We start from the raw sequence: 55,460 nt of genomic DNA on the forward strand, positions 1-55,460 counted from the left end.
TGAAATCCTTGTTCCGCAAGCCCGAAGTCCGCTACGCCGCCTCCTGACCATCAACTATTTGCCTTACGGGTCAATAACTGCCGCGCTGGTGGGGGCGCTCATGGGGGCGGCAGCCGTGCTGACCGCCGTGGCCACCCCGGCCCAGGCCGCGACCGCCATCACGATCAACGGCGGGTCCGGCGGAAGGGCGCTCGATGGAATCGGCGCGGTCAGCGGCGGCGGTGGCAACAGTAGGTTGCTGATCGACTACCCGGAACCGCAGCGCAGTGACATCCTGGACTACCTGTTCAAGCCGGGCCGTGGCGCTGCGATGCAGCTGCTGAAGACGGAGATCGGCGGCGACACGAACTCGACCTCCGGCGCGGAGCCCAGCCACGAGCACACCCGGGGCAACATCAACTGCAACCGGGGCTACGAGTGGTGGCTGATGGAGCAGGCGAGGGCGCGCAACGCCAACATCGCCCTGGCGGGCCTGGCCTGGGGAGCGCCGGGCTGGATCGGGAACGGCAACTTCTGGTCCAACGACTCGATCGACTACCTGGTGGCCTGGCTGGACTGCGCGGCCACCCACGGGCTGACCATCAACTACCTCGGCGGATGGAACGAGAAGGGCTACAACGCCACCTGGTACAAGAACCTGCGGTCCGCCCTGAACTCCCGCGGCTACAGCAATGTCAAGATCGTGGCCTCGGACGACTTCGGCTGGGGCGCCGCCGACGAGTCACTGCGCGACCCGGCGTTCGCCAACGCCGTGCAGGTCTTCGGCAGCCACTACGTCTGCGGCTACCGCAGCGCCCAGTCCAGTTGCCCCAGCTCCTCCAACGCGGTGTCCACGGGCAAGGCGTTGTGGGCCAGCGAGAACGGGTCGGACGACTACAACGCCGGCGCGCAGGCGCTCGCCCGGGGCATCAACCGTGGCTACATCGACGGCAAGATGACCGGCTACATCAACTGGCCCGCCATCGCCGCCATCACCCCCAACATCCCGTGGGCGACCACCGGCGTGGCGGTGACGCAACAGCCCTGGTCCGGCGCCTACTCGATCGGCAAGAGCGCGTGGGTGATGGCGCAGACGACGCAGTTCACCGCCCCGGGCTGGCGCTACCTCGACGGATCGACCGGCTACCTCGGCGGCAACCGCAACAACGGCAGCTACGTGTCGCTGAAGTCCACCAACAACAGCGACTACAGCACCATCATCGAGACGATGGACGCCGGGTCGGCGCAGACCCTCGACTTCACCGTCACCGGCGGGCTGTCCACCGGCACCGTGCACGTCTGGTCGACGAACGTCAGGTCGAACAACACCGCCGACCACTTCGTGCGGGGTAGCGACATCACGCCGAGCGGCGGACGCTTCTCGCTCACCGTCCAGCCCGGCTACGTCTACAGCATCACCACCACCAGCGGGCAGGGTAAGGGCACGGCGACCAGCCCGGCGCAGGGCACCCTCAAGCTGCCCTACAGCGACACCTTCGACAGCTACGACGTCGGTCGCGAGGCCCGGTACCTGATGGACCAGCAGGGCTCGTTCGAGATCGCCGCCTGCGGGGGTGGCCACTCCGGCCAGTGCGTACGGCAGCTGTCGGAGCAGACGCCGATCTTCTGGACGTCCGGCCAGGCCGAGCCGTACACGCTGCTGGGCGACCTGAGCTGGCGCAACTACACGGTCTCCTCCGACGTCATGCTGGAGAAGTCCGGCTACGCGCAGCTCATCGGACGCGCGAACACGTACAACCACCAGGGGCCGCAGAACCTCAACGGCTACTACTTCCGGGTGACCGACGGTGGCGCGTGGTCCATCCGGAGCAACAACACCAGCGGCAACTGGCGCACGCTGGCCAGTGGGAACACCTCGGCGCTGGGCACCGGCCGCTGGCACACGCTGGCGCTGACGCTCAACGGGAGCACCCTCACCGCGAGCATCGACGGCACCACCGTCGGCACGGCCTCCGACTCGACCTGGGTCGCCGGTCAGATCGGGTACGGCACGGGCCAGGGGGTCACCGCCCAGTTCGACAACCTCTCCATCACTCCGATCGGCAACTCCGGCGAGCCGGGTCCGACCGGGACCATCCGGGGTGCGGGCTCCAACCGCTGCCTGGACGTCAACGGCGCCAGCCAGGCCGACGGTTCGGTCGTGCAGATCTGGGACTGCAACAGCGGGGCCAACCAGCAGTGGACGCTCACCTCGAGCAACCAGCTCACCGTCTACGGCAACAAGTGCCTCGACGTGGCGAGCACCGCGACGGGTAGCCGCGCGCGGATCATGACCTGCAACGGCGGCGGCGGCCAGCAGTGGCGCGTCAACGGCGACGGCACGATCACCGGGGTCGCCTCGGGGCTCTGCCTGGACGTCAACGGCGCGGGAACCGCCAACGGCACCGCCGTCCAGATCTGGACGTGCACCGGCGGTAGCAACCAGCAGTGGATCCGCGGCTGACGAGAGGCGTCCGCACGAGGACCCCGTACCCGATTGATGGTTGCCGGCCGCTCACCTGAGCGGCCGGCAGTCGCCGTTCGGACGGCCGGCGCGGGCTCCATGTAGGAGCGTGAGGGCGTATCGTGTGGGCCGCGCTGCTGCCGGTGTCATCCCCGAGGCTGCCGGCAGCCGTCACACGGGGGAGGTCTGATGGCGCAGTTCCCGAGCGCGGATTTCGGGGCGGCGACGGAACGGTTCATCGCCTCCTGGTCGGCCGGCATCTCCGAGCGGGCCGCCCGCGCGCACGAGTTGTCCGAACGGGTGGCGACGATGTCGGCGACCGCCGAGGGCGCGGACGGCGCCGTCCAGATCACCGTCGCCGCGTCCGGCGCGATGACCGACCTGCGGCTCGACGACCGGGTGCTGCGCTGGCGGGCCGACGAGATCGCCGCCGAGGTGCTGGCGGTGATGCGCCGGGCGCAGGGGCGGTTGGCTCCGCAGGTGGCGGAGGCCGCCGCGGAGACCGTCGGCGCCGACTCCGAGACCGCCCGCGCCGTCGTGGGCAGCTACGAGTCGCGCTTCCCGGAGGTGCCCGAGGAGGACGAGCAGGGGTACGGCTCCTGGGGTGACCGTGGGCGCTGAGGCAGCCGGGTTCGAGGTCACCACGGCGGCGGTGACCACCCACGCCCGTTCCGTCGACCGGGTCTCCGGGGGCATCGGCGTTGCACACGACGCGGCGTCGTACGTGCAGATGGGCGCCGACGCGTACGGGCACCTGCCCGTCTGTCAGGCGATCCCCTTCCTGTTGGACTTCCTCCAGGGCCCGGCCGTCAACGCGCTCGCGGCGGCCCAGGAGGCGCTGCACAGCGCGGCGGGCGCGCTCGACGAGACGGTGGACGCCTACCACGACACCGACGCGACGATCTCCGCCTCCCTCGGGCGGATGCACCGGTGAGCACCGACGTCGCGAACCCGCTGATCGCCGCCCGGCAGGACACCACCACCATCGCCAGCGAGGAACTCGGCGGCCTGGCCGCGTACGTCAACCGCTGACCGCTGCCGGTCAGGCCGCGACGGCCGCCCGGACGTCGTCCCCGGCCTCGCGCAGCCGTGCCGCCGCCTCCTCGGCCGTGCAGTGGGCGAGCAGCAGCACGATTGCCGTCTTGGCGTGACCGCGTGCCGCGGCGAGCGCCCGCGCGGCCGTGTCGAGGTCGGTGTCGGCCGCCTCCGCGACGATCCGGCGTGCCCGGTCGACGAGCTTCTCGTTGGTGGCGTTCATGTCGACCATCAGGTTGCCGTAGACCTTGCCGAGCCGGGCCATCGTGACGGTCGACAGCATGTTGCAGACGAGCTTCTCGGCGGTGCCGGCCTTGAGCCGGGTCGAGCCGGTGAGCACCTCGGGACCGGTGGGCACCTCGATGGCGACGTCGGCGTGCCGGCTGACCACCGCGTCGGTGTTGCAGGCCACCGAGACGGTGGCCGCTCCGCGTTCGCGGGCATGCGCCAGCCCACCCACCACATAGGGGGTACGACCGCTGGCCGCGAGCCCCACCACCGTGTCGCGGTCGGTGAGGCCGACCGCGTCGAGGTCGGCGACGGCACGGGCCGGGTCGTCCTCGGCGCCCTCGACGGCGACACCGAAGGCGCCCGCCCCGCCGGCGAGCAGACCGATGACCCGCTCGGGCGGCGTACCGAAGGTGGGTGGGCACTCGACGGCGTCGAGCATGCCGATCCGGCCGCTGGTGCCGGCGCCCAGGTAGATCAACCGGCCTCCTCGGCGCAGCGAGGCCACGATGACGTCGACGGCGGCCGCGATGTCCGGTACGGCCCGGCGGACGGCGTCCGCGACCGTACGGTCCTCGTCGTTCATCGCGAGGAGCATCTCGGTGGGTGACATCCGGTCGAGGTCGGTGGTCTTGTCGTTGCGGGTCTCGGTGCCGAGGGTGCTGAGGTCCACGGGGTGTTCGTTCCTCTCGCTGGTGTCTCAGTCGCCGACCGGGCGAGTGCTCCCTGACCAGTTCGGCGGCGCGTACCAAATCGTTGAGATTCGGTCGGCAACACGCCGTTCGGGCCTCGCGTCCGCTCGCATCAGCAGGCTGAGACCACAGCGTAACCAGGCCGGAGGGGCGCTGGCAAAAAGTTTCGCGATAGTGTGGGCCAACGTCATTAATTGACAACCCCGCTGGTTGGGAGTGAGCCGTGCGTCAACTCGACCTTGTCGTGATCGTGCTGTACCTCGTAGTGATCGCCGCCGTCGGACTACGCCTGTCCGGCAAACAGAAGTCGTCCAAGGACTACTTCGTGGGCGAGGGCAAGCTGCCCTGGTGGACCGTCTCGTTCTCCGTGGTCGCCACCGAGACCAGCGTCCTGACGGTGATCAGCGTGCCCGGTGGCGCCTACAGCAGTCAGGGCTTCGGCAACGTCGAGCTGGCCCTGGGCTACGTCATCGGTCGGGTCGTGGTGGCGGCGGTACTCATCCCGCTCTACAAGCGGGGCGGCTTCGTCAGCGCCTACCAGTACCTGGGTGAGCGGTTCGGCCTGAAACTCCAGGGACTGGCATCGGTCACCTTCGTCTTCACCCGCCTGCTCGCCGAGGGCGTACGACTGTTCGCCTCGGCCATCCCCATCAAGCTGCTCCTGGACGAGTTCGGGCTGAACGTCGGCTACCAGGCGATCATCATCGTGTTGACCCTGATCACGGTGGTGTACACCTACCTCGGCGGCATCAAGGCGGTCATCTGGACCGACGCCATCCAGATGGGGCTCTACCTGGGCGGGGCGATCCTGGCCATCGCGGTGCTCAGCCACGCGGTGGGCGGCGACGGCTGGGGGCAGGCGCTGGACGCCGGCAAGTTCCAGCTCTTCGACACCAACTTCGACCTGGCGCACGTCCTCACCAGCCCGTTCGCCCTGCCGACCGCGATCATCGGTGGCGCCATCTTCGCGATGGCCAGCCACGGGTCGGACCAGCTCATCGTCCAGCGCATCCTGTCGACCCGCACGCTGCGCGAGGGTCAACTGGCGATGATCTCCTCCGGCATCTTCGTGGTCATCCAGTTCGCGGCGTTCTCGCTGGTCGGTGCCCTGCTGTGGTCGTACAACAAGGGTCAGACCTTCAAGGAACTCGGCCTGAACAGCACCGACAACCTCTACCCGAACTTCATCCTGCACGCCCTGCCGGTGGGCATCTCCGGCCTGCTGGTCGCCGGCATCCTCGGCGCGGCGATGGGGTCGCTGTCGTCGGCACTGAACTCGATGTCGAACTCCACGGTCGCCGACTTCATCCACAGCTTCTTCCACAAGGTGCCGTCGGACGACGTGATGCTCCGGCTCGCCCGGGTGATGACCCTGGTCTGGGCGGTGCTGATGGCGATCTTCGCCTGCGCGTTCAGCTCCAGCACCGGAAACGTCTACCTGACCGGTCTGACCATCGCCGGCTACACCTACGGGGCGCTGCTCGGCGCCTTCCTACTCGGCCGCCTCGTCAAGCGGGCCAACCAGGTCGACGCCGTGATCGCCTTCCTCGTCACGGTGGCGGTGATGACCTACATCGTCCGCTACGTCAAGATCGACGTGACGAAGGCCGGGACCACCACCGCGACCGCCATCGCCGCGCAGTGGCTGGTGCCGATCGGCGTCCTGGTCACCCTGGTCGTCGGCGCGGTGTCGAGCCGCTTCCACGCCGCACCGGAGACGCCGTACGACCACCGGCGCGTCGACGATGACGACGAGGCGACGGTGACTCCCGTGAGCCGGGCCTGAAGGAGGACGCGGTGCGCGTGATCGGCCTGATGTCCGGCACCTCGTACGACAGCATCGAAGCCGCCGCGGCCGAGTTCGAGCGCGATGGCGACACCCTGCGCATGCGCCCGCTGGGCCGGCTCAGTCACCCGTACCCCGACGAGCTGCGCACCCGGATCGCCGCCGCCCTGCCACCCGCGCCGACCACCACCGAGGCGATCTGCGTGCTGGACACCGGCATCGGCCAGGCGTTCGCCGAGGCCGGTGTACGGGCTCTCGCCGAGCTGTGCGGCGGCCGGGCCGATCTGGTCGTCTCGCACGGCCAGACCATGCACCACTGGGTGGAGAACGGCGTGGTCCGGGGCACTCTGCAACTGGGTCAGCCGGCCTGGATCGCCGAGGCCACCGGTCTTGCGGTCGTGGCCGACCTGCGCAGCCGCGACGTCGCCGCCGGCGGTCAGGGCGCACCGCTGGTCGCCCTGTTCGACGCGCTGCTGCTGCGCGGCCTGCCCGGCGTTCCGGCCGCCCTCAACCTGGGCGGAATCGCCAACATCACCGTCGTCGCGCCGGACACCGATCCCCTCGCGTTCGACACCGGCCCGGCGAACGCGCTCCTCGACGCCGCCGTGCGCCACTTCAGCGGCGGCGTCGAGGAGTACGACCGGGATGGACGTGGAGCAGCGGCCGGACAGGTCGACCCGGCCCTGCTGCGACGGCTGCTCGACGAGCCGTACTACCGGCTGACCGGCCCGAAGAGCACCGGCAAGGAGCTGTTCCACCTGCCGTACCTGCTCGCCGCCCTGACCGACACGCCCACCCCGGAGCCGCGGGACGTGCTGGCCACGCTCACCCGGCTGACGGCGGTCACGGTGGCCGACGCCTGCCGGGCGCACGGCGTCACCCGGCTCGTCGTCTCCGGCGGCGGTGCACACAACCCGACCCTGATGGGCATGCTCGTCGACGAGCTACCCGGCGTCGACCTGTCGTCCAGCGACGAGGTCGGTGTCGCCTCGGACGCCAAGGAGGCGCTGGCCTTCGCGCTGCTGGGCTACCTGACCGTGCACGGACTGCCGGGCACCCTGCCCTCGGGCACCGGCGCACGGCACGCCTCGGTGCTCGGCAGCATCACCCCCGGTCGTGGACCGCTGCGGCTGCCCGCGCCGGCCCGCACCACGCCCGATCGGCTGCTGATCGACGCGTCCTCGGCCAACTGACCACTCCTTCTGACGGAGGATCCGCCATGAGCACCGTCGTACCCGCTCCGACCGCCGCCGGCGTCCACGCCCGCGAGGTCGCCGACCTGCTGCGCGCGCGCCTCGACGACCCGAGTCGGGTCAGCGCCGAGCTGCCCCGACGGCTGGCGGTGGCCCACGACGCGTCGCCGTACCTGTTCGAGCCGCAGGCCGTGGTCCGCGCCGGCTCGGCGGCCGAGGTGGGCGCACTGATGGCCGCCGCCCGGGAGGCGGGGGTGCCGCTGACCCTGCGCGGCGGCGGCACCAGCCTCGCCGGGCAGGCCGGCGGCGCGGGCGTACTTGTCGACGTCCGCACCGACTGGCGCAACGCCGAGGTGCTCGACGACGGCCGGCGCATCCGACTCCAGCCGGGCCTCACGATCCGGCAGGCCAACGCCCGGCTGGCCCGCTACGGCCGACGGCTCGGCCCGGACCCGGCCAGCGAGGCCGCCTGCACGGTGGGCGGCATGGTGGCCAACAACTCCAGCGGGATGACCTGCGGTACGACCGACAACGCGTACCGCACCATGGAGTCGCTGCGCTTCGTGCTGCCGTCCGGCACGGTCGTCGACTCCGCCGCCCGCGACGCCGACAACCGGCTGCGGGCCGCCGAGCCCGAGCTGCACGCCGGGCTGCTGCGGCTGCGCGACCGGGTGCGCTCGGACCCCGGCTCGCGGGCCACCATCGAGCGACTGTTCGCCATGAAGAACACCATGGGGTACGGGCTGAACTCGCTGCTCGACCACAGCAGCCCGGTGGACATGCTCGCCCACCTCATGATCGGCAGCGAGGGCACGCTCGGCTTCGTGGCCGAGGCCGTCTTCCGCACCGTCGAGATCCACGGCCACACCGCCACCGGCCTGCTCATCCTTCCCGGCCTCACCGACGCCACCGATGCCCTGCCCGCCCTACTCGCCGCCGGTGCCCGTACCGCCGAACTGCTGGACGCGGCCGCGCTGCGGGTCAGCCAGCGCGACCCCGACGCGAGCCGGGCCCTGCGCGGTCTGACGGTGATCGGGCACGCCGGGCTGCTGGTGGAGTTCGCCGAGGACAGCGCGGAGCACCTGGCCGCGACGCTGGCCGACGCCCGGTCGGTGCTCGACCGGCTACCCGCCGTCAACGGCACCGAGCTGACCCGCGACCCGCGCGAACGAGCCAAGCTCTGGCACCTGCGCAAGGGCCTCTACACCGCCGTCGCCGGGGCCCGACCGCCCGGCACCACGGCCCTGCTGGAGGACATCGCGGTGCCGATGCCGCGCCTGACCGGCACCTGCGACGGCCTGATCGACCTGTTCGAGCGGCATGGCTACACCGACGCGGTCATCTTCGGGCACGCCCGTGACGGCAACCTGCACTTCATGCTGACCCAGTCGTTCGACACGCCGGCCGAGGTCGACCGCTACGCGCGGTTCACCGACGACATGGTCGACCTCGTCCTCGCCGAGGGCGGCACCCTCAAGGCCGAGCACGGCACCGGCCGCGCCATGGCCCCCTTCGTCCGCCGGCAGTACGGCGACGAGCTGTACGACGTGATGCGCGAACTCAAGCGGTTGTGCGACCCGAGCGGCCTGCTCAACCCGGGTGTACTGCTCAACGACGACCCGACCGTGCACCTACAGCAGCTCAAGGCCGTGCCGACGGTCGACGAGGAGCTGGACGCCTGCGTGGAGTGCGGCTACTGCGAGCCGGTCTGCCCCACCGCCGACGTGACCACCACGCCTCGGCAGCGCATCGTCCTACAACGGCAGATCGCGCTGGCCACCGCCGCCGGGGACGAGGAGCGTCGTCGGGAGTTGAGCGACGACTACGCGTACGCGGCGGTGGACAGCTGCGCCGCCGACAGCCTCTGCGTCACCGCCTGCCCGGTCGGCATCGACACGGGCGCGGCGATGAAGCGGCTGCGCGCCGAGCGGCACAGCCCTCGTGCCCAGCGCACCGCCGTCGGCGCCGCCCGGCACTGGAAGGCCGCCGTGGCCGGCGTCCGGGTCGGCCTGAACACCGCACACGTCACCCCGACGCCGGTGGTCCGCGCCGCCACCGGGGTGATCCGTTCTCTCGGCGTCACCGAACTCGTACCACAGTGGAGCGACGACATCCCGCGTGCCGGCGCGCCCCGACCCGCGCCGCGCAGCGCGCCGGACGCCCAGGCGGTGTTCTTCGCGGCCTGCATCGGCAGCGTGTTCGCGGCTCAGGACGGCCCGCCCGGCGGTTCGGCAGCGGCGTTCCTGCGCCTGTGCGAACTGGCCGAGGTGCCGGTGGTCGTACCGGCCGGCACGGCGGGCCTGTGCTGCGGGACGCCCTGGCAGTCCAAGGGCTACCCCGCCGGGCACCGCGAGATGGCCGAGCGGACCCTGGCCGTGCTCTGGGCGGCCAGTGACCAGGGGCGGCTGCCCGTGGTGTGCGACGCGTCGTCCTGCACCCACGGCCTCACGCAGTTGACCGCCGCGCTCGCCGTCCAGGACCGGGCACGGTACGCGGGGCTGCGTGTCGTCGACAGCGTCACCTTCACCGCCCAGCACCTGCTGCCGGCGCTGCCCGAGCCCCGGCGGCTGGGGTCGCTCGCGCTGCACCCCACCTGCTCCACCGTGCACCTCGACGGCATCGACGACCTGCACACGGTGGCCCGGGCGGTCGCCGACACGGTGACCGTGCCGGACAGTTGGGGGTGCTGCGCCTTCGCCGGCGACCGGGGACTACTGCACCCCGAGGTCACCGCGAGCGCCACCGCCGCCCAGGCCGCCGAGGTCAATCAGCGCCACCACGACGCGTACGCCTCCTGCAACCGCACCTGCGAGATGGGCATGAGCCGGGCCACCGGCCAGCCGTACCGGCACGTGCTCCAGGTGCTGGTCGAGGCGATCGAGCCGCCGGCCTAGCCTGCGCGGCGCAGCAGCGCGGCGGCGAGCAGACCACCGGCCAGGACCGCTGCGGCGCCGACCAGTTTCCCGGTCTCCAGCGCGGAGGCGAAAGCGCTGGTCACGGCCGCCCGCTGCGGTCCCTCCTGCGCGGCGGCGAGCGCGACGTGCGGCGCGGCGAGAATCGCGTGCAGGTCAGTTGTCCGCATCGCTGGTCGCGCCGGGCCGACCCGCCAGAGCGTTCAGCTCGGCAGCTCGCGTCGTCTGGATCCGGCCGGCGAGCGCCCGCACCTCCGGGCTGCCCCCGGCGGTCTGCTCGCCCCGGCACAGCACGACGGTCTGCTCGAGGTGTGCCCGGAGCAGACCGACGGCCCGGGACGGCACCTCGACGTCCGGGGCGGCGCGCAGCTCGGCGAGGCGATCGTCCGTCACCATGCCGGGCATCTGATGCCCCTCGTGGATGTTCTGCTCCGGGACGTTGCCGGCGGCCAACAACCTCCGCAGCTCCACCAGCTCGGACCGGTGCGCCGTCCGGATGTCACCGAGGACGACGCGCAGCGCGGGATCGGTGGCCGACGGTCGGGCGTCGAGGTGGTCGATCAGCGCGAGCGCTCCCTCGTCCATCGGGAGCAGCAGTTGGATGAAGGCGCCGTCGGTGCCGTTGAGCAGCACCGAAGCGGCAGGCGCGGCAGTGGCCGACGCGGGTGCGGCGGGCTGGTCGGTGCGACTTGCGTGCCGGGTCAGGCCGACGGCCAGCGTCGTCGCGGCGAGAGCTACGACGACGCCGGCGATCCGCCAGGCGGAGGCCTTGAGCAGGGAACTGGTCATGGGACGGCGCTCAGCGCGCGGCCTGGAACGCGCGGCCGACCGCCGTCGCCCTGCTGCCGTCGCTGAACAACCCGGACTTGTCCTTGTCGGTCGCGGGCAGGCCGAACCAGGCGTACCGCTGCACGTAGGAGAGCTGGCCGAGCATGCCGGTGGCCGCGGTGAGGAAGGCCGCCTGCTGCTCCTGGCTGGGGAACACCTGACGCCCGCCGTCGTAACGGATCAGCGCGAACTCGGTCAACCAGATCGGCTTCTTGTACCGCTGGTAGACGGCTTGCAGGTACTGCCGAAGCTGGTTCACCGCCGCCGCCGTCGTGAAGTCGGCCCCGTACCAGTGCAGGGCGATGAAGTCGACCCGGTGACCTCGGGCCTCGGCGCCGGTCATGAATCTGTCCAGCCAACCCTGCGGGTCCGCGCCACCCCAGGCGACCGCTGGGCTGCTCAGCTTGCTGCCCGTCGCCATCAGTTGCGGCCACAGGTCCAGCGCCCGGTCGACGGTCATGTTCGCCTGCTCGGGCAGGTCCGGCTCGTTGAAGCCGAGCAGGTAGGGCCCGGCGGCCCGGGCGCGGGCCAGTTCACCGGCGTTGACGTTCTCCGCGCTACGGATCATGGGCACGAACGTCGCGCCCCGCGGTGTGCTGATGCCCGGATGCTGGGTGCCCCAGCTGTAGTACCAGCCGGCCTTCGAGTTGGCCAACGCCTGGCTCGCGCCGGCGAAGTTCCACACCCCGACGCCCTTGCGCACGGAGCTGACCGCCGGCACTACCGGTGCCTTCGACGGCGACGGACGCACGCTCGGCGACGCTGCCCTGCTCGGGGAGGCGACGACGGTGGGCGCGGCCGGCGGCGCGGCGGCCCAGGAGGGCGCGGCCTGTGGCGCGGCAGCCGGATCAGCCGGCAGGACCACCACCAACGCGGTGATCGCGGCGACCGCGGCCACCACAGATGCGGCCAGGGACGTCATCAGGCCACGGGGCGCGTGCACCGCCAGGTCGACGACGTTCGAGGGCGGTCCGACGGTCTGCGCGGCGGCCGGGGGCACGCTCGCGTGCGGGATGTGGGCGCTGAGGCCGGCGGGCAGCGGCAGCAGCGGCATCCCCGCGAGCAGCCGGTCGATCGGCAGGAACCCGGTGCCCAGGTGCCCGCAGAACGCGCAGTCACGGACGTGGCGGGCCAACCGCTTGCGCCACAGGGGACTGGGAGTGCCGTCCCACTCGGCCCTCACGGCGTGCAGATCGGGGCACCCGGGCCGGGCGTGCAGTGCGCGGACGACCCCCCGGGCGCTCTGGATCTGCTCCTTCATCCGGTGGATGCGTACGGCGACGTGCCCCGGCGACAGACTCGCCGCGTCGGCGATCTCGGTACGCGTCAACTCGCCGGTCTCCTCCAGCCACCACAGCGAGAGCAGTTCCTGGTCGTCCGGATCGAGCCACCGGGTCGCTTCGGCTACCTCCCGACGCTGGTCGGTGAGGCTGAGCCGGAGGATCGTCATCCCGGCGAAGTCGGAGGCGGGGTCGGGCACGTTGTGGATCGCGTCCAGCCCGGCGTCGCGGTCGAGGGCGACCCGTCGGCGCTGGTCCCAGTCGCGCACCTGCCGAATGGTGATCGCCACGAGCCAGGACCGGTACGCCGCCGGGTCGTTGAGGGTGGGCAGGTGCCGGATCACCCGTACCAGCGTCTCCTGGACCACGTCGTCGACGTCGGCATGGCCGCGCAGCGCGCGCCCGACGATGTTGTAGACCAGCGGAAGCGAGGCCGCCACGACGTCGTCGAGAGCGCGCCGGTCGCCCTGTCGAGCCGCGACGACCAACCCGGGATCGGGTACTGCCCGACCGGCTGGCGACATGGGTACCACTCCTCCTGCGCTCAACCCGGACAGCGCCTGTGCGCGCTGACCGCCTCCTGATCGGAGACGAGCGGTGGCAGGTCAGATTACGGTTTTCCCCTCCGGGCGCTCGGGCCGGTCAGTCGTCGCGGGGGCCGGGTTCGCCGCCGCGAACGGGGTACGCAGGCGGGACATCGACGCGGCGCTCACGTCCGTGACTGGACTGCGCTCGTCGTCGACGACGACCCTGTCGCCGTCGATCGCGAAGGGGTTCCGGGCGAACGTCAAATCGGGCACGAGATGCTCCAAGGGGATGTGCGCGGCAGCGCTCGACTGAGCCATTGGCAGCTTCGAGGCCATGGGAAGTGAAGGACGCGGATCGGCGAGGGGCCATCGAGCCGCGCGATCACAGCCTACGGGGCCGCCGGGAAAAGAACTCCGTGCGGCACCCATCCGGCGGGCCGCCGGTGCCGAATCCCCCCGACAGCACCTGAACGGCCATGGTGTGACGCTAGACAGCAAAATCCCACTCCGCGGTCAGGGCTGGGGTGCGGTGACGTGCCGCAGGTGCCCCAGCGGCAGGTGCGGCGGCTGCCACTCCAGGAACAGGGCCGTGGCGTCGTCATCGAGCTGCTCGTCCTGGTACGCGAGGACGGCACGCACCAGGCGGCGCATCGTCTCCGGACTGGGCAGCCCGTCGTTGAGGGCGCGGTTGACGAAGTCGACGAGCCGATCCAGTCCGAACCGCTCCCCGTCGGCACTGCGCGCTTCGGTGATGCCGTCGGTGTAGGCGAGGAGGCGGTCCCCCGGGTGCAGCTCCTCCTCGTACACCCGGGGCCTGGCCTCCGACAGGTGACCGAGGCCGAGCGGTAGCGCGGTCGGGCCCGGCAGCTCCCGGATGGCCTTGCCGTCGCGCAGCAGCATGGCACCGGGGTGACCTGCGTTGATGATCCTGAGCCGGCCGGTCCGCCGGTCCAACTCGGCGAGCAGCCCGGTCGCGAAGTAGCTGGGGTGCTCGGAGCGCACCCACCGGTCGATGCTGATGGCCGTGTCGACGAGGTCGAGGCCGGACCGGCGGGCATTGCGGTACGCGCTGACCACCAGCGAGGCCAGGGTGCTCGCCTTGATGCCGTGCCCGCACGTGTCGAAGAGTCCGAGACTGAGCACGTCGCCGTTCAGCGCGTAGTCGAAGATGTCCCCGCCGACGTCGTAGCACGGTTCGAGGATCGCGGTGATCACCAGATCGTCGGTCGCGAAGGTCAGCGGCGGCAGCAGCCCCCACACGATCTCGGCGGCGACCTGCATCGGCAGGCGTCGGCGCATCCGCTCGATGACATCGCCGTAGAGCCTGCGGTTCACCAAAACCTGGGCGACGTTGACCGCCAACTCCCAGGCGGGCCCGTCCAACGCCGTGTCATCGGCGGCCGGCGACACGACCTCCAGAACCCCCAGCCGTTCGCAGCCGAGCAGCAGGGGCACCCAGAGCCGGTCCGGGCTATCGGCGGCTCGCTGCACGTCGAGGGTCGTGAACGCCCGACCGGCCAGGGTCGTCTCGATCGTCAACTGATCCCGAGCCAGACCGGCACCCAGCAGGGGCACGAGGCAGGCCTGGGTGTAGTCCGCCAGGTAGATCACGATCTCGGTGGCGCCGATCGCCGGCGCCGCTCGGGTGACCAGGAGCGACAGCTCGTCCGGCCCGCCCCGGGGTGCGTTGAGCTGTAGCCAACGCGCCGCGCCACCGGCGTCGACCAAGCTCCACCTCCCGTGTCCTGACCACCCTAGGAGCCCGATAGCGAACTGCCAATGTGGGCCTGACCTCGCCCCACCATCGCTCCCTCATACGCCGGCCGACGACCCGCGCCGACCGGTACTGCGGGACCGCGCCATCGAGGCGTGGATGCCGCTCGCCCGCCATCTGGCCCGCCGCTACTCGGGACGCGGTGCCAACGACGAGGACCTGATATCACCTGGCTAGCCTCAGCGCAAGTCAGATAGGCTGGGCGACATGGAGGACCTACGGGACGACCGCGAATCCTGGTCGATGGAGAACTGCTCCGTCGCACGGGCAATGGACATCGTGGGCAGCCGGTCGACGGTCCTGATCATGCGTGAGGCGCTGCTCGGCACGCGCCGTTTCGACGACTTCGTCCGCCGTGTCGGCGTCGGTGAGCCCGCCATGGCGGCCCGCCTCAAAGACATGGTCGGCACCGGCCTGCTCGAACGAATCCCCTACCGGGAGCCGGGGCAGCGCACCCGCCACGAGTACCAACTGACCCGCAAGGGCCAGGAGTTGCTGCCAGTCATCACCGCCCTGCGCAACTGGGGCGACACCTGGAGCGCCGACGAGGCCGGCCCCGGCATCCTCGCCACCCACCACGAGTGCGGCGAACCGGTCCGCGCGGTGCTGCGCTGCGCCGCCGGGCACGACGTCGAGAGCGGCGACATCGACATCACCGCCGGGCCAGGCCTGATCCGTCGCGACTGACGCCTCAACCACGCCCGCCGCCTGCGGCACCACGGGCGCTCGGACCCGCTCGGGGCGCTCGGACCCGCTCGGAGCGCTCGGGGCGCTCGGGGCGCTCGGAGCGCTCGGGGCGCTCGGGGCGCTCGGGGCGCTCGGGGCGCTCGGAGACCACCGCCGGAGAACCGCAGGAGGAGCGAGATGGAGCTGACCGAACCGACCGTCTGGAACACGGAGCGGTTGGAGCTGGGCGAGGGGCTGCGCTGGGTCGACGACCGCCTGGTCCTCGTCGACCTGCTGGCCGGACGTCTGCTGGAGACCGACGGTGACCGTCCCGCCCCGCTACGGGAACTGCGCCACCTCGACGTCCCGCTCGGCGCGGTCGCCCCGGTGGCCGATCGGCCCGGCGAGTGGCTGGCGGCCGCCGGCACCGGCATCACCGTTCTGCCCGCCGCCGGTGATCCCCGGCCGGTCGCCGACCTGGTCGCCGACGCGCCCGAGCCCACCCGGATGAACGACGCCGTTGCCGACCCGCACGGCCGCTTCTGGGCCGGCAGCATGACGTACGCCGGAGGGCCCGGCGGGGGCACGCTGTACCGGCTCGATCCAGGCACGACGCCGGTGCCCGCGGTGACCGGGCTGTCCATCCCGAACGGGCCGGCGTTCGACGCCACCGGCACCACCATGTACCTGGCGGACACGCCGCGCGGCGAAGTCGACCGGTTCACCGTCGACCCGGTCACCGGTGACCTGCACGGCCGGGAGCCGTTGGTGCGGCTCGCACCGGGCGAGGGCAGCCCGGACGGGATGACTGTCGACGCGGCGGGCCACCTCTGGATCGCGCTGTGGGGCGGCTCGGCCGTTCGCCGCTACCGGCCGGACGGCACCCTGGACCAGGAGATCCGGCTACCGGCGGCCCAGCCGGCCGGCATCTGCCTGGGCGGCTCCGACCTGCGGCGGCTCTTCATCGGCACCGCCTCGATCGGCCGCACGCCGGCCGGCCCGACGGACGGCGCGCTGCTCGCGGTCGACGTCTCCGTGCCCGGCCTGCCGATCTCGTACGCCCGCGCCGCCTGACACGACGCCGTGTGGGTCGTCCCCAACGTCCCGCACGAGCTGCGTGGCAGCGCGGCAGGGCCCGCGTCAGCTCGCCGGCAGGGTGCGGTCCAGCAGGTCGAACAGGGCCGCCCAGTGCCGCTCGGTGGCCTGCTCGTGGTACATCGGGGTGTCGGCCATCGTGAAGCCGTGGAGCGCGCCCCCGTACACCTCGGAGCGGTAGCGCACCCCGGCGGCGTCGAGCGCCTTCTCCAGCGTGGCGATCTGCTCGGGCGTCATGGACTGGTCCGCGTCGGCGTGCCCGAAGTACAGCTCGCCGGTGATCGAGCCGACGCCCAGGTGGGGGCTGTCCGGCGTCTCGGTGACGACCCGCCCGGCGTGGAAGCTGGCGACCGCGGCGATGCGGTCCGGGTGCGCCTCGATGGCCCGCAGCGCGTTCGTGCCGCCCATGCAGTAACCGGTGATCACGACCGGTCCCGGCCGGACGTCGTCGCGGGCGGCCAGGAAGTCGAGATAGGCGGCGGTGTCCCGGCTGATCACGTCGGGGGTCAACGCCCCGATCAACGGCACGATCTTCTCGAACAGGGCGCCCCGCTGGTCGGCCTCACCGAGCCGCGACAGGTCGAATAGCGGTGCCCGGCCGGCCCGGTAGAACAGGTGGGGCGTGAGCACCAGGTAACCGCGTTCGGCGATCCGCTCGGCCATCTCCACCAGGCGGGGCCGGGGCCCGAAGGCGTCCATGAAGAGGAGCACTGCCGGGAACGGGCCGTCGCCGTCGGGCCGGGTCAGGCTCGTGTCCGCCGTTCCGTCGCTGGTCGGGATGTCCACCGTCGTCGTCTGCACTGAGCCTCCTCGTACGCCGATCTTGGTCCGTTTGGAACGTTACCCGCCCCAGCGGCACCCACTGGCCGCCGGACTGCCGCTGGTCGATGGTCCGGGTGGTCACCCCACCGGAGTACGCGATGTCCACCGGCACGTTCGTCGCACGGTTCGGGTCGGCGGTCCAGCGCAGGTGCACGGTCCACGACCCGGCGGTGGGCAGCATCGGGCGGAACCGCAGCCGGTTGACACCCTTGGCTCGCCGGGCGTACCCCAGTCCAGCACCGCGCCGTCCTGACGCAGCCGGGCCTGGAGGGCGGGTACGGCGATGGCCTGCACGGCGAGGTTGCCGCTCAGCGCCAGCGACGCGGCGGTTGCCGCAGGTAAGCGGCGGTTGCCGCAGGTAAGCGGCGGGAACGGTTACAGAAGCACGCCGCTGCCGCTGCGGTACGAGATTCTTCAATCTCTGTCGGCCGGTGTCAACGGGTCAGGGACGGTAGCGGTAGCCCATGCCCGGTTCGGTGATGAGGTGGCGGGGACGGGCCGGATCGTCCTCCAACTTTCGCCGGAGCTGGGCCAGGTACTGCCGCAAATAGTTGGTCTCGTTCTGGTATTCCGGCCCCCACACCTCCTGGAGGAGCTGGCGTTGGCTGACCAGCTTGCCGGGATGGCGCAGCAGCTTCTCCAGCACGCTCCACTGCGTGGGGGTCAGCTTGACCTCGGTGTCGTCGTCGCGCCACACGCGGTGGTCGGCCAGGTCGACGATGTGCCGGCCGATCCGCAGCGCCGGCACGGCCTCGCTGGGCGCGCTGAGCCGCCGGGTCACCGCGCGGATGCGGGCCAGCAACTCCTCCACCCCGAACGGCTTCGTGACGTAGTCGTCGGCGCCCGCGTCGAGCGCGGCGACCTTGTCCTCGCTGCCCGCCCGGCCGGAGAGCACGATGATCGGCACGGCGGTCCAGCCGCGCAGGCCGCGGATCACCTCCACACCGTCGAGGTCGGGCAGGCCGAGGTCGAGGACCACCAGGTCCGGTGGGTGGCTGGCGGCGGCTTTCAACGCGGCGGCCCCGGTGGCGGCGACGTCCACGTCGTACCGGCGGGCGCGCAGGTTGATCCGCAGGGCCCGCAGGATCTGCGGTTCGTCGTCGACGACCAGGATGCGCGTCATTCCTGCGGCTCCTCCGGGCTGGTCTGCGCCGCGGCGGGCAGCCGCAGCACCATGGTGAGCCCACCGCCGGGCGTGGTCTCCGGGGTGATGCTGCCACCCATCGCCTCGGCCAACCCCCGGGACAGGGCGAGGCCGAGGCCGACGCCAGTCTGGTTGTCCCGGTCACCGAGGCGTTGGAACGGCAGGAAGACGTGCTCCCACTGGTCTTCCGGGATGCCCGGACCCCGGTCGATGACCCGCAGCTCCACCTGGCCGGCGTGAGCGCTGGCGGTGATCGTGGGCGGCTGGCCGGGCGGGCTGTAGCGCAGCGCGTTGGCGATGACGTTGACCAGCACCCGTTCCAGCAGGCCCGGGTCCGCGGTGGCGGCCGGCAGGTCGGCCGGAATGTCCGTCGCGACGGTCGCGGCCGCCGGGCCAAGTTCGTCCAGGGCCAGGGGTACGGCGTCCTCCAGGCCGATCGCGGTGGTGGCGATGCCCAGGGCGCCGGCCTGGAGGCGGCTCATGTCGAGCAGGTTGGCGACCAGTCGGGCGAGGCGGTCCAGCGACTCCTCGGCGGTCTCCAGCAGTTCTTCGCGGTCGGCCTCGTCGAACTCGACGTCGTGACTGCGCAGGCTGGTCACCGCCGCCTTCGCCGACGCCAGGGGCGTACGCAGGTCGTGGCTGACCGCCGCGAGCAGCGCGGTGCGCATCCGGTCGGCCTCGGCGAGGGGCCGGGCGGTGGCGGCCTCCTCGGCGAGCCGTTCCTGGCGCAGCGCGACAGCGGCCTGGGCGGCGAACGCCTCGACGATCCGCCGGTCGGCGGCCTCCAACCGCCGGCCGCTGAGCACGACGGTGATCCGCTCGTCGACGGGTACCGCGGTCTCACCGTCGTCGGGTGTGCAGGCCGGCTGCTCACCGACGCTGGCCACGACGCACCAGGCGCGCTCCTCGCGGGCCCGGGCGGGGCGGCCGCTGGCCTCCTCGGCCAGCTCCAGCAGGCTCACCGCGCGCAGCCCGAAGGTCTCGCGGAGCTGGTCCAGCAGAGCGGGCAGCGGGCGTTCGCCGCGCAGCACGCCGCCGGCGACGGCGGCGAGGGTCTGCGCGTCGGCGGCGGCCCGCGCGGCCTCGCGGGTACGCCGGGCGGCCACGTCGACGATCCAGCTCACCGCGAGGGCCACCCCGACGAAGACGGCGAGCGCGAGCAGGTTGTCGGCCTCGGCGATGGTCAGGGTGCGGTACGGCGGGGTGAAGAACCAGTTGAGCAGCAGCGAACCACCGAGCGCGGCGACCAGCCCCGGCCACACCCCGCCGACCAGCGCGACCCCGACCACCCCGGCCAGGAAGAGCAGGATGTCGTTGGTCAGCGTCAGGTCGGGCAGGGTCTTGAGCAGCAGCGTGAGCAGGGGCATGCCGAGCACCGCCAGGCCGAAGCCGAGCAGTCGACGACGGCGGGACAGCGCCGCCGGCACCGCCGCCGCCCGCCGGCCCTTGCCGGCCTGCTTGTGGGTGACCAGGTGTACGTCGATCGAGCCGGAGAGGGCGGTGGTGGTCACCCCCACGCCCCGGGCGAAGATCTGCGCGAATCGACCCCGCCGGCTGGCCCCGAGCACCAACTGGGTGGCGTTCACGGCCTGGGCGAAGTCGAGCAGCGCGGCCGGCACGTCGGTGCCGAGCACCTGGTGGTACGTGCCGCCCAGGCTCTCGACGAGCACCCGTTGGCGGGCGAGCTGGGCCGGGTCGGCGCCGGCCAGGCCGTCGCTGCGGGCCACGTGCACGGCGAGCAGGTCGGCGCCCTTGCTGCGGGCCGCGACCCGGGCCGCCCGGCGGATCAACGTCTCGCCCTCCGGGCCGCCGGTCAGCGCCACCACGACGCGTTCGCGGGCCTCCCAGGTGGCGGCGATGCCCTGCTGGCTGCGGTACCTGTCGAGCTGCTCGTCGACCTTGTCGGCCAGCCAGAGCAGCGCCAGCTCGCGCAGCGCGGTGAGGTTGCCGACCCGGAAGTAGTTGCCGAGCGCGGCGTCGATCTTGTCGGGTCGGTAGATGTTGCCGTGCGCCATCCGGCGACGTAGCGCCTCCGGGGTCATGTCGACCAGCTCGACCTGCTCAGCCGCGCGGACGATCTCGTCCGGTACGGTCTCCCGCTGCATGGTGCCGGTGATCTGGGCGACGACGTCGTTCACGGATTCCAGGTGCTGCACGTTGACCGTGGACAGCACGTCGATCCCCGCGTCCAGCAGCTCCTGGACGTCCTGCCAGCGCTTGTCGTGCCGGGAGCCGGGCACGTTGCTGTGCGCCAGCTCGTCGACGACCGCGATCTGCGGCCGGCGGGCCAGCACCGCGTCCACGTCCATCTCGGTGAACTCGACGCCCCGGTACTCCATCGCGCGGCGGGGCACCTGCTCCAGGTCGCCGATCATGGCGACGGTGTGCTGCCGGCCGTGGGTCTCCACGAAGCCGATCACCACGTCGGTGCCGCGCGCGGCCCGCCGCTGGGCCTCCTCCAACACGGCGTACGTCTTGCCGACGCCGGGTGCGGCCCCGAGATAGATGCGCAGTTCTCCGCGTGGCACGGGAACCATCCTCCCTGGTCAACGTGGCGGGCGGAGCCGCGCCCGGTCAGCGCGGCCCCGCCCGCCAGGGTCCTCAGCGCGCGGCGAACCGCTTGTCGAGGGCGATGTTGAGTTCCAGCACGTTGACGCCGGGCTCGCCCATGAACCCGAGCCCACGCCCGCCGGTGTGCTCCTCGACGAGCTTGCGGATCGCCGCCGGGTCCGCGCCGCGTTCCCGGGCGACCCGGTTGACCTGCACCTCGGCGTACGCCGGGCTGATCTGCGGGTCGAGGCCGCTGCCGCTGGCGGTGACCGCGTCGGCGGGCACCGCCGGGTCGGCCGGCGCGTCGCCCCGGATCGGGGTGATGACTCCGCCGGCGGCGACGTAGTCCTCGCCGGGCCTGGCCAGCTCCACAGTCACCCCCTGGTACGAGGTGACGAACGGTGTGGCCGGGGCGACCTGGTTGACGCTGACCACCCGGGTGACCGGGCCGGTCAGACCATCGGCGCGGAAGACGGCGAGCACGGCACCCACTCCGTCGGCGGTGCAGTAGGGGCGGCGGCCGTCGACGGCGTTCAGCTCGCCGACGGCCTTGCTGCGCCCGCACACCTGGGTGAGCAGGCTCTCGCTGGACTCCTCCGGGTCGGTGGCGATGGCGTCGACCACGCTCTCCGGGCCGAGGTTGCTGGCCGAGGTGGACGTCGGGTCGTAGCCGTCGCCGGCGGCCGACGGACGGGACTGGAAGTAGCGGGGTACGGGGTTACCGTCCGCGTCGGTGAAGGACTGGCCGATCAGCGAGCTGCCGACAGTCGTCCCGCCCGACGTGATCAGCGAGCCGTCGGCCTTGTGGTGGAGGCCGGGTAGCTGACCGAGCGCGACCAGGGCCAGTGGGTAGGCCAGGCCGAGCAGCACCGTGAAGACGAGCAGGGCGCGCAGGGCGGCGAGGTGTTGGGCGATCCAGGTGGGTAGACGCATCACGAAATCCCCGGGACGAACTGGATGAGCAGGTCGATGAGCTTGATCCCGATGAACGGCACGATGATGCCGCCCAGCCCGTACACCAGCAGGTTGCGGCTGAGCAGCTTCGACGCGGCGGCCGGCCGGTACCGCACGCCGCGCAGGGCGAGCGGGATCAGCGCGATGATCACCAGGGCGTTGAAGATGACGGCGGACAGGATCGCCGACTCCGGGCTGGCCAGCCGCATGATGTTCAGCGTGTCCAGGCTCGGGTAGAGGCCGGCGAACATGGCCGGGATGATCGCGAAGTACTTCGCGATGTCGTTGGAGATGCTGAACGTGGTCAGCGCTCCACGGGTGATCAGCAACTGTTTGCCGATCTCCACGATCTCGATCAGCTTGGTCGGGTCGGAGTCGAGGTCGACCATGTTGCCGGCCTCCTTGGCGGCCGACGTGCCGGTGTTCATGGCCACCCCGACGTCGGCCTGGGCGAGTGCCGGCGCGTCGTTGGTGCCGTCACCGGTCATCGCGACCAGCCGGCCGCCCTCCTGCTCCCGCTTGATCAGCGCGAGCTTGTCCTCCGGTGTCGCCTCGGCCAGGAAGTCGTCCACCCCGGCCTCGTCGGCGATGGCCTTCGCGGTGCGCGGGTTGTCGCCGGTGATCATCACGGTCCGGATGCCCATCCGGCGCATCTCGTCGAACCGCTCGCGCATGCCGGACTTGACGACGTCCTTGAGGTGGATGACGCCCAGGGCGCGGGCCGGCTCACCGTCGACGTGCTCGGCGACCACCAGCGGGGTGCCGCCGGTGCCGCTGATGGCGTCCACGATCTCGCCGACCTGCTCGGTGGGGTGGCCGCCGTTCTCGCGTACCCACTTCATGACCGCGGCGGCGGCGCCCTTGCGGACCCGGCGGGCCGTGCCCACCGCGCCGCCGTCGACGCTGGCGTCCGGTGTCAGGTCGACGCCGCTCATCCGGGTCTGCGCGGTGAACGGTACGAAGATGGCGTGCGGCATGACGCCGGGCTCGCGTTCGCGCAGTCCGAACTCGTTCTTCGCCAGCACGACGACCGAGCGCCCCTCCGGGGTCTCGTCGGCCAGGCTGGAGAGCTGGGCGGCGTCGGCCACGGTCGCGGCGTCGACCCCCTCGACCGGTACGAACTCGGCGGCCTGCCGGTTGCCGAGCGTGATGGTGCCGGTCTTGTCCAGCAGCAGGGTGTTGACGTCGCCGGCAGCCTCGACGGCCCGACCGCTCATCGCCAGCACATTGCGCTGGACCAGGCGGTCCATGCCGGCGATGCCGATGGCCGACAGCAGCGCGCCGATGGTGGTGGGAATCAGGCAGACCAGCAGCGAGACGAGCACGACACCGGTCACGCCGGAGCCGGTGATCGCACCGCTGTCCGGCGCGGCGGCCTGGTACGCCTTGGAGAAGATCGCCATCGGCTGGAGGGTGACCACGGCCAGCAGGAAGATGACCGTGAGCGCGGCGAGCAGGATGTTCAGCGCGATCTCGTTCGGCGTCTTCTGCCGGTTGGCACCCTCGACCAGGGCGATCATGCGGTCGATGAAGCTCTCCCCCGGCTTCTGGGTGATCTTCACGATGATCCGGTCGGAGAGCACCTTGGTGCCGCCGGTGACCGCGCTGCGGTCGCCGCCGGACTCCCGGATGACCGGGGCCGACTCACCGGTGATGGCCGACTCGTCGACGCTGGCGATGCCCTCGACGATGTCGCCGTCGCCCGGGATGATCCCGCCGGCCTCGATGAGCACGATGTCGCCCTGGCGCAGCTCCGGCGCGGCCACCGCCTCGTCGCGGTAGGTGTTGGCCCGCGCGCCCGGCTTCCAGTCGACCAGCCGGGTGGCGATGGTGTCCTTCTTCGCCTGCCGCAGCGTGGCGGCCTGGGCCTTGCCCCGACCCTCGGCGACCGCCTCGGCCAGGTTGGCGAAGACGACGGTCAGCCAGAGCCAGACGGTGATCGCCCAGGCGAACACCGACGGATCGGTCACCGCCAGGACGGTGGTGAAGGCCGCGCCGACCTCCACGATCAGCATCACCGGGTTGCGCCACAGGGTGGCGGGGTTGAGCTTGCGTACGGCGTCCGGCAGGGACCGGATCAACTGTGTGGGGTCGAGCAGGCCCCCGCCGATCCGGTTGCCCTGGTCGGCTCCGGCGACGATTTGCCCGGATGTCACGGACATGTCCTCGTTCCTCATGGTGGTCAGAGCCCCTCTGCCAGCGGGCCGAGCGCGAGCGCGGGCAGGAAGGTCAGCGCGACGAGGACGACCGTGACGCCGACGACCATCCCGATGAACAGCGGTCGGTGGGTCGGCAGGGTGCCCTCGGACGCGGGGGTCGGTGCCTGGCGGGCCAGTGAGCCGGCCAACGCGAGCACGAAGATGAGCGGCAGGAACCGGCCCAGCAGCATGCACAGCCCCAACGCGGTGTCCCACCAGGTGGTGTTGACCGTGATGCCGCCGAAGGCGGAGCCGTTGTTGTTGCTGGCCGAGGTGAACGCGTACAGCACCTCGGAGAGTCCGTGCGGGCCGGCGTTGAGCACTGTGGAGTTGTTACCGGTGGCGAACGCGACCGCCGTGCCGACGAGCACCAGGATCGGCGTGATCAGGAAGTACAGCGAGGCGAACTTGATCTCCCGCGAGCCGATCTTCTTGCCCAGGTACTCGGGTGTGCGGCCCACCATCAGGCCAGCCACGAAGACCGTTATCACCGCGAGGATCAGCAGGCCGTAGAGGCCGGAACCGGTCCCGCCGGGTGCGACCTCGCCGAGCATCATGTTGACCATCGTCATCATGCCGCCGAGCGAGGTGAACGAGTCGTGGAACGAGTTGACCGCGCCGGTCGAGGTGAGCGTGGTGGCGGCGGCGAAGGTGGCCGAGTTCGACACGTCGAACCGCACCTCTTTGCCCTCCATCGCCGCGCCGACGGCCTGCGGCACCGTACCGTGGCCGGCCAGCTCGAAAACGTTGGTGATGGCGACGCTTGCGAACGCGAGGATGCCCATCACCGCGGCGATGGCGTAGCCCTGCCGGTTCTGCCCGACCATCCGGCCGAAGACCCGGGGCAGGCTGAACGGGATCAGGAGGCTCAGGAAGATCTGCAGCCAGTTCGTCCAGGTGGTGGGGTTCTCGAACGGGTGGGCGCTGTTGACGTTGTAGAAGCCGCCGCCGTTGGTGCCCAGCTCCTTGATCGCCTCCTGGCTCGCGACCGGGCCACCGGTGATCGTCTGGGTGCCGCCGGTCAGCGTGCTCACGTCGGTGCCGGCGGAGAGGTTCTGCACCACCCCGCCGAGCATCAGCGCGATGGCGCCGAGCACCGCGATCGGCACCAGGATGCGCAGCACGATCCGCGTCAGGTCGACCCAGAAGTTGCCGAGCTGACCGGTACGACTGCGGGCGAAGCCGCGGACCAGCGCGACCGCCACCGCGATGCCGACCGCCGCCGAGACGAAGTTCTGCACGGCCAGACCGGCCATCTGCACCAGGTGGCCCATCGTCGACTCACCCGAGTACGACTGCCAGTTCGTGTTCGTCACGAACGACACGGCGGTGTTCCACGCGCCGTGCGGCGCCACCGGGTCGAACCCGAGCGACAGCCACAGGTGGTTCTGCACCCGCTGGAACAGGTACAGGAACAGGACCGAGACGGCCGAGAACGCCAGCACGCTGCGGGCGTACACGCCCCAGGTCTGCTCGGCGGTCGGGTTGACACCGACGAGGCGGTAGACCCCCCGCTCGACGCGCGACTGCTTCGTCCCGGAGACCGCCCGGAACATGTGGTCGCCGAACGGCTTGTAGACGGCGACGAGGGCCGCCACCAGCGTCAACACGAAGATGACGCCCGCTGTTGTCATGGTCATCAGAAGCGCTCCGGGAACAGCAGGGCGAACACCAGGAACGCGCCCAGGACGATCGCGAGCACCAGACCGACGACGTTGGCCGCGTTCACAGCTTCTCCACCGCCCGGACCACCAGGGCGAACACTGCGAACAGCGCCACCGTGAGGACCACGAACACCACGTCAGACACGCTGACTCCTCTTACCGGAAAGGTTCGTCGCGACCGCCTTCCGGTCGCGCCCGGCAAGCAAAGCCCGGCAACCGGCGCGCGGCACGGGTCATAACGCGACCATGACGGCCACGAACCGTTTCTTGACGCGGTTTTCACACGCGCGCCTGATCAGGCGAAATGCGGCACAGGAGCGCGGCTGCCGGGGAGGCCAGGGGTCGGTGTCCGCCCTTTGCGCTGCTTCAACAGAGGCGACAGCGAGGCACCGACACTGTTGCGCCGGTTGAAGCAGAGCAAAGGGCCGAAGGACAGTGGTCCGGGCCGGGCGGCGGGCCGGTCGGCGGGTGGCGGGTGGCGGGTGGCGGGTGGCGGGTGGCCCGTCTCTCGGAGCGGAGATCCGGGGCCGGTTCAGGCCGGGCGGCGGGCCACCAGCACGTCACGCATGATCGACTGGTCGACCCGGTGCCGCAGCGCGCGGTAGGGCTCGTCGTCGACCACGGTCAGGCCGGCGTCGGCCAGCGCCGCCGCCGCGTCGTCGCGGCTCGCGACGTGGGTGTTCCACGAGATCCCGAGCGCGCCGCCGGGGCGCAGCAGCCGGGCCCAGACCGGCGCGGCGTCCGCGAGCAGTGCCAGCGGGTCGCGCGACAAACCCTGATCGGCGGTACGACTGCCGTGCTGCACGCCGTACGGGGCGTCGGCGACCACGAGGTCGACCGTTTCCGGCCGGAAGAACTCGCCCGCGCGGGTGGTGTCGGCGTTGACCACGTCCAGCAACTGCGTGCGGCCCGCCTTGTGCTCCTCGCGGGTCGGGGCCAACTCGATGCGTACCCGCCGGCCGACCACCTTGCGTTCCCGCCGCACCGGCCCCGACTCCAGCACCCGGTGCTTGACGCGCTTCTGCTTCAACCAGGTGGTGACGAACGCCCGGTACGCCTCGACGTCCTTCTGGTCGCGCTCGATGCCGGCCGCGTCGAAGCCGTACATCAGCGCCTGGTTGAGGGTGGTGCCCCGACCGCAGAGCGGGTCGAGCACCCGGAACCGGCGGTCGGTCAGCTCGCCGGCCCAGTCCGACGCGAGCAGGGTGACGTTGAGCAGCAGCTTGGTGAACTGCTCGTTGGTCTTGCCCGCGTACTTCTGGATGGTGAGCAGGTCGTCGTCGTAGCGGTCCAACCGGCTCCAGTCGACCGGGCGCAGTAGGTCGCCGACGATCTCGAACAGCGCGTACCCGGCGGAGAGATTGCCCAGGACGGCCAGGTCCCGCTCGGTCAGCCCGCTACCTGCGAACGTGACGTACGTCGCACCACCGACGACCTCGGTGTCCAGCTCGCCGATCTGGCCGTCGAGGGCCGATCGGCCGAATATCGCCAGCTCGGCGCGGGTGAGGTCGATGGCGGAGCGGGCGTACACCCGGTTGGTGGCGGGCAGGATCAGCAGGCCGTAGCGCGTCATGATCGGGCGAGTATTCCACAACGGGTGACGGTCGCCGGGAACCGGAGCGGCCTGCGGACCGACTACCCACACATGGGGTGTGAGCAGTGGCGGGAGGTCCTGTCCGCGCAGTTGGACGGTGAGGAGACCGCCGACGAACGGGCGGCGGCGCAGGGGCACCTGGACGAGTGCGCCCAGTGCCGGGCCTGGTTCGCGACGGCGGCGGCGGTGACACGCCGCGTTCGTACCCGATTGGTCACCGACGTCCCCGACCGGACCGACGCGATCCTGGCCGCCATCGGCGGCGGTGCCGCTGCCGGCGCGGTCGCCGACATCGGTGACACGCCGCCGGCCAGCCGGTCGCGGTGGCGGCCCCACCTGCCCGGACGCGGCACCCTGGTCGTCGGGCTGCGCGCGGCGCTCGGGCTGCTCGGCGCGGTTCAGTTGGTGCTCGGCCTGGCCCAGGTGGGCCGGGGAGCGACCGCCGACCACCTGCACGCCTCCGGCCAACACCTGTGGCACGAGTCGGCCGCCTGGAACGTGGCGGTCGGGGCCGGCTTCCTCTTCGTGGCGGTACGCCGGAGCCCGCCGGCGGGCCTTCTGCCGATGCTCAGCGCGTTCGTCGGCACGCTGCTGCTGCTCTCGGTCAACGACGTGGCCACCGGGTCGGTGAGCGGGGAGCGGCTGGTCAGCCACGGTTTCCTGGTGTTCGGTTACCTGATCACTGTGCTGCTGTCCCGCCCCGGGCTGCGTCCTGGCGGGCCAGCCCCGCAACGGCAGCAGACGCCGTCGCGCTGGCGTTTCGGCACCGACGAGGGCGAACGGCCGCTGCGGGTGGTCAACACGGGGGTGTACCCCGCGCAGGCCGCCGACCGGCATGCCGCCCCGGCAGCGCAGACCGATCGGGCCGCCCCGGCAGCGCAGACCGATCGGGCCGACGACCGTCAGGCCGCCCCGGCAGCGCGGACCGATCGGGCCGCCCCGGCAGCGCAGGCCGGTCGGGCCGACGACCGTCGGGCCGCTTGAGCCGGGCAGGGTCGTCGGCGCCGCGGCCGGGCGTCGCCCGGAAGGCGGGCTACGCGGCCGGGCGTCGCCCGGAGGCGTGCCCGCTGCCGGGTGGGTGACTAGGCGCGGGGGTCGACCGGGCGCGCCGGCTCCTCGGCGGCGATGACCTGCGGGATGACCTGTTCGACGATCGCCAGCAGCGTGGTGGTGAGCAGCAGGTGGACCTGGGCGCGGGTCAACGCGCCGCGCTGGAGCCACTCCCGGGCCGTCGACGTGGCCAGTCCCCCGTACGCCCGGACCATGCCCCGCAGCTCCTCGCGGTGCTCCGCCTCGCCGGCCAGCCCGACGGCGACCAGCATGCGATCCGCGGCGACCTCCTCGGCCTCGGCGAGCACCCGCTCCACGTCGGCATCGCCACCCATCCCCCGCGCGGTGACCGCCGCCAACCACGACGTGCTGTGCCGGGACACCACGTCGAGGAACCACGAGACGCTGGCGTCGACCCGTGTCGGCAGATCACCCTTGGGCAGCCGTTCGAGGGCGACCTCCGGAATGGTCACCATGACCCGGACGACCTCCAGGTAGAGGTCCTTCTTCGTGCCGAAGTAGTGGTTGACCAGCCCTCGCGCGACGCCCGCCTCCCGGGCCACGTCGGTGGTCGACACGTCCCCGTACGGCCGTTCGCCGAACAGCCGGACCGCACAGGCCAGGATCTGGCCACGCCGGGCGTCCGGCTCCAACCGGCGACGGCGAGGAGCGGTCTCGACACTCATCTGCCCGACCCTAGTGGCACCTGCCAGGTCGGCCGCCGCTGATTACCCCGAGTAATCAGTCGACACGACTATCCCCTGGAAATAAACCAATCGTCCAGAGTGCCGCTTTAGTATCTTTCGAGCCCCATCCTGGCGGTGTGCCCCAAGGGCCGGCCAGGGCACCACGGCGCGGGCGGACGGCCAGCATGCCGGCTGACGCCTGGCGCATCACGCAAGGGAGCACAATCTTGGTTTCTCGACGTCGAGTCCTCTACAGCGCGGCCGGCGCGGCGGTGGGCCTGTCGGCCGCCGGCACGTTCGCCGGGTCCGCGACAGCGGCGCCGTCCACCTCCACCGAAGTGACGTCGCCGCTGGCCGCCCCACGCGGTCGCCTGATGAGCAGAACGGTGGTGACCTCGCCGGCCATCCCGCTGACCCACCTGTCCATCCGGCACGGTGGCCCGTCGGCGGCGGTACGCCTGCGCACCGGCAAGGGTTGGAGCGACTGGCTCGAGCTGAACGCGTGCCAGAACGGCCGGGACGGCGGCACGGCGGCGGCCCGCTCCAACGTCGTGGTCGCCAACGGCGCCACCGCGTACGAGGTCCAGACCTCCGACGGCTCCGACGCCACCGTCGCCGAGCTGAACATGGTCGACGGGCCCCGGCGGACGGTCGTCAACCCGCAGACGAACAGCCTTCCCGTTCCACGAGATGGCCGAAAGCCGACGTACCTGTCCCGGTCGCGGTGGGGCGCCGACGAGTCGCTCCGCTTCGCCGAGGACGGCAGTGAACTGTGGCCGGCCGAGTTCTTCCCGGTGCAGACGCTGACGGTCCATCACAGCGGCGTGTACGAGCACAACGAGGACCCGGACCCGGCCGCGACGGTCCGTGCCATCTACTACGACCAGTGCGTCCTTCAGGAGTTCGGCGACATCGGCTACCACCTGCTGATCGACGAGGCGGGACGGATCTACGAGGGCCGCTACTCCGACCCGGGACCCCTTCCGGTGTACGGTCCGGGCCTCGGCAACGACGGTCGGCCGCTCATGGTCAACGCGGCGCACGTCGGTGGTTACAACGCCGGCAACATCGGCATCTGCCTGCTGGGCCGGTTCACGTCCCAGCAGCCCAGCGCCGCGGCACACCGGTCGCTGGTGTTCGTCCTGGCGGGCCTCGCCGCCGCGGGTCGGCTCGCCCCCGCCGGCCGGACCGACTACGTCAACCCGGTCAGCGGAGCGAGTGGCAGGGTCGACGTCATCTCCGGCCACCGGGACTGGGCGACCATCGGGGCCGATCCGACCGAGTGCCCCGGCGACGCCTTCCACCCCTACCTCGGTGCTCTGCGCCAGGAGGTGGCGGTGCTGCTGAGGCAGTTCCCGACGCCGCCGAAGCACCCGCGCTAGATCGCCCGCGCCCCACCGGTTCCATCGACGTCCGGTGGATCCGGTGGGGCGTGCGCCCGCTCAGGCCAGTGATCGCTTGATGCTCACCAGTTCAGCGAGCGCTCTGGCAACTGGTGAGCATCAAGTGATCACCGGAGCCGTCGACGGCGGCGGACCAAGTGTCGGCCGAGGTGCCGCAGGTTTGACATCTCGGAGTAGAGCGCCGCGTTGATCGCCCCGACGGCGACTCCCGGGGCGCGCTGCACCCGGTCGACGTCCTGCACCACCCGGCCGATCAACGCCAGTCGACACCGCAGGTCGAACAGCTCGCGCCGCGCGCAGTGCAACGCCGTCTCCAGGCCCCCGACCCGCTCCCGCAACCACGCCAACTCCGTCGCCTGCTCCATCGCGCCCGCCTCTCGCTGAACCGCGCCCACACGGCCCGATCCCTTCTCGGACCGTCACGTTCACCCTCACCCATTCGGAAGAGCTGCGCAAGTAGGTAGACCTAATTCGGCATGCCTGATCGCCCTACCGTCGGGTGATGGGTGAAGTCCCGGGTCCGCTGGTCGGTCCGCACGAGCTGCAAGAGCTGCTCGGCGTGAGCCGCACCCGCATGCGCCAGCTCATCCGCTATCCGACCTTCCCCGCGCCGTTCCAGAGGCTGCACGGCACCACGGTCTGGCTGCGTGCTGACGTGGAGGCGTGGATCGCCGAGCACCGCCCACCCCGCCCCACCGACGGGGACGAGGCCGAGTAGCGGATCCGCGGCGCAGCCGGGCTACTTGATCGGCTCGATTTCCGTGAAGGCGGGGTGTCCCGCTCGGGCGGACGGCCCGACTTCACGGAACCGAAGTCGATCAACGCGTCGAGGGCTTATTGACATGCCGCCAACAGGGCGCGAGGGTGATGGACATGTCCACGCCCGACGGCTCCTCCTCGCCCTGGCGCGAACCGGAACACGACGACCTGGCCGAGTTGGCCCGCACCTTCTTCACCAAGGAGGTGCTGCCGCACACCGAACGCCTGTTGGCGCAGGGGCACCCGGACCGCGAGCACTACCGGCGCGCCGGTGAGCTGGGGCTGCTCGGCCTGTCCGTCCCGCAGGAGTACGGCGGCGGTGGCGGCGACTTCACCCACGAGGCCGTCGTGCTGCACGAACAGGCGTACGTCGGGGAGGGCAGCCTCGGGCTGGCCGTACACAGTGGGATCGTCACCGGCTATCTCGTCGCGTACGGCAGCGAGGAGCAGAAGCGGCGGTGGCTCCCCGGCCTGTGCAGCGGTGAGCTGGTGGGCGCGATCGCGATGACCGAGCCGGACGGCGGCTCGGACCTACAAGCGATGCGGACGCGGGCGGCCCGTGACGAGGACGACTACCTGGTCAGCGGCGCGAAGACGTTCATCACCAACGGCGGCCTGGCCGACCTCGTCATCGTGGCGGTCAAGACCGACCCCGAGCAGCGGGCCTCCGGCATCTCCCTGCTGGTCTGCGAGGTGGGCGGCGACCCCGAGGGGTTCCGTCGCGGCCGGCTGCTGTCCAAGATCGGGCTGCACGCCAACGACACCGCCGAGCTGTTCTTCGACGAGTTCCGGGCGCCGGCGACCAACCTGCTCGGTGGCGTCGAAGGGCTGGGCTTCGTCCAGCTGATGCAGCAGCTTCCGCAGGAGCGCCTTGTCATCGGTGTCGGCGCGGTCGCGGTCATGGAACGGGCGGTCGAGCTGACCGTCGCGTACGCCAAGGAACGCACCGCCTTCGGCAAGCCGCTGATGGGGCACCAGAACACCCGGATGGTGCTCGCCGAGTGCGCCACCCGTACCCGGGTCAGTCGGGTCTTCCTGGACGACTGCGTCGTCCGGCACACGCGTGGCGACCTGGACGTGACGACGGCGGCGATGGCGAAGTCGTGGCTCACCGACGGGCAGTGCGAGGTCGTCGACCGGTGCCTCCAGATCTTCGGGGGCTACGGCTACACGACGGAGTACCCGATCGCCCGGATGTACGCCGACGCCCGCGTGCAGAAGATCTACGGCGGCACCAACGAGATCATGAAGGAGCTGATCGCCCGTGCCCTCTGAGGCGTACGTCTATGACGCGGTCCGCACCCCGCGCGGACGCGGCCGGGACACCGGCGCGCTGCACGGGGTCAAGCCGATCTCGCTGGTGGTCGGCCTGATCGACGCGCTGCGCGAGCGCAACCCCGGCCTGGACGTTGCCAGGTTGGAGGACCTGCTGCTGAGCATCGTCACGCCGATCGGCGAGCAGGGCGGCGACCTGGCCGGGGCCGCCGCCCTGCTGGCCGGGCTGCCCGACAAGGTGGGTGGGGTGCAGCTCAACCGCTTCTGCGCGTCCGGGTTGGAGGCGGTCGACTCCGCCGCCGCGCGTACCGAGACCGACGCCAACATCGGCTCGATCTTCGGCATCGGCTTCCCCGCCTGGACCGGCGGCGTGATCCGCTACGTCCGGCAGTACGCGGGCGGCCCGGCCGGCTTCGCGGCCCGCGCCACCGAGTTGGCCGACCGCTACGGCGACCGGTTCACACCCCCCGGCGACCTGGTCGACCGCCTCGCTTCCCGTCCCACCGAGCCGGTCGGCGTCGCGTGACGGCGGGCGGGTCCTCGCGGGGTGGGCCGCTGGCCGGGGTGCGGGTGGTCGAACTGGCCAGCCTCGCGCCAGCGCCGTTCGGCTGCATGGTGCTCGCCGACCTCGGGGCCGACGTGGTGCGCGTCGACCGGCCGGGCGGCCCGGGCGCCGGTCGGCTGGCCGCGCCGAGTAGGGGACCGTTGCAGCGCGGCCGGCGGATCACCGCGCTGGACCTGAAATCACCGGCCGGTGTGGCGGACCTGCTGCGCCTCGTCGACCGGGCGGACGTCCTCGTCGAGGCGTACCGGCCGGGGGTCGCCGAGCGGCTCGGCTTCGGCCCGGACGTCTGCCGGGACCGCAACCCCCGCCTGGTGTACGCGCGGATGACCGGATGGGGTCAGGAGGGGCCGCTGGCCGCCCGGGCCGGCCACGACATCGACTACATCGCGGTCGCCGGAGCGCTGGAACCGCTGGGCCGGGCCGGTGAGCGCCCACACGCGCCCTTGAACCTGATCGGTGACTTCGCCGGCGGTGGCATGCTGCTGGCCGTGGGCATGCTGGCCGCGCTGCTGGAACGGGAGCGCTCGGGCCTCGGCCAGGTCGTCGACGCGGCCATGGTGGATGGTTCGGCGCTGCTCACCTCGTTCCTGCACGGGCTACTCGGCACCGGCCTCTGGGCAGCGCCGCGCGGGCGGAACCTGCTCGACGGAGGAGCGCCCTTCTACGACACGTACGCCACTGCCGACGGTGGCTTCATGGCCGTCGGGGCGCTGGAACCGGCCTTCTACGGCGAGTTGCTGACGGGCCTCGGCCTCGCCGACGCGGACCTGCCCCACCAGTACGACCCGAGCGGCTGGGACGAACTGCGGAGGCGGTTCACCGAACGGTTCGCCGAGCGGACGCGGGACCGGTGGACGGCGGTCTTCGCCGACCTGGACGCCTGCGTCGCACCGGTGCTCGCTCCCGGCGACGCGCACCGGCACCCGCACAACACGGCCCGGGGGACGTTCGTCGAGGTGGACGGCGACGTCCAACCTGCCCCGGCGCCACGCTTCGACCGTACGCCGGCAGGCCCGCCGATCCCGGCGCCCGACCCGGAGCGGGACGTCGCACCGGTCGAGGAGATCCTGACTGCCTGGCAGTAGATCCACGGCGGACCTGTGGGGCAGCCGTACGGGGGGCGCGTTTATACGGTCGTGCACCGACGGTGGGTCGCGGACCGAGGGGGACGAGCATGGCGAGTGGGACCGATCCGTCCGGCCTGAGTCGCTCGCTCGAAGAGGCGATGCGCCTGCTCGGCCAAACCTCGGGCGCTGTCGCGGCACAGGCCGACGAGCGTGCCCGCCGGGCCGAGGTGACGGCCGGGGACCTGGACTTCAGCGCCGACGCGCACGAGGCGACCGACATCGCCAACGCGGAACTCTTCACGAGGCTGGCATGAGTACGGACTGGTGGAAGGGCCACGTCAACGGCATCCTCTACGGCGTCCAGCCGCTGAACGACCAAGCCGAGACGCACCACAGTGAGGACAACATCGGGCGTACATCCCCGTTCCATGTGCCAGAAGCCGGAGGCGGCATGATCATGAGAGGGGCGGTCCGACCGGGCAGCCCAACCCGAGGAGGTGCCGGTGCCGGACGCGGACGAACTCGTCGCCGACGCGCTGGCCGCGGTGCGCGGCACCGACGTACGGCAGGCGGAACGCCACCTGGACCGGCTCATGGTCGGCACCGGCGCGGCGGACGGCGCCACGGCGGTGGACGCCGCCCTGGCGCGCCGGCTGGTCCGCGGCCTCGGGCAGCTCTGGCCGCGCGGCTGGCAGCCGATCGACGTACACCGGATCGCCCTTCGCCGGCTCGACGCCCGAGCGGCCCGGCTGGTCCGCGACGCGCTGGCCGCGCAGCGACGCGAGCAGGCCGAGCCGGTCCCCGCCTGGTGGGACGACCAGCTCCGCGCGCTGGCCGCCCCGGGCCGGAACGGCGGCCGGGACCTGCTGGCCGCCTGGATGGCCGAGGAGGGGCTGGACCGGGTCGACGCGCTGCGCGCGGCGGTCGACGTGCTCGCGCTGGTGGAGAGCCTGCCGCCGATCGCCGTGCTGCGCCCGCCGCCGGGCTCGACCGGGACGGCGCTCCCCCGCGCCGCCGGTACGGCCCGCAGCGGGTCGCCGATGCTGGACCGGGTACGCGCGCTGCTGGCGAAGGCGGAGTCGACCACCTTCCCGGCCGAGGCGGAGGCGTTGACCGGCAAGGCGCAGGAGCTGATCGCCCGGCACAGTATCGACGAGGCACTGCTGGCCGCCGGCACGGATCGTGGCGACCTGCCGAGCGGGGTACGCCTGGGCGTCGACACCCCGTACGCGGGGGCGAAGGCGCTGCTGGTGCAGGAGGTGGCGGCGGCGAACCGGTGCGAGGCGGTCTGGTCGGACGACCTCGGCTTCACGACCGTGTTGGGGTGGCCGGCTGATCTCGTGGCGGTGGAACTGCTCTACACCTCGCTGCTGGTGCAGGCCACGGCCGCGATGCTGCGCGGGCGTGCCGAGCGTCGGCCGGGGTCGGGCCGGCGGACGAAGGTGTGGGACGAGTCCTTCCTGAACGCGTTCGCGCTGCGGATCGGTGAGCGCCTGGCCGCCGCCACCGAGGCGGTCACCGAGGCGGCGGGGCAGACGGCCGCCGGGTCGGATCGGCTGTTGCCGGTGCTCGCGGCGCGGGGCGAGGCGGTCCGCGAACGGCTGGAGACCCTGTTCCCCGGTGTCACGCGGCACCGGCTCAGCGTGCGCGACGCCGAAGGCTGGTCGTCCGGCACCTCGGCCGCCGACCGGGCGTCCCTGGACGTCGGCGGCGGCCGGAAGCCTCGGCAGGTGCCGGGCCGGCCCTGATCCGTCCGGCGTGGGAACGCCACCGCCGGAAGTTTCTGCGATTTTCTTCGGTACGCGGTAGGGAACGGGGTGGCGGCTCCGACCCTCCGGTGAGCCGCACCCCCAGCCGGGGCGCGACCAGTAGCCGAGGAGCATCGCCGTGAAGTACATGTTGCTGATCTGGAACCGGCCCGGCTTCACCGAGGAGCTGAGCGAGAGGGACCGCATCGCCCTGTTCGGCGAGGTCGACGAGATCATGAAGGAGCTGACCGAGAGCGGCGAGCTGATCGGCGGCCAGGCGCTGGCCGACCCGTCGCAGACGCAGACCGTCCGGCTGGCCGGCGGTCACCCCGAGATCGTCGACGGGCCGTTCATGGAGAGCAAGGAGCAGTTCGCCGGCTACCTGGCCGTGGACTGCGACAGTCCCCAGCGGGCCGCCGAGATCGCCGCACGCTGGCCGGACGTGCGCTTCGGCGGCGCGATGGAGGTCCGCCCGATCATGGACGAGGCCGGGACGGAGATGTGACCGACGACCGGACGGTCGAGGATCTGCTGCGCACACTCGCGCCGCAGGTCCTCGGCCTGCTGGTCCGCCGGCACGGCCAGTTCGACAGGTGCGAGGACGCGGTCCAGGAGGCGCTGCTCGCCGCCGCGACGCAGTGGCCCGGGCAGGGCGTACCGGACAACCCGCGCGCCTGGCTGCTCACCGTGGCGACCCGCCGGCTCACCGACGAGTGGCGCAGCGAGAGCGCCCGGCGGGAGCGCGAGGTCGCGGTGGCGCTGCGCGAGCCGGCGTACGCCCAGGTGGCACCACCGGCGGACGTCCAGCCGGCGGTGCCGGACGCGGACGACACCCTGACCCTGCTGTTCCTCTGCTGTCATCCGGCGCTGGCCGGGTCGGCGCAGGTGGCGCTCACGCTGCGCGCGGTGGGCGGTCTCAGCACCGCCCAGATCGCCCGGGCGCACCTGGTGCCGGAGGCGACGATGAGTCAGCGCATCCGGCGGGCCAAGCAGCGGATCGAGGCGGCCGGTGGCCGGTTCGCGATGCCCGGACCGGCCGAGCGGGAGGAGCGGCTGCGAACGGTGCTGCGGGTGCTCTACCTGATCTTCAACGAGGGGTACACCGCGTCGAGCGGACCGGACCTGCGCCGGGCCGAGCTGACCACCGAGGCGATCCGGCTGGGCCGCATCCTGCACGGGCTGCTGCCCGACGACGGCGAGGTGACCGGGCTGCTGGCGCTGATGCTGCTCACCGACGCGCACCGGGCGGCACGGGTGGGCCCGGACGGGGAGCTGGTGCCGCTGACCGAGCAGGACCGCTCCCGGTGGGACGCGGCCGCCATCGCGGAGGGGATCACGCTGATAACCGAGGCGTTGACCTGGTCGCCGCCCGGGCCGTACCAGCTTCAGGCGGCCATCGCCGCCGTGCACGCGGAGGCGTCGACGGCGGCGGAGACAGACTGGCGGCAGATCGTCGCGCTCTACCGCCTGCTGGGTCGGATCGCCCCGAACCCGCTGGTCACGCTCAACCAGGCGGTCGCGGTCGCCATGGTGGACGGACCCCGGGCCGGGCTCGCCCTGCTCACCCCGTTGGACGCCGACGAGCGCACGGCCGGGCACCACCGGCTCGCGGCCGTCCGGGCGCACCTGCTGGAGCTGGCCGGCGAGCCGGCCGCGGCGCGGGAGGCGTACCTGGCGGCGGCGCGCGGCACCACGAGCCTGCCCGAGCAGCGGTACCTGGAGCTGCGCGCCGCCCGGCTGGCGGCGCGGCAGTGAGCGCCGCGCCGCCCGCCCGTCACACGTCGACCGCCGGGCAGCTCGCGCCCCAGGCCGGAACGACGACGTCGACCAGGGATCTCAGGGTCGCCGGAAGGTTCCGCACACACAGCACGCCGAGCCGGTGATGGTCACCGGCCCGGCGTGCGGGTTACGTCGTACGTCAGCTCTTGAAAGCGTCCTTGATCTTCTCGCCGGCCTGCTTGAGCTTGGCCGTGGACTGGTCGGCGCGACCCTCGGCCTCGAACTGCTCGTTGTCGGTGGCCCGACCGGCGCCTTCCTTCAGCTTGCCGGCCGCGTCCTCGGTGGCGTTATTGATCTTGTCGTCGAATCCCATTGCCAACCTCCATCGCAAGCATCGCTACGACGTCAGAGGTACCCCCGTCGCGGCCGGTCCAACCATTTCCGCCGTCACCTGTCGACAGCGGCCGAACGGAAGCGGCGCAGCCGCAGGCTGTTGGCCACCACGAAGACCGAGGAGAACGCCATGGTGGCACCGGCGATCATCGGGTTGAGCAGCCCGGCGGCGGCCAGCGGCAGGGCCGCCACGTTGTAGCCGAACGCCCAGAACAGGTTGCCCCGGATGATGCCGAGCGTGCGCCGGGACAGCCGGATGGCGTCCACCGCGGCGTCCAGATCGCCCCGGACGAGGGTGAGGTCGGACGCCTCGATCGCCACGTCGGTGCCGGTGCCCATGGCGAGCCCGAGGTCGGCCTGGGCCAGCGCCGGCGCGTCGTTGACGCCGTCACCGACCATCGCCACCGACCGCCCCTGCGCCTGGAGCCGCTTGACCACGTCGACCTTGCCGGTCGGCAGCACCTCGGCGATGACCTCGTCCACACCCACCTCGGCGGCGACCGCCCGGGCCACGGTGGTGTTGTCGCCGGTCAACAGGACCGGAGTGAGCCCCATCGCGCGCAGTCGCGCCACGGCCGCCCGGCTCGTCGGCCGCACCACGTCGGCGACCGCGAGTACGCCCCGGGCCCGCCCGTCCCAGCCCGCGACGATCGCCGTACGACCCGCGGCCTCCGCGTCCCGCACGGCCCACTCGACCTCCGGCGGTACGTCGACACCTCGTTCGCGCAGCAGCCGGACCCGACCGAGCAGCACGACCCGTTCCTCGACCGTGCCGGTCACGCCCAGCCCTTCGAGGTTGGCGAAGCCGGTCACCGGGGGCAGCTCGCCCGCCTCGGCGGCACCTGCGGCGACGGCCCGGGCGATCGGGTGCTCGGAGGCGGCCTCCACCGCCCCGGAGAGCCGGAGCAGCTCCGCCCGGTCCTCTCCGCTGGCCGGCACCACGTCCACCAGGGTCATCCGGCCGGTCGTCACGGTGCCCGTCTTGTCCAGCACGACGGTGTCCACCCGACGGGTCGACTCCAGCACCTCCGGCCCCTTTATCAGCACACCGAGCTGGGCGCCTCGACCGGTGCCCACCAGCAACGCGGTCGGGGTGGCCAGGCCCAGGGCGCACGGGCAGGCGATGATCAACACGGCCACGGCAGCGGTGAACGCGGCGGTCGGGCCGGCGCCGGTACCGAGCCACCAACCGAGGGTGCCCACGGCCAGGGCGATGACGACCGGCACGAACACCCCGGAGATCCGATCGGCCAGCCGCTGCACGGCCGCCTTGCCGCTCTGCGCCTGCTCGACCAGGTCGGCCATCCGAGCCAGTTGGGTGTCCGCGCCGACCCGGGTGGCGGTGACGACCAGCCGACCGCCGGCGTTGATCGTGGCACCGACCACGGCGTCGCCGGGGGCGACCTCGACCGGCACCGACTCGCCGGTCAACATGCTGGCGTCGACGGCGGACGTACCCTCGTCGACCACACCGTCGGTGGCGATCTTCTCGCCGGGGCGGACCACGAACCGGTCACCGACGACGAGCCGGTCCACCGGGATCAGGCTCTCCGCCCCGTCCCGCAGCACCGCCACCTCCTTCGCGCCGAGTTCGAGAAGGGCGCGCAGGGCCGCGCCGGCGGTCCGCTTGGACCGGGCCTCGAAGTAGCGACCGGCCAGGATGAACACGGTGACCCCGGCGGCGGCCTCCAGGTAGATGTTGCCGGCGCCGTCGGTGCGGGTGATGGCGAAGCGGAACGGGTGGGTCATGCCGGGCATGCCGGCGTCACCGAGGAAGAGCGCCCAGAGCGACCATCCGAACGCGGCGAGCGTGCCCAGCGACACCAGCGTGTCCATGGTGGCCGCGCCGTGCCGCAGGTTGGTCCACGCCGCGCGGTGGAACGGCAACCCACCCCAGACGACCACCGGAGCGGCCAGGGTCAGCGAGAGCCACTGCCAGTAGTCGAACTGCCAGGGCGGCACCATGGCCAGCAGGACCACCGGCACGCTCAGGACGGCCGAGACCCACAGCCGGGTACGCGGACCCCGCAGCGGGTCCACCGGCGGCTCGACGGTCGCCGGGGCCGGCAGCGCCGCCGTGTAGCCGGTCTTCTGGACGGTCTCGATCAGGTCGTCCGGAGTGACGTCGTCGGCGTACCGGACGGTCGCCTTCTCGGTGGCGTAGTTGACGGTGGCGCTGACCCCGTCCATCCGGTTGAGCTTCTTCTCGACCCGCGCGGCGCACGCGGTGCAGGTCATCCCCCCGATCGCCAGTTCGATCCGGTTCGGCGCCTCGGGCAGTGGTCTGCTGGTGGTGGTCATCGTCTGGTCCCGTCAGTTGTGCTCGACGAGGTCGTAGCCGGCCTCGTCGACCGCGGCCCGGACGGCCTCGGTGTCCACGGGCTGCTCGCTGCTGACGGTGACCCGGCCGGTGGCGAGATCGACCCGTACGTCGCGGACGCCCGCGATCGCGCCCACCTCGGCGCTGACCGCGTTGACGCAGTGCCCGCAGGTCATGCCCCGCACCTGGTACGTCGTGTCGACCATCGAACGTCTCCTCTCGTAGTACCGGTACCCGGTGGGGGTATCCCGCCAGGAAGGGACGTTACCATACCCCCCAGGGGTACGCTATCCTCGTCGCCATGACCGCACCCACCCCGATCCGCGGATACACCGCCAGCAAGGACCAGCTGCTCGCGCGGCTCCGCCGTGTGGAGGGGCAGGTCCGGGGCATCGAGAAGATGGTCGACGAGGACCGCTACTGCATCGACGTGCTCACCCAGATCTCGGCGATCCAGGCCGCGCTCGACAAGGTCGCCCTGGGCCTGCTCGACGGGCACGCCCGGCACTGCATGCACGAGGGTGCGGCCGAGGGCCGGGCCGACGAGATGGCCACCGAGATGATGGCGGCCGTCGGTCGGCTCATGAAGCGCGGCTGAGCCGTCACTCCCGCTGCGGGTCGAGTCGTACCCGACGCAGCAACTGGGCGTTGAGCGCCACCACGATGGTGGACGCGGACATCAGCACCGCCGCCAACGCCGGGCTCAGCGCCACCCCGGCCCAGGCGAGCACCCCGGCCGCCAGTGGCAGCGCCACCACGTTGTAGCTCGCGGCCCAGGCCAGGTTCTGCCGCATCTTGCGGTACGACGCCCGGGAGAGCCGGACCACGGCGCCGACGCCGCGCGGGTCGGACGACGCCAGCACCACCTGGGCGGACTCGATCGCCACGTCGGTCCCCGCCCCGATCGCGATGCCCACGTCCGCACGGGCCAGCGCCGGCGCGTCGTTCACCCCGTCGCCGACCATCGCCACGGTCAGCCCGCGCCGCTGGAGTTCCGCCACCCGGCTGTCCTTGTCGGCCGGCAGCACCTCGGCGAAGACCTCGTCCACGCCAGCCCGGAAACCGAGGTCGGCGGCCACCGACTCGGCCACCGACCGCGCGTCGCCGGTGATCATGGCGAGGGTGCGGACGCCGTCGGCCCGCAGCTCGGCGATGGCCTGCCGGGCCTCCGGACGTACCTCGTCGGTGAGCGCGAACGCCCCGAGCACGGTGTCCGGCAGCCGCAGGAGATACAGCACCACGGCACCGCCCGACGACCAGCGCCCGGTCGCCTCCCGCAGGTCGTCCGGCAGCGGCCCACCCCGCTCCCGCAGCAGGGCCGGCCCGCCCACCGCGTACTCCGTACCGTCGATGGTGGCCCGTACACCACGGCCCGGCAGCGACCGGAAGTCGACGGCCCGCGCCGGGCCACCCGGCCCGGCCGCCGCCACGATCGCCCGGGCCAGCGGATGCTCGCTGTCGGACTCGACACCGGCGGCGATCCGCAACGCCTCGTCCCGCCCCACGCCGGGACTCGTCACCAGGTCGGTGACCACGTGCTCACCCCGGGTCAGCGTACCGGTCTTGTCGAAGAGCACCGCGTCGACGGTCCGCATACGCTCCAACGCCACCCGGTCCTTGACCAGGATCCCGCCCCGCGCCGCCAGGGCCGTGGAGAGCGCGACGACGAGCGGGATGGCCAGGCCGAGCGCGTGCGGGCAGGCGATCACCAGAACGGTGACGGTACGCACCACCGCCTGGTCGGGCTCGCCGAGCGCGATCCAGACCACCAGGGTGAGCACGGCGGTACCGGTGGCCACGTAGAACAGCGCGGCGGCGAACCGGTCGGCGAGCAGTTGGGCCTGCCCGCCCGAACGTTGCGCCTCCGCGACCATGCGCTGGATGCCCGCGAGCGCGGTCTGGTCGCCCAGCGCCTTGAACCGGACCCGGATCGCCGAGTCGGTGGCGACCGTGCCGGCCACCACCCGGTCGCCCACCGACCGGGCGACCGGACGCGACTCGCCCGTGATCATCGATTCGTCCAACTCGGCATCGCCGTCGACGATCCGGCCGTCGGCCGGTACCCGGCCACCGGGCCGGACCAGCGCCACGTCGCCCACCCGCAGCGCGTCGACCGGCACGCGCTCGACCTGCCCGTCCGCCGCCACACGCTCGGCCTCGTCGGGCAACAGGGCCGCCAGCGCCGCCAGCGCCCCGTGGGCCTGCCCGATGGCCTTCATCTCCTGCCAGTGACCCAGCAGCATGATGGTGACCAGCGCCGCCAGCTCCCACCAGAAGTCCAGGTCGAAGGCATCCAGGCTGGTCGCCAGCGACGCGGCGTACGCCACGGTGATCGCCATCGCGACCAGCAGCATCATGCCCGGTGCGCGATCGCGCACCTCGCGTACCGCGCCGACCAGGAACGGCCAGCCACCCCAGAGGAACACCACCGAGCCGAGCACCGGCCCCACCCAGGAGCGACCCGGTACGTCCAGCCGGAGTCCGAGCCGGTCCATCACCAGATGACTTGTCAGCACCACCGGCACGGTGAGCACCAGACAGACCCAGAACCGGCGACGGAACATCACCGGGTCGTGCCCAGCGTGTTGGCCGCGCCCAGCGTGTTGGCCGCGCCCAGCGTGTTGGCCGCGCCCAGCGTGTTGGCCGCGCCCGGTCGGCTCGGCGTGCTGGCGGTGATCGGCGGGTGGTCCGGGGTCGGGCGGCGGCGCGGGCATGACTCCACCATCGCGCGCCGGTCGGGGCAGCGTCAGCGGTTCGCGCGTCCGACACTCCGCCACGATCTGCGGCGCCCCGGCGCACTGGTTAGCATCTTGCGACGATGACCCACCTGATCCGGACGCCCAGACGGGCACCGGCGTCGCCACGGCGCGGCGCCGCGCCGCACCGCACCGACCGGGTCGGCGAATCACCCTCCGTGATCGCCGAATCGTCAGGCAGCGATCCGACGCGCCCGTCACCGCGTTCGTCCGGCGGAGCTGAACCGCACGGCCCGCCGGCACGTACCCCGCACCGGATCGTTGGGAGTCTCGCATTGGGTTCCGACCGCAGCCATTCCGCTCGACCCGCTCCGCACCGGGTACGACGGATCCTCGTCGCGACCACGGCCGGGTCGACGGCCGGGTCGACGGCCGGGTCGGACGCGGAGGTCCCGCCAGCGCGCCCCCGCACGGACCGCGCAGAGGCGCTGGCCGCTCTCAGTTCCCCGCCAGCCGGTCGGCCCGACGGGCCCGATCCGCAGCGGAGCGCACCCCCATCCACCGCCACCCACCGGGTGGCCAGAGCCGAACAGGAGCACGGATACGGCATGGTGACACTCCTCAACGTGACCGGATCGGGCACCCGCCCTGAGAACCGCGTCACTGGTCACTCAGCGCCATGGCGAAATGACGCTTTTAGTCGGCATCAGGACGTAGCTCAGGCGGTGGACTCTCGGGTAACCTCGCTGCCGGTCACCGACGAAGGCGCGCAGCGGCGCCTGCGGTGCCACCGCCCAATCGCCAACCGGCGAGCCGGGGACCCAGGTATGTGGGGTGAATCCGCGACAGCGGTAGGGGCCACTTCCGCCCCGAACCCGTCAGCTAACCCGGTCGGCGGTCGACGGAAGGGAAGATTGTGACGGCACCCCTACGCCGCTGGTTGACGCCCGTGGTGGCCGTGTTCGCCGCGCTGACCGTGCTCGCCGGTCCCCTCCCGGCCCACGCCGCCCCGACGACCCCCACACCATCCGGGCACGAGGATGACGGCGAGCCCAAGCTGCTCAACGACGTCATCGAGCAGACCAACCGGGACTACGTGGCGGCCAAGTCCAAACTGGACAAGTCCAAGAAGCGGCAGGTCGAACTGGCAGCCGAGGTCGACCGGGCCAAGGCCGACCTGGCAGCGCTGGCCCCGCAGGTCGGGCAGATCGCCGCCCAGTCGTACCGGACCGGGCGGGTCGGCGCGATCGCGATGCTGCTGGAGGCCGACGCCCCGGACTCGTTCGTCCAGCGGGCCGCAGCGCTCGACGAGATGAACATGGTCAACGAGAAGAAGCTCGCCGAGGTCAACGCGGTGAAGGCCCGCGCCGAGCAGGCCAAGCTGGCCCTCGACGCGGAGGTACACGAGCAGCAGAAGCAGACCGCCCTGATGGCGAAGGACAAGCGCGACGCGGACAAGGCGCTCGCGCTCGTCGGCGGTCAGGGTTTCACCGGCGGCCTGGTCGACGCCGTCTCGCCGGTCGCCCGGATCGGCCCCGGTCGCACCGCCGACGGCGAGTGGAAGCCGCAGTCGTGCAGCGAGGACGATCCGACCACCTCCGGCTGCATCACGCCGCGCACCCTGCACGCGTACAAGGAGGTCAAGCGGGCCGGGTTCAACCGGTTCGTGGGCTGCCACCGCGACGGCGGACCGTACGAGCACCCGAAGGGCCGCGCCTGTGACTGGTCGTTGCAGAAGAGCGGCTTCAGCCCGTGGCACAACGACGACACCCGCATGTACGGCAACAACGTGGCCGCGTTCCTCATCCGTAACGCCGACCGACTCGGCATCTACTACGTGATCTGGAACCGGCAGATCTGGATGCCGGCGACTGGCTGGAAGTCGTACAGCGGCCCGTCGAACCACACCGACCACGTACACATGTCGCTGCTCTGACCCGGTGACCAGCAGTCCGAGGGCCGTCCCGCGTCCGGCGGGGCGGCCCTCGGGCCTGTTCGGTGAGGGGCTGGCCGCGTCAGGCGGCGGTGGTCGCCGGGTCGTCCGAGGCGTCGCCCGTCGCGGCACCGGCCGGTACGGGGGTCACGGGTCGCACCACTCCGGCGGCGAGCCGGTACGACATCCCCACCACCGCGCACCGCCCCCGCGCCACCTCGTCGGCCAGCACGGGCGACTGCCCGAGCAGCGTTTCGACGGTCTGCGCGATGTGGATGTCGACGATGCCGTCGATGTCGTCCACGCCCTCGGCGGTGGCGCGCCGGAGGCTGGGCAGCACCGCGTCGACCACCGCCGGGAGGTGCCCCGGGGGCGCGATGCCGGTGGCGACGGACTCGCGGGCGGCCTGCACGGCGCCGCACGAGTCGTGACCGAGCACCACCACGAGGGGAGTGCCGAGCACGGTCACCGCGTACTCGACGCTGCCCAGCACCTCCGGCCCGGTGGTGTGCCCGGCCGTACGGACGACGAAGAGATCGCCCAGCCCCCGGTCGAAGATGATCTCGGCGGCCAGGCGGGAGTCGGAGCAGCCGACGATCACCGCGAAGGGGTGCTGCCCGTCCGCCACGGCGGCCCGGTGCCCGGCGTCCTGGTTGGGGTGGCGCGGCGCCCCACCGACGAAGCGACGGTTGCCGGCGGTCAGCTCGGCGTACGCTCGGGCCGGCTCGGTCGTGACCGACGCTCGATCGACGGCCCGCTGTGCGCCCGGCTGCCCGCCAGACGTACTGGAACGACTCATCCCCGCACCTCGCTTTCCACGCGTTTGACCTGCTCAACGGGCTTTTCAGCCGGGCCGGCGGTGGGCGCTGGCTCGCGCTCAACGGTCACACGCACCGCAAGACGCGTCAAGATATGCGTGATTTAGATTTCATACGTTCACCGGAGGGGCGGCCCCACGATGGCGAGCACGGCGGCCGGCAGCGGCCGGAACTGGACATTCCTCACCAACCACGGGCATGTGCTGCTCGCCATCGCCCGCGACCCCACCGCGCGGCTGCGCGACGTGGCGGCGGAGGTGGGCGTCACCGAGCGGGCCGCCCAGGCCATCGTCGCCGACCTGGAGGCCGGCGGTTACCTGCACCGCACCCGGGTGGGGCGTCGTAACGAGTACACCCTGAACCCCGCCGGTCGGTTCCGGCACCCCGCCGAGGCCGAGGTGCAGGTCGGCGACCTCCTCGCGCTGTTCGCCGAGACCCCCGCCGATGACCCCCTCTGACCATCCCCGCCGCACCCGTCGTCCGGCCGGCGTCGCCGGGCCGCAGCTCGACGCGACGCAGCGGTAATCTCAGCGGGTGCGCGAATGCCTGCCGCCGAGCGCGACCGAGCCGGCCCGCCGTACCGTCCGAGCGGTTCTCAGTGGAACGCTCGCGGCCCTGCTCAGGGCCGCACTGGTGGTGGCACCCTGCGCGCCGGCGACAGCGGCAGCGCCCGTCTGCGGCCCGGCCGGCGAGGACGGCCGGGTGGAGATGCCGTGGGCGCTGCGCCGGATAGACCCCGCCTCGGCGTGGCCGCTCTCCCGAGGCGCCGGTGTGACGGTGGCGGTCATCGACTCCGGGGTCTCGGCCATCCACCCGGTCCTGAAGAACCAGGTGCTCCCCGGACGCGACTTCAACAACCTGCCCGCCAACCGGGGCCAGTGCGACCTGGCGGGCCACGGCACGATGGTCGCCGGCATCATCGCCGGCCAGGACGGCACCGGAGCGCTGTTCAGCGGTGTCGCCCCGGCCGCCCGCATCCTGCCGATCCGGGTCCTGCCGACGCCAAGGGCACCAACGACGAGGCGCTGCCCGGGCAGATCGCCGCAGCCATCGACTGGGCGGTCGACAACGGCGCCGACGTGATCAACCTGCCCGGGTGACCCTGCCCCGCCCCGAACTGGCCAGGGCCGTCGAACGCGCCCTCGCCAAGCGGGTGGTCCTGGTCGCCGCCGCCGGCAACCGGCAGGAGACACAGGAGGACAAGCCGGCGTACCCGGCCGCCTACCCGGGCGTCATCGCCGTCGCCGGCGTGGACGAGCAGGGCGGGCACGTGGGCACCTCGGTCAGCGGCAGCTACGTCGACGTCGCCGCGCCGGGCCTGAACATCATCGGTCCGGCACCGGGGGGATCTGGCTACCGCGCCGAACCGGCGGGCGGCACCAGCTTTGCCGCCGCGTACGTCTCAGGGGTGGCGGCGCTGGTCCGGGCCGCCTACCCGGATCTGACCCCGGAGCAGGTCGCCGACCGGCTGGAGCGTACGGCGGACAATCCGCCGCAGGGGCGCAACGCCGAGGTCGGCTACGGGGTGGTCAACCCGTACCGGGCGGTGTCGAGCCTGCTGGGCACCCGCACCAACCCGCCAGTCGGGGCGCTCGCCGCACCCGCCCCCGAAGCCGATCCGCTGAGCTGGCAGCGCACCGCAGCTATCTGGGCAGCCGTGGTCGGCGGCCTGCTCACCGTACTGCTGCTGATCACGCGGCCGATCGTGGCGCGGGGCCGCCGACGCCACCCATCATCGGGCCCATGCCCGGGGAGACCGCCCGACCGAGCGCGCCGCCACCCGCGAGAGCACCGGCGCTGCCCAGGCCGCCACCACCGCCGAGCCCGGCCGAGGAGCCCAGGCCACCGGAGCCGAGGCCGGAGCCCAACCCGGGTGAACCGCCACCGCCCGCGCCCGCGAGGCCGCTGCTGAACTCGTCGTCCGCGCCGCCGACGCCCGGAACGCTGCCGGTGCCCGGGTAGTCACCAGTGGAGGGGTCGTACCCGCCGGAGAGGTCGGGATGGGTGCCGGACCCGCTGGGCAGGTTGCCGGTGCCCGGGATGTCGGTGGCCCCGATCGAGGGCGTGGTGCCCAGGCCGCTGGCGGGCGGGCCGCCGCCGAGCTTCGGCACGCCGCCGCCACCGCCACCACCGCCGCCACCGTTGTCCAGGTTGGGAATCTGACTCGTGGGGTCGTCCATCGTAGGTAGTCCAGGTACCACTGGAGGCTACGGACCGTGTCAGCGGCCCGGGCCGGCGGCGGCGCGACAGTCACCGCCGGGGGCCAGCGCGGCGCACAGCGCCAGCACGGCCGCGCCCACGGCACGCGTCGATCGGAAAGGCTTCCCCGTACGCAGCGCTCTCCCGTATCTCGCCGACGCCAACACAATGCGGCTCCGGCCCGATCGAGCCGGACCGGAGCCGCATCGGTGATTGCGTCAGCCCCACACCTTGGAGTTGCTCATCTCGGTGGAGACGTAGTTTTCGCGGGCGATGCCAACGGCACCACCGATCTCGTTCAAGATCCGGTTGATGTCCCGGACCGACGAGTCCCACTTCGCCTGGTGCTGCTCGTAGGCGGTGCGGTCCTCGCCCTCCCACTCGAGCTTGGACAGCATCGACCGCAGCGTGTCCAGCTTTTCGTCGATGGTCTTCGAGATGGCCTGCATCTGCTGGTTGCTGCTCTCGAGGACCGCGTAGTCAACCTTGATCGTCACGACTTTCCCCTCTGCTGGCTACGGATCACGGGTTGAGAGCAGAGTGGAACTTGTCCAGCATCTGCTGCTGCTCTTCGTCGTTGACCTGGTGCGTCGTACCCGACTTGTCGAGCAGGTCCGCGATGTTGTCCATCGCGGTCAGCAGGCCCACGGTGTCCTCGTTCCAGCGGGTCATAAGCGACTGGAACCCCGTGGACGCCTGGCCCTTCCACGCCATGGCCAGGTCGTCGACTACGTTCCACAGCTTCTTCAGCTCGCCGTCGACCTCGCTGCGCGTGGACCGCACGTCACTCGCGGCGGTATGCAGAGTCGCAGCTTCGACCTCGAACGCCATGCTTCACACCCTTCCGTCATGTTGTGGCGGCGGCTCTGCCGAGCCCCTGCCCCCGCGGCAAGGCAGCAACACCCCACCGACGGACACTCCAACAGAAACCGTAGCGGAATTTGTCCAGCCACCGCGGCCCTGACCGGGGCTGTTCGATGGATGGCGGTGGATCGGGCTGTTGGGGTGAGTCGCACCGGTCCGCGCGGGCCAGCCCGAGCGGCTCGATCAGGCCGGCTCGGACCAGGCGGTCTGGATGAGCTGCTGACCGTCGCGCCGCCGGACCAGCGTGCCCCGACCGGGTGGCTGCGGGCTCGGACGCAGCGTGCCGAACACCGCACCCTCCTCCCGGTTGCCAGACATCAGCAGGCCGGGAGAGTCCAGCTCACGCAGCCGTTGCAGCACGGGCTCGTAGAGCGCCCGGGACACCCCGCCGACCCGACGCGTCACGATCAGGTGCAGACCGATGTCGCGGGCCTGCGGCAGCAGCTCGTGCAGGGCGCTCAGCGGATTGCTGCCACCGGACGCCACCAGGTCGTAGTCGTCCACCAGGATGTAGAGGTCCGGGCCCTTCCACCAACTGCGGTCCCGCAGCTGGGCGGTGGTCACGTCCGGACCCGGCAGACGGTTGGACAGCGCGCTGCGAATCGAGGCGAGCCCCTGCGCGAACGCCTGGTTGGACGGCGCGTAGTCGAGCAGGTGATCGCCCTCGACCGCGCCCAGCAGTCCACGCCGGTAGTCCGCGATCACCAGCCGGGCCTGGGCCGGCGTGTACCGCTCGGTGATGCCCCGGGCGATCAGCCGCAGCAGGTTGGTCTTGCCGCACTCGGCGTCCCCGAAGACCGTCAGGTGCGGCTCGTTCGCCAGGTCCAGGTAGACCGGCGCGAGCGCCGACTCGTTGACACCGATCGGCAGGCCGGGAGCCGACCGGTCGATGAGGCGGGCCAGCTCGGACACCGGCAGCCGACGCGGCAGCAGCCGTACCTTCGGCGCGGGACGCCCCGGCCAGTTCGCCGCCACGTGCCCGGCCAGCGCCACCGACGCCTCGCCGGAACCGCTCCGGCGGGGGTCACCCTGCTTCGGCGCACGGTTTCTCGGCGCACGCACGGCGCACGGCCCACGACGCACCGCCCACGGCTTGGGGCGCGGGCCGTCGGCGACCGGTCGGGGTGGTGCGACCATCCACAGTGTCGGCGGTGGCGGTGGTCACTGCTGTTGTGGCCACCGCCGTGCTGCGCCTTGTCCGTTCGGAGGATAGGTTGGTCGGGTGTCGTCCGCAGCTCTTGTCCGCCCAGCCCGCTGGGCCGTGCTGCGGTCGCTGCGGGAGCTGACCCGGCTGGCGGTCACCGCGCTGGTGCTCGCGGTCGGCCTCGGCGGCGCCCTCGCCGCCACCCCGCCGCCCGCCGATGCGCAACTGCGACCGAGCGCCGTGAGCAGCCGGGTGGACGCGGTTCGGCCCGAAGCCATCCCGGCCACCGTGCGCACGAACCAGCCGGCTCCCACCCGGCCGACCGGCGGCCACCTCACCGCACCGGCCGGCCCGGTCCTCGCGCAGGCGAAGCACGCGCCGGCCGTCGAGCCCGGCCGCCGCACCCCGCCCCGACGCGGCCCTCCCGCAAGCTGAGTCCAGGCCGCCAGGTCACCCAACGCTTCGCCTGACCCGTCTTCGGGTCGTCGTCCGGGTGCCCGGACGGCAGGTTCGGCCGCGACGCGCAGCCACACCCGCTCCGGCGCGCGAATCCGCCCCGCGACGGCGCTGCGCCCCGGCCGGCCATCCGTACAGCTCACCCCGACCCCGCAGAGCCCGTCGCGTCGAGCGACCGGCCCGGTCCCGTCGGGACCCATCCCTCGATACCGTCATTCGACCGCGAGGTGCTGATCATGCAGACCGTCCTCTCCGCCGTCCTGCCCGACGTACCCCGGGCCGCCGCCATCTGGCTGAGCCTGCTCGGGGTGGTCGTGTTCGCCGTCGCCGCGCTCCTGGTACGCCCCGGCCGCCTTCGCCTCGACCCGGCCGCCCGCATCCGCGACGCGGCCATGCCCAGCAACCTGGAACAGGCGCTCCAGGAGCGGGAGCAGAGCCGCTACGCGCAGGAGATCGCGGTGGCCGCCGAACGCGCCACCACCACCGCCCAGCGCCGGCGGGCGGAGTGGGTGGCCGCGCAGGAGACCGTCGAAGCCGCGTGGCAGGCGCTGGAGGCGGCCGAGGCCGGCGTACGGCGACTTGGCACGGCGGCCTCGATGCCGTTGCCGCACACCGACCGGACGCCGGCCGAGTACGCCGACCGCGAGCGCTACCTGCACCGGGCCGCGCTGGACGCGTACTGGCGGCGGGAACTGTCGGTGGAGCAGCTCAGTGGCGTCTTCGCGCACCGCGACGGCTGGGACCCGCGGCTGCACCCCGTCGAGCAGGAACTCGTGCTCCAGCGGGCCGTCCGCGACAACCTGGCGGCCCGGCACGCCGCCGCCCGGGACCGGGAGCAGGCTGCCTGGCGAGCCGCCGAGTTGGCCGTGGCGGCGGCTCGCAGTCTCCGTGCGGAGGCGCTCGCGGCCAGTGGGCGGCGCAGGGCGGAGTCGGCCTCGGTGCTGCCGCTCAGCGAGGTCCTCCGGCCCTCCGCCGACCAGACGCGGGAGAACGCGGTGGTCGCCCGCGGTCGGGCGGCGGTCCCGGCCTTCTGACCCGACGGCGCGACGAGCCCGGTTCTCCCGAGCAAGCGTTCCGAGCCGGGGCGGCGTCAGTGGGTTAGCGTGACGGCATGTCCCGACAGTCGTGGGTCCTCGTGGTGGTCGCCGGCATCCTGGCGCTCGCCACACTGGTCGGCGCGGTGGTGCTGGCGGTGCGTGTGGTGCGTACGAGGCGGTTGCTGACCGGGCTCGGCGCGGGCGGCAAGGTGGCCTTCTACGGCGCGCTGATCTACACGATCTTTCCGGTGGACATCCTCCCGGACCCGATCTACCTGGACGACATGGGCGTCCTGGCCGGCGCGCTGATCTATCTCACCCGGCTGGTGCACAAGCGCCGGGCGGCCGGCCGTCGCCTCCCCGGGCAGCCAGACGCTCCGCCAAAGGAGAACCGCGCCCGCTCCGTACGATGATCGGGGTTGGCGTACAGGACGGGGGAACGCACGTGGCGGGTGATCATCGGCTGGACTTCCGCGACGACCGCGTGGCCGCCTTCTGTGCGGAGCGGCACCTCGCGACGCTGACCACCCTGCGCGCCGACGGCACCCCGCACGTGGTGCCCGTCGGGGTCACTTTCGACCCGGCGGCCGGGCTGGCCCGGGTGATCACCTCCGGCACGTCCCGCAAGGCCCGGCAGGTGGCCGCCGCAGGCCCGGACGGCACCCCGGTGGCCGTGTGCCACGTGAACGGCCGTCGCTGGTTGACGATCGAGGGCCGGGCGGTGCTCCGGTCGGATCGAGCCGCCGTTGCGGAGGCGGAGCGCCGTTACGCCGAGCGGTACCGCACGCCGCGCCCGAATCCGGAGCGTGTGGTCCTCGAGATCACCGTGACGAAGCTGCTCGGAAGCCTCTGACGTCCATAACGTCACATTCGCCCGCTTTGGGCGATCGCGGCAGGCGTCAGACGTGACCCATGCTGCGCGCGGAATCCTCCACCCCCGCCGGTCGTTACGCCAGATCACGACGCCCGCAAACGGCAGCCGGCGGTGGAATGCCGCCCGGAGCAGGGCCGTTACGCCCCCGGTAACCACGGCCGAGACCGCCACGGAGGCGGCTACCCCCGAACGGAGACTCGACCATGAACCCCATCGTGCAGAAGAGCGGCCTGTCCGTCGTCGGACTGCTGGTCGCCGGCGGTTGTGCCCTCGGCCCCGCCGTCGCCGCGCAGGCAGCCCCCGCGCAGGGTGCCCCGTCCTCGTCGAGCCAGGCCAACCGCAGCGCCGAGCGGATCCTCGACATCGACTACCAGGCACAGCCGAACTTCTTCTACTGCGGCCCGGCCGCGACGCGCATCGCACTGTCAGCCCAGGGCAAGGCGCTCTCCCAGGACGAGGTGGCCAAGCGGCTCGGCACCACGGAGGCGGGCACGCCCTCGGCCCTCGACACCACCCGCGTGCTCAACGAGCTGACCGGCGGTCGCTACCGGACCACGGAGATCCGTGACTCGGTGGCCCGCCCCGACCAGGTCGAGCAGCTACGCCGGGACGTGCTGGCCGCGATCGACGCCGGCCGCCCGGTGGTGGCCAACATCAAGGGCACGACCGTGGACAGCGACGGCAACCCGCACTCGTACGAGGGCGGCCACTACCTGACGCTCGTCGGCTACCGCGACGGTGGAGACGACATCCGCGTCGCCGACCCGGCCGACCCGGCGCTGGGCGAGTACTGGATGAGCCTGCCGAAGGTCGCCAACTGGATCGCCGAGCGCGGCTACTCGTCCTGATCCGACCGTTCACCGGGCCGGCCTCTCCCGCGCGGAGGGGCCGGCCCTGCTGTCGCGTCTGCGGTTGGCAAGGTGCGCCTGACGACGCGCACGGACGGCCCGCATCGGCCGGGCGCGGTGCAGCTCACGCCAGGCCGGCGGGGCAATGGCCCACTCGCCGGCGCCGGCCGCCCGACGATCCCGGGCCGCTGAATCCTCGGCGGCCCGGGAGACATCCGGTACGTCAGCGGACCTGGTCACCCTCACCGGTACGCGCCTGGGCCTGGTCGACGCCCTTGTCGATCTGGTCGCCGTACTTGCCGCCGGTGCGCTTGTCGGCCATGTCGCCGGCCTTCTCCGTGCCCTGGTCGACCTGCTTGTCGTGCTTGTCCGCGAAGTCCTTGGCCTTGTCCATGAAGTCACCCACAGCGCTCCTCCTCCGGTAGTTCCCCTTCGCGTTCCCTGGGCCGGACAGCGCAAACACCGTGCGTTCGCCCTCCGGACGCGAAGGACCGGCCAGCGGACCGCGGCCGGCGTACGATCCGCGCGGGCGGTCGGGTGTCGGCGCACGACCGGCCGGGTACGGACCTCGCCGAGATCGAGGAGGGCCGACATGACGGCAGACGAACCCGGGGCGGACGCCGCACCGACAACCGACGGCACGCCGACAACCGACGGCACGCCGAAAACCGGCAGCACGCCGACAACCGACGGCACGCCGAAAACCGGCAGCACGCCGACAACCGACGGCACTGGAGCGCGCCACGCGTGGGCGGCGCTGCCCTGGCTGGTCCGGACCGCGGTGCTGTGGAACGCCTGCCTGGTGGTGATCGTCACCGGGCTCTACCTGCTGGGTCGGATCGCCGTCCTGCTGGCCCCGCTCGCCATCGCCCTGGCCGCCACCATCTTCCTCACCGCGCTGTTGGACCCGGTGCTGGTCCGCCTGCGCCGACTGCGCCTGCCCGCGGCGCTGGCCGCGCTGCTCACCGTCCTGTTGCTGCTCGGCATCCTGGTGGGCGTCGGCGCGCTGGTGTGGAACCTGACCGCCAGCCAGTTCGACCAGCTCAGTCAGGAACTGACCCAGGGGCTCGACCGCAGCCGCGACTTCGTCACGTCGACCCTGCCGGTCAGCGAGGCCCAACTCGACAAACTGGTTGACCAGGCCCGCGACGGGCTCAGCGGCAGCTCTCCCGACCCGGTGTCGGGCGCCCGGACGGCCAGCGAGGTCGTCGGCTCCGCGCTGCTCGCACTGGTGCTGCTCTTCTTCCTGCTCAAGGACGGCCGGTCGATGTGGCACTGGACGCTGTCGCGGATGGCCGGCCCGAACCGGGAGCTGGTGGCCGAGGCCGGTCGGGGCGGCTGGCAGACGCTCGGCGCGTACAGCCGGGGAACCATGATGATCGCGGCCATCGACGCGATCGGCATCGGCCTGGCCCTGGTGGTGCTGCGGGTGCCGCTGGCCCTGCCGCTGACGCTGATCACGTTCCTGGGCGGCTTCGTGCCGATCATCGGGGCGACGGTGGCGGGCGCGGTCGCGGTGCTGGTGGCGCTGGCGGCCAACGGGCCGACGACCGCTCTGCTCACCCTCGCCGCAGTCGTCGCGGTGCAGCAGATCGAGGGCAACCTGCTGGAGCCGCTGGTCATGAAACGCCAGGTACGCCTGCACCCGGCCGTGATCCTGGTGGCGGTCACCGCCGGCACCCTCATCGCGGGCATCGCCGGCGCCTTCGTCAGCGTCCCGATCACCGCCGTCCTGTGGCGCGTCATCGACACCGTCCAACGTCACCGGGCCACGCACGCGCCAGCGGCGCAGTGACGCCGACGCCCAGAAGCGACGCGCTCACGCGCGGCGGGGCGCGGTGGTCGTCCGGGTCAGGTGGGTGGTGAACCAGGTGCCGGCATGCTCGGCGACCTGGTCGAGCGTCCCGGGCTCCTCGAAGAGGTGGGTGGCTCCCGGCACCACCCGCAGCTCGCCGACATCCCCCAGCTCGGCGAGCGCCTGTTCGTTGAGCGCGAGCACCTCCTCGTCCAAGCCGCCGACCAGCAGCAACGTCGGGGTCCGCACCTGGCCCAACGCGGGGCCCGCCAGGTCGGGTCGTCCACCTCGGGAGACCACCGCGCCTACCCGGTCGGTGCGGGACGCGGCCGCCACCAGCGCGGCGGCGGCTCCCGTGCTGGCGCCGAAGAGGCCGATCGGCACGTCACCCGCCGGACGTTCGGCCGCCAACCAGTCGACGATCCC

57 protein-coding genes, 1 pseudogene and 1 riboswitch (1 of these 59 running past the window's edge) are annotated in these 55,460 nt (G+C 72.2%); of the genes and pseudogenes, 29 read left to right on the top strand and 29 right to left on the bottom strand.

Annotated elements, in window-relative coordinates:
- The first annotated feature begins 100 nt into the window (after positions 1–100).
- From ACLQ24_RS09155 to ACLQ24_RS09165, 3 genes are all read left to right on the top strand, one after another.
- Complete coding sequence (locus tag ACLQ24_RS09155) at positions 101–2,443, top strand: ricin-type beta-trefoil lectin domain protein (RefSeq protein ID WP_425890478.1); 2,343 nt, start codon at positions 101–103, stop codon at positions 2,441–2,443.
- Between the two features lie 189 nt (positions 2,444–2,632).
- The gene (locus tag ACLQ24_RS09160) at positions 2,633–3,064 is read left to right on the top strand and encodes a YbaB/EbfC family nucleoid-associated protein (protein ID WP_425890385.1); all 432 of its coding nucleotides are present in this window, start codon (positions 2,633–2,635) and stop codon (positions 3,062–3,064) included.
- Positions 3,048–3,377, top strand: a complete 330-nt coding sequence (locus tag ACLQ24_RS09165; RefSeq protein ID WP_425890387.1) for a hypothetical protein — start codon at positions 3,048–3,050, stop codon at positions 3,375–3,377. Before ACLQ24_RS09160 ends, ACLQ24_RS09165 begins: the two co-directional genes overlap by 17 nt.
- A 108-nt stretch (positions 3,378–3,485) precedes the next feature.
- Here ACLQ24_RS09165 and murQ read toward each other — a convergent pair whose 3' ends face one another.
- Positions 3,486–4,379, bottom strand: a complete 894-nt coding sequence (gene murQ, locus ACLQ24_RS09170; RefSeq protein WP_425890389.1) for an N-acetylmuramic acid 6-phosphate etherase — start codon at positions 4,377–4,379, stop codon at positions 3,486–3,488.
- A gap of 242 nt (positions 4,380–4,621) precedes the next feature.
- On the opposite strand from murQ, the gene ACLQ24_RS09175 reads away from it, so the two are divergent.
- Genes ACLQ24_RS09175 through ACLQ24_RS09185 form a run of 3 tightly spaced genes read left to right on the top strand, consistent with a single transcriptional unit; the run spans position 4,622 to position 10,271 of the window.
- On the top strand, positions 4,622–6,184 hold the full coding sequence (locus ACLQ24_RS09175) for a sodium:solute symporter (RefSeq protein ID WP_425890391.1): 1,563 nt from the start codon (positions 4,622–4,624) through the stop codon (positions 6,182–6,184).
- An 11-nt stretch (positions 6,185–6,195) separates the two neighbouring features.
- On the top strand, positions 6,196–7,377 hold the full coding sequence (locus ACLQ24_RS09180) for an anhydro-N-acetylmuramic acid kinase (RefSeq protein WP_425890392.1): 1,182 nt from the start codon (positions 6,196–6,198) through the stop codon (positions 7,375–7,377).
- A gap of 26 nt (positions 7,378–7,403) precedes the next feature.
- A complete protein-coding gene (locus ACLQ24_RS09185; protein WP_425890393.1) occupies positions 7,404–10,271 on the top strand; it encodes an FAD-binding and (Fe-S)-binding domain-containing protein in 2,868 nt (955 codons plus the stop codon).
- Here the strand turns inward: ACLQ24_RS09185 and ACLQ24_RS09190 are convergent.
- The 5 genes from ACLQ24_RS09190 to ACLQ24_RS09210 all read right to left on the bottom strand — a co-directional run bounded on the left by ACLQ24_RS09190 (position 10,268) and on the right by ACLQ24_RS09210 (position 14,652).
- Positions 10,268–10,459 carry a hypothetical protein gene (locus tag ACLQ24_RS09190; RefSeq protein ID WP_425890394.1) on the bottom strand — a complete coding sequence of 64 codons (192 nt, stop codon included), beginning with the start codon at positions 10,457–10,459 and terminating at the stop codon, positions 10,268–10,270. The genes ACLQ24_RS09185 and ACLQ24_RS09190 overlap by 4 nt on opposite strands.
- Entirely contained in the window at positions 10,446–11,078 is a 633-nt protein-coding gene (locus ACLQ24_RS09195) for a DUF305 domain-containing protein (protein ID WP_425890396.1), read from the bottom strand. Before ACLQ24_RS09195 ends, ACLQ24_RS09190 begins: the two co-directional genes overlap by 14 nt.
- A 10-nt stretch (positions 11,079–11,088) precedes the next feature.
- Entirely contained in the window at positions 11,089–12,921 is a 1,833-nt protein-coding gene (locus ACLQ24_RS09200; protein ID WP_425890397.1) for a sigma-70 family RNA polymerase sigma factor, read from the bottom strand.
- 81 nt (positions 12,922–13,002) lie between these two features.
- Positions 13,003–13,260: a hypothetical protein gene (locus ACLQ24_RS09205; protein ID WP_425890398.1), complete on the bottom strand. Its 258-nt coding sequence runs from the start codon at positions 13,258–13,260 to the stop codon at positions 13,003–13,005.
- A gap of 177 nt (positions 13,261–13,437) precedes the next feature.
- Complete coding sequence (locus tag ACLQ24_RS09210) at positions 13,438–14,652, bottom strand: PP2C family protein-serine/threonine phosphatase (RefSeq protein WP_425890399.1); 1,215 nt, start codon at positions 14,650–14,652, stop codon at positions 13,438–13,440.
- A gap of 253 nt (positions 14,653–14,905) precedes the next feature.
- Here ACLQ24_RS09210 and ACLQ24_RS09215 point away from each other — a divergent pair, with 253 nt between their 5' ends.
- A complete protein-coding gene (locus ACLQ24_RS09215) occupies positions 14,906–15,385 on the top strand; it encodes a winged helix-turn-helix transcriptional regulator (RefSeq protein ID WP_425890401.1) in 480 nt (159 codons plus the stop codon).
- 177 nt (positions 15,386–15,562) lie between these two features.
- Complete coding sequence (locus ACLQ24_RS09220) at positions 15,563–16,438, top strand: SMP-30/gluconolactonase/LRE family protein (protein WP_425890403.1); 876 nt, start codon at positions 15,563–15,565, stop codon at positions 16,436–16,438.
- A gap of 66 nt (positions 16,439–16,504) precedes the next feature.
- Here ACLQ24_RS09220 and ACLQ24_RS09225 read toward each other — a convergent pair whose 3' ends face one another.
- From ACLQ24_RS09225 to ACLQ24_RS09260, 8 genes are all read right to left on the bottom strand, one after another.
- Complete coding sequence (locus tag ACLQ24_RS09225; RefSeq protein ID WP_425890404.1) at positions 16,505–17,260, bottom strand: dienelactone hydrolase family protein; 756 nt, start codon at positions 17,258–17,260, stop codon at positions 16,505–16,507.
- 463 nt (positions 17,261–17,723) lie between these two features.
- The gene (locus ACLQ24_RS09230; RefSeq protein ID WP_425890406.1) at positions 17,724–18,404 is read right to left on the bottom strand and encodes a response regulator; all 681 of its coding nucleotides are present in this window, start codon (positions 18,402–18,404) and stop codon (positions 17,724–17,726) included.
- Positions 18,401–20,953 (bottom strand): DUF4118 domain-containing protein, encoded by a 2,553-nt coding sequence (locus ACLQ24_RS09235; RefSeq protein ID WP_425890408.1) that lies wholly within the window; start codon positions 20,951–20,953, stop codon positions 18,401–18,403. Before ACLQ24_RS09235 ends, ACLQ24_RS09230 begins: the two co-directional genes overlap by 4 nt.
- A 73-nt stretch (positions 20,954–21,026) precedes the next feature.
- A complete protein-coding gene (locus ACLQ24_RS09240) occupies positions 21,027–21,908 on the bottom strand; it encodes a potassium-transporting ATPase subunit C (protein WP_425890410.1) in 882 nt (293 codons plus the stop codon).
- Entirely contained in the window at positions 21,908–24,091 is a 2,184-nt protein-coding gene (gene kdpB, locus ACLQ24_RS09245) for a potassium-transporting ATPase subunit KdpB (RefSeq protein WP_425890412.1), read from the bottom strand. Before kdpB ends, ACLQ24_RS09240 begins: the two co-directional genes overlap by 1 nt.
- A gap of 20 nt (positions 24,092–24,111) precedes the next feature.
- Entirely contained in the window at positions 24,112–25,767 is a 1,656-nt protein-coding gene (gene kdpA, locus ACLQ24_RS09250; RefSeq protein WP_425890413.1) for a potassium-transporting ATPase subunit KdpA, read from the bottom strand.
- Positions 25,767–25,856 (bottom strand): K(+)-transporting ATPase subunit F, encoded by a 90-nt coding sequence (gene kdpF, locus ACLQ24_RS09255; protein WP_425890415.1) that lies wholly within the window; start codon positions 25,854–25,856, stop codon positions 25,767–25,769. The genes kdpA and kdpF overlap by 1 nt, the downstream gene beginning before the upstream one ends.
- A 467-nt stretch (positions 25,857–26,323) precedes the next feature.
- The gene (locus ACLQ24_RS09260) at positions 26,324–27,364 is read right to left on the bottom strand and encodes a TRM11 family SAM-dependent methyltransferase (protein WP_425890417.1); all 1,041 of its coding nucleotides are present in this window, start codon (positions 27,362–27,364) and stop codon (positions 26,324–26,326) included.
- Positions 27,365–27,388: 24 nt separating this feature from the next.
- Between ACLQ24_RS09260 and ACLQ24_RS09265 the strand changes: the two genes are divergently transcribed.
- Positions 27,389–28,369 (top strand): zf-HC2 domain-containing protein, encoded by a 981-nt coding sequence (locus tag ACLQ24_RS09265; RefSeq protein ID WP_425890419.1) that lies wholly within the window; start codon positions 27,389–27,391, stop codon positions 28,367–28,369.
- Positions 28,370–28,467: 98 nt separating this feature from the next.
- Here the strand turns inward: ACLQ24_RS09265 and ACLQ24_RS09270 are convergent, their stop codons facing one another.
- Entirely contained in the window at positions 28,468–29,121 is a 654-nt protein-coding gene (locus ACLQ24_RS09270; protein WP_425890421.1) for a TetR/AcrR family transcriptional regulator, read from the bottom strand.
- Positions 29,122–29,348: 227 nt separating this feature from the next.
- On the opposite strand from ACLQ24_RS09270, the gene ACLQ24_RS09275 reads away from it, so the two are divergent.
- Positions 29,349–30,503 (top strand): peptidoglycan recognition protein family protein, encoded by a 1,155-nt coding sequence (locus ACLQ24_RS09275; RefSeq protein WP_425890423.1) that lies wholly within the window; start codon positions 29,349–29,351, stop codon positions 30,501–30,503.
- Positions 30,504–30,631: 128 nt separating this feature from the next.
- On the opposite strand, the gene ACLQ24_RS09280 is transcribed toward ACLQ24_RS09275, so the two are convergent.
- Positions 30,632–30,889, bottom strand: a complete 258-nt coding sequence (locus ACLQ24_RS09280) for a hypothetical protein (RefSeq protein ID WP_425890425.1) — start codon at positions 30,887–30,889, stop codon at positions 30,632–30,634.
- Positions 30,890–31,026: 137 nt separating this feature from the next.
- Here ACLQ24_RS09280 and ACLQ24_RS09285 point away from each other — a divergent pair, with 137 nt between their 5' ends.
- The 8 genes from ACLQ24_RS09285 (at position 31,027) to ACLQ24_RS09320 (ending at position 37,693) form a co-directional block, all read left to right on the top strand.
- Positions 31,027–31,242, top strand: coding sequence for a helix-turn-helix transcriptional regulator (locus tag ACLQ24_RS09285; RefSeq protein ID WP_355235119.1), 216 nt, complete (start codon positions 31,027–31,029; stop codon positions 31,240–31,242).
- Positions 31,243–31,397: 155 nt separating this feature from the next.
- Positions 31,398–32,558, top strand: coding sequence for an acyl-CoA dehydrogenase family protein (locus ACLQ24_RS09290; protein ID WP_425890427.1), 1,161 nt, complete (start codon positions 31,398–31,400; stop codon positions 32,556–32,558).
- Positions 32,548–33,084 (top strand): hypothetical protein, encoded by a 537-nt coding sequence (locus tag ACLQ24_RS09295; RefSeq protein WP_425890428.1) that lies wholly within the window; start codon positions 32,548–32,550, stop codon positions 33,082–33,084. The genes ACLQ24_RS09290 and ACLQ24_RS09295 overlap by 11 nt, the downstream gene beginning before the upstream one ends.
- Complete coding sequence (locus ACLQ24_RS09300) at positions 33,081–34,208, top strand: CaiB/BaiF CoA transferase family protein (protein ID WP_425890430.1); 1,128 nt, start codon at positions 33,081–33,083, stop codon at positions 34,206–34,208. The genes ACLQ24_RS09295 and ACLQ24_RS09300 overlap by 4 nt, the downstream gene beginning before the upstream one ends.
- Before the next feature lie 89 nt (positions 34,209–34,297).
- Complete coding sequence (locus ACLQ24_RS09305; RefSeq protein ID WP_425890432.1) at positions 34,298–34,504, top strand: hypothetical protein; 207 nt, start codon at positions 34,298–34,300, stop codon at positions 34,502–34,504.
- A gap of 189 nt (positions 34,505–34,693) precedes the next feature.
- The gene (locus ACLQ24_RS09310; protein WP_425890434.1) at positions 34,694–35,938 is read left to right on the top strand and encodes a DUF2786 domain-containing protein; all 1,245 of its coding nucleotides are present in this window, start codon (positions 34,694–34,696) and stop codon (positions 35,936–35,938) included.
- 148 nt (positions 35,939–36,086) lie between these two features.
- Entirely contained in the window at positions 36,087–36,443 is a 357-nt protein-coding gene (locus ACLQ24_RS09315; protein WP_425890480.1) for a YciI family protein, read from the top strand.
- Positions 36,440–37,693, top strand: a complete 1,254-nt coding sequence (locus ACLQ24_RS09320; protein WP_425890436.1) for an RNA polymerase sigma factor — start codon at positions 36,440–36,442, stop codon at positions 37,691–37,693. Before ACLQ24_RS09315 ends, ACLQ24_RS09320 begins: the two co-directional genes overlap by 4 nt.
- Positions 37,694–37,856: 163 nt before the next feature.
- On the opposite strand, the gene ACLQ24_RS09325 is transcribed toward ACLQ24_RS09320, so the two are convergent.
- The 3 genes from ACLQ24_RS09325 to ACLQ24_RS09335 form a co-directional block, all read right to left on the bottom strand.
- Positions 37,857–38,030, bottom strand: a complete 174-nt coding sequence (locus ACLQ24_RS09325; RefSeq protein WP_425890438.1) for a CsbD family protein — start codon at positions 38,028–38,030, stop codon at positions 37,857–37,859.
- 74 nt (positions 38,031–38,104) lie between these two features.
- Positions 38,105–40,351, bottom strand: a complete 2,247-nt coding sequence (locus ACLQ24_RS09330; RefSeq protein ID WP_425890440.1) for a heavy metal translocating P-type ATPase — start codon at positions 40,349–40,351, stop codon at positions 38,105–38,107.
- Between the two features lie 12 nt (positions 40,352–40,363).
- Entirely contained in the window at positions 40,364–40,576 is a 213-nt protein-coding gene (locus tag ACLQ24_RS09335; protein WP_425890441.1) for a heavy-metal-associated domain-containing protein, read from the bottom strand.
- A gap of 95 nt (positions 40,577–40,671) precedes the next feature.
- Between ACLQ24_RS09335 and ACLQ24_RS09340 the strand changes: the two genes are divergently transcribed.
- Positions 40,672–40,968, top strand: coding sequence for a metal-sensitive transcriptional regulator (locus tag ACLQ24_RS09340; RefSeq protein WP_007454936.1), 297 nt, complete (start codon positions 40,672–40,674; stop codon positions 40,966–40,968).
- A gap of 4 nt (positions 40,969–40,972) precedes the next feature.
- Here ACLQ24_RS09340 and ACLQ24_RS09345 read toward each other — a convergent pair whose 3' ends face one another.
- Both ACLQ24_RS09345 and ACLQ24_RS09350 read right to left on the bottom strand, forming a co-directional pair.
- Positions 40,973–42,934, bottom strand: a complete 1,962-nt coding sequence (locus ACLQ24_RS09345) for a copper-translocating P-type ATPase (protein WP_425890443.1) — start codon at positions 42,932–42,934, stop codon at positions 40,973–40,975.
- Positions 42,934–43,095 (bottom strand): hypothetical protein, encoded by a 162-nt coding sequence (locus tag ACLQ24_RS09350; protein WP_425890445.1) that lies wholly within the window; start codon positions 43,093–43,095, stop codon positions 42,934–42,936. Before ACLQ24_RS09350 ends, ACLQ24_RS09345 begins: the two co-directional genes overlap by 1 nt.
- A gap of 752 nt (positions 43,096–43,847) precedes the next feature.
- Positions 43,848–43,978, top strand: a riboswitch (cyclic di-AMP (ydaO/yuaA leader).
- A gap of 4 nt (positions 43,979–43,982) precedes the next feature.
- On the opposite strand from ACLQ24_RS09350, the gene ACLQ24_RS09355 reads away from it, so the two are divergent.
- On the top strand, positions 43,983–45,002 hold the full coding sequence (locus ACLQ24_RS09355) for a coiled-coil domain-containing protein (RefSeq protein ID WP_425890447.1): 1,020 nt from the start codon (positions 43,983–43,985) through the stop codon (positions 45,000–45,002).
- Positions 45,003–45,081: 79 nt separating this feature from the next.
- Here ACLQ24_RS09355 and ACLQ24_RS09360 read toward each other — a convergent pair whose 3' ends face one another.
- On the bottom strand, positions 45,082–45,798 hold the full coding sequence (locus ACLQ24_RS09360) for a carbonic anhydrase (protein ID WP_425890449.1): 717 nt from the start codon (positions 45,796–45,798) through the stop codon (positions 45,082–45,084).
- A gap of 159 nt (positions 45,799–45,957) precedes the next feature.
- On the opposite strand from ACLQ24_RS09360, the gene ACLQ24_RS09365 reads away from it, so the two are divergent.
- From ACLQ24_RS09365 to ACLQ24_RS09375, 3 genes and pseudogenes are all read left to right on the top strand, one after another.
- Entirely contained in the window at positions 45,958–46,275 is a 318-nt protein-coding gene (locus tag ACLQ24_RS09365; protein WP_425890451.1) for a helix-turn-helix transcriptional regulator, read from the top strand.
- A gap of 76 nt (positions 46,276–46,351) precedes the next feature.
- Positions 46,352–46,900, top strand: coding sequence for a S8 family serine peptidase (locus tag ACLQ24_RS09370; protein ID WP_425890453.1), 549 nt, complete (start codon positions 46,352–46,354; stop codon positions 46,898–46,900).
- Positions 46,901–46,970: 70 nt separating this feature from the next.
- Positions 46,971–47,282 (top strand): annotated as a pseudogene (locus tag ACLQ24_RS09375) (S8 family serine peptidase); the annotation flags it as partial.
- Positions 47,283–47,335: 53 nt separating this feature from the next.
- Here the strand turns inward: ACLQ24_RS09375 and ACLQ24_RS09380 are convergent.
- From ACLQ24_RS09380 to eccCb, 5 genes are all read right to left on the bottom strand, one after another.
- Positions 47,336–47,512 (bottom strand): hypothetical protein, encoded by a 177-nt coding sequence (locus ACLQ24_RS09380; protein ID WP_425890483.1) that lies wholly within the window; start codon positions 47,510–47,512, stop codon positions 47,336–47,338.
- Entirely contained in the window at positions 47,509–47,997 is a 489-nt protein-coding gene (locus ACLQ24_RS09385; protein ID WP_425890485.1) for a hypothetical protein, read from the bottom strand. The genes ACLQ24_RS09380 and ACLQ24_RS09385 overlap by 4 nt, the downstream gene beginning before the upstream one ends.
- A 237-nt stretch (positions 47,998–48,234) precedes the next feature.
- Positions 48,235–48,513 carry a WXG100 family type VII secretion target gene (locus ACLQ24_RS09390; protein ID WP_007454922.1) on the bottom strand — a complete coding sequence of 93 codons (279 nt, stop codon included), beginning with the start codon at positions 48,511–48,513 and terminating at the stop codon, positions 48,235–48,237.
- 25 nt (positions 48,514–48,538) lie between these two features.
- Positions 48,539–48,847, bottom strand: a complete 309-nt coding sequence (locus ACLQ24_RS09395; protein WP_393044393.1) for a WXG100 family type VII secretion target — start codon at positions 48,845–48,847, stop codon at positions 48,539–48,541.
- A 216-nt stretch (positions 48,848–49,063) separates the two neighbouring features.
- A complete protein-coding gene (gene eccCb, locus ACLQ24_RS09400) occupies positions 49,064–49,942 on the bottom strand; it encodes a type VII secretion protein EccCb (RefSeq protein ID WP_425890456.1) in 879 nt (292 codons plus the stop codon).
- A gap of 160 nt (positions 49,943–50,102) precedes the next feature.
- Between eccCb and ACLQ24_RS09405 the strand changes: the two genes are divergently transcribed.
- From ACLQ24_RS09405 to ACLQ24_RS09425, 5 genes are all read left to right on the top strand, one after another.
- A complete protein-coding gene (locus tag ACLQ24_RS09405) occupies positions 50,103–50,459 on the top strand; it encodes a hypothetical protein (RefSeq protein ID WP_425890458.1) in 357 nt (118 codons plus the stop codon).
- Between the two features lie 257 nt (positions 50,460–50,716).
- Positions 50,717–51,514 carry a hypothetical protein gene (locus ACLQ24_RS09410; RefSeq protein WP_425890460.1) on the top strand — a complete coding sequence of 266 codons (798 nt, stop codon included), beginning with the start codon at positions 50,717–50,719 and terminating at the stop codon, positions 51,512–51,514.
- A 77-nt stretch (positions 51,515–51,591) separates the two neighbouring features.
- Entirely contained in the window at positions 51,592–51,930 is a 339-nt protein-coding gene (locus tag ACLQ24_RS09415; protein WP_425890462.1) for a hypothetical protein, read from the top strand.
- A gap of 32 nt (positions 51,931–51,962) precedes the next feature.
- Positions 51,963–52,370: a pyridoxamine 5'-phosphate oxidase family protein gene (locus ACLQ24_RS09420; protein ID WP_425890463.1), complete on the top strand. Its 408-nt coding sequence runs from the start codon at positions 51,963–51,965 to the stop codon at positions 52,368–52,370.
- A 224-nt stretch (positions 52,371–52,594) separates the two neighbouring features.
- The gene (locus tag ACLQ24_RS09425) at positions 52,595–53,239 is read left to right on the top strand and encodes a C39 family peptidase (RefSeq protein ID WP_425890464.1); all 645 of its coding nucleotides are present in this window, start codon (positions 52,595–52,597) and stop codon (positions 53,237–53,239) included.
- 223 nt (positions 53,240–53,462) lie between these two features.
- Here ACLQ24_RS09425 and ACLQ24_RS09430 read toward each other — a convergent pair whose 3' ends face one another.
- Positions 53,463–53,633 carry an antitoxin gene (locus ACLQ24_RS09430; RefSeq protein ID WP_425890482.1) on the bottom strand — a complete coding sequence of 57 codons (171 nt, stop codon included), beginning with the start codon at positions 53,631–53,633 and terminating at the stop codon, positions 53,463–53,465.
- A 198-nt stretch (positions 53,634–53,831) separates the two neighbouring features.
- Here ACLQ24_RS09430 and ACLQ24_RS09435 point away from each other — a divergent pair, with 198 nt between their 5' ends.
- On the top strand, positions 53,832–55,034 hold the full coding sequence (locus ACLQ24_RS09435) for an AI-2E family transporter (protein ID WP_425890466.1): 1,203 nt from the start codon (positions 53,832–53,834) through the stop codon (positions 55,032–55,034).
- Positions 55,035–55,058: 24 nt separating this feature from the next.
- Here the strand turns inward: ACLQ24_RS09435 and ACLQ24_RS09440 are convergent, their stop codons facing one another.
- A protein-coding gene (locus ACLQ24_RS09440; protein WP_425890468.1) for a dienelactone hydrolase family protein crosses the window boundary here: on the bottom strand, positions 55,059–55,460 show its 3' portion. The gene runs 276 nt beyond the window's last position; only the last 402 of its 678 coding nucleotides appear in the window; its start codon lies beyond the right edge, outside the window; its stop codon occupies positions 55,059–55,061.

The organism is Micromonospora sp. DT4 (assembly GCF_049841675.1).
GTDB lineage: Bacteria > Actinomycetota > Actinomycetes > Mycobacteriales > Micromonosporaceae > Micromonospora.

Coding starts and splice junctions, on each gene's coding strand:
- kdpB (WP_425890412.1), bottom strand. CDS start 24,091: ATGTCCGTGACATCCGGGCAAATCGTCGCCGGAGCCGACCAGGGCAAC.
- ACLQ24_RS09240 (WP_425890410.1), bottom strand. CDS start 21,908: ATGCGTCTACCCACCTGGATCGCCCAACACCTCGCCGCCCTGCGCGCC.
- ACLQ24_RS09185 (WP_425890393.1), top strand. CDS start 7,404: ATGAGCACCGTCGTACCCGCTCCGACCGCCGCCGGCGTCCACGCCCGC.
- ACLQ24_RS09230 (WP_425890406.1), bottom strand. CDS start 18,404: ATGACGCGCATCCTGGTCGTCGACGACGAACCGCAGATCCTGCGGGCC.
- ACLQ24_RS09270 (WP_425890421.1), bottom strand. CDS start 29,121: ATGAGTGTCGAGACCGCTCCTCGCCGTCGCCGGTTGGAGCCGGACGCC.
- ACLQ24_RS09325 (WP_425890438.1), bottom strand. CDS start 38,030: ATGGGATTCGACGACAAGATCAATAACGCCACCGAGGACGCGGCCGGC.
- ACLQ24_RS09190 (WP_425890394.1), bottom strand. CDS start 10,459: ATGCGGACAACTGACCTGCACGCGATTCTCGCCGCGCCGCACGTCGCG.
- ACLQ24_RS09395 (WP_393044393.1), bottom strand. CDS start 48,847: ATGGCGTTCGAGGTCGAAGCTGCGACTCTGCATACCGCCGCGAGTGAC.
- ACLQ24_RS09155 (WP_425890478.1), top strand. CDS start 101: ATGGGGGCGGCAGCCGTGCTGACCGCCGTGGCCACCCCGGCCCAGGCC.
- ACLQ24_RS09360 (WP_425890449.1), bottom strand. CDS start 45,798: ATGAGTCGTTCCAGTACGTCTGGCGGGCAGCCGGGCGCACAGCGGGCC.
- ACLQ24_RS09385 (WP_425890485.1), bottom strand. CDS start 47,997: ATGGACGACCCCACGAGTCAGATTCCCAACCTGGACAACGGTGGCGGC.
- ACLQ24_RS09260 (WP_425890417.1), bottom strand. CDS start 27,364: ATGACGCGCTACGGCCTGCTGATCCTGCCCGCCACCAACCGGGTGTAC.
- ACLQ24_RS09410 (WP_425890460.1), top strand. CDS start 50,717: ATGCAGACCGTCCTCTCCGCCGTCCTGCCCGACGTACCCCGGGCCGCC.
- ACLQ24_RS09200 (WP_425890397.1), bottom strand. CDS start 12,921: ATGTCGCCAGCCGGTCGGGCAGTACCCGATCCCGGGTTGGTCGTCGCG.
- ACLQ24_RS09330 (WP_425890440.1), bottom strand. CDS start 40,351: ATGACCACCACCAGCAGACCACTGCCCGAGGCGCCGAACCGGATCGAA.
- ACLQ24_RS09220 (WP_425890403.1), top strand. CDS start 15,563: ATGGAGCTGACCGAACCGACCGTCTGGAACACGGAGCGGTTGGAGCTG.
- ACLQ24_RS09285 (WP_355235119.1), top strand. CDS start 31,027: ATGGGTGAAGTCCCGGGTCCGCTGGTCGGTCCGCACGAGCTGCAAGAG.
- ACLQ24_RS09415 (WP_425890462.1), top strand. CDS start 51,592: ATGTCCCGACAGTCGTGGGTCCTCGTGGTGGTCGCCGGCATCCTGGCG.
- ACLQ24_RS09315 (WP_425890480.1), top strand. CDS start 36,087: ATGTTGCTGATCTGGAACCGGCCCGGCTTCACCGAGGAGCTGAGCGAG.
- ACLQ24_RS09350 (WP_425890445.1), bottom strand. CDS start 43,095: ATGGTGGAGTCATGCCCGCGCCGCCGCCCGACCCCGGACCACCCGCCG.
- ACLQ24_RS09205 (WP_425890398.1), bottom strand. CDS start 13,260: ATGGCCTCGAAGCTGCCAATGGCTCAGTCGAGCGCTGCCGCGCACATC.
- ACLQ24_RS09290 (WP_425890427.1), top strand. CDS start 31,398: ATGTCCACGCCCGACGGCTCCTCCTCGCCCTGGCGCGAACCGGAACAC.
- kdpA (WP_425890413.1), bottom strand. CDS start 25,767: ATGACCATGACAACAGCGGGCGTCATCTTCGTGTTGACGCTGGTGGCG.
- ACLQ24_RS09280 (WP_425890425.1), bottom strand. CDS start 30,889: ATGGAGCAGGCGACGGAGTTGGCGTGGTTGCGGGAGCGGGTCGGGGGC.
- ACLQ24_RS09195 (WP_425890396.1), bottom strand. CDS start 11,078: ATGACCAGTTCCCTGCTCAAGGCCTCCGCCTGGCGGATCGCCGGCGTC.
- ACLQ24_RS09335 (WP_425890441.1), bottom strand. CDS start 40,576: ATGGTCGACACGACGTACCAGGTGCGGGGCATGACCTGCGGGCACTGC.
- ACLQ24_RS09345 (WP_425890443.1), bottom strand. CDS start 42,934: ATGTTCCGTCGCCGGTTCTGGGTCTGTCTGGTGCTCACCGTGCCGGTG.
- ACLQ24_RS09305 (WP_425890432.1), top strand. CDS start 34,298: ATGGCGAGTGGGACCGATCCGTCCGGCCTGAGTCGCTCGCTCGAAGAG.
- ACLQ24_RS09340 (WP_007454936.1), top strand. CDS start 40,672: ATGACCGCACCCACCCCGATCCGCGGATACACCGCCAGCAAGGACCAG.
- ACLQ24_RS09215 (WP_425890401.1), top strand. CDS start 14,906: ATGGAGGACCTACGGGACGACCGCGAATCCTGGTCGATGGAGAACTGC.
- ACLQ24_RS09365 (WP_425890451.1), top strand. CDS start 45,958: ATGGCGAGCACGGCGGCCGGCAGCGGCCGGAACTGGACATTCCTCACC.
- ACLQ24_RS09160 (WP_425890385.1), top strand. CDS start 2,633: ATGGCGCAGTTCCCGAGCGCGGATTTCGGGGCGGCGACGGAACGGTTC.
- ACLQ24_RS09435 (WP_425890466.1), top strand. CDS start 53,832: ATGACGGCAGACGAACCCGGGGCGGACGCCGCACCGACAACCGACGGC.
- ACLQ24_RS09430 (WP_425890482.1), bottom strand. CDS start 53,633: ATGGACAAGGCCAAGGACTTCGCGGACAAGCACGACAAGCAGGTCGAC.
- ACLQ24_RS09425 (WP_425890464.1), top strand. CDS start 52,595: ATGAACCCCATCGTGCAGAAGAGCGGCCTGTCCGTCGTCGGACTGCTG.